Source organism: Brucella sp. H1_1004 (genome assembly GCF_047308065.1).
GTDB classification, from domain to species: domain Bacteria; phylum Pseudomonadota; class Alphaproteobacteria; order Rhizobiales; family Rhizobiaceae; genus Brucella; species Brucella pseudogrignonensis_B.
In genome coordinates, this window is sequence record NZ_JAYKZA010000001.1 from 695,001 (window position 1) to 752,671 (window position 57,671).

A 57,671-nucleotide genomic window follows, 5' to 3' on the forward strand; every position below is an offset into this window, starting at 1 on the left:
AGGGGGTAGCGACTGTTTACCAAAAACACAGGGCTCTGCGAAGTCGCAAGACGACGTATAGGGTCTGACGCCTGCCCGGTGCTGGAAGGTTAAGAGGAGATGTGCAAGCATTGAATTGAAGCCCCAGTAAACGGCGGCCGTAACTATAACGGTCCTAAGGTAGCGAAATTCCTTGTCGGGTAAGTTCCGACCTGCACGAATGGCGTAACGACTTCCCCGCTGTCTCCAACGCAGACTCAGTGAAATTGAATTCCCCGTGAAGATGCGGGGTTCCTGCGGTTAGACGGAAAGACCCCGTGCACCTTTACTATAGCTTTACACTGGCATTCGTGTCGACATGTGTAGGATAGGTGGTAGACTTTGAAGCCGTGGCGCCAGCCATGGTGGAGTCATCCTTGAAATACCACCCTTATCTATATGGATGTCTAACTGCGGCCCGTTATCCGGGTCCAGGACCGTGTATGGTGGGTAGTTTGACTGGGGCGGTCGCCTCCTAAAGAGTAACGGAGGCGCGCGATGGTAGGCTCAGAACGGTCGGAAATCGTTCGTCGAGTGCAATGGCATAAGCCTGCCTGACTGCAAGACTGACAAGTCGAGCAGAGACGAAAGTCGGTCATAGTGATCCGGTGGTCCCGCGTGGAAGGGCCATCGCTCAACGGATAAAAGGTACGCCGGGGATAACAGGCTGATGACCCCCAAGAGTCCATATCGACGGGGTTGTTTGGCACCTCGATGTCGACTCATCGCATCCTGGGGCTGGAGCAGGTCCCAAGGGTATGGCTGTTCGCCATTTAAAGCGGTACGTGAGTTGGGTTCAGAACGTCGTGAGACAGTTCGGTCCCTATCTGCCGTGGGTGTAGGAATATTGATAGGATCTGTCCCTAGTACGAGAGGACCGGGATGGACGTATCTCTGGTGGACCTGTTGTCGTGCCAACGGCATAGCAGGGTAGCTATATACGGACTAGATAACCGCTGAAGGCATCTAAGCGGGAAACTAACCTAAAAACGAGTATTCCCTATCAGAGCCGTGGAAGACTACCACGTTGATAGGCCGGGTGTGGAAGTGCGGCAACGCATGTAGCTTACCGGTACTAATAGCTCGATCGACTTGATCATTCTCATTTACAATATCCATCGAACAAAGTTCGATGAAAACTTTGCCCCTCACGCCTTATTCACTTCGTGAATGGCTCCGGGAGGGCGCCGGGCAACCGGCGGCACACAGTCGTGTGCTTATTGTTTATCAGCGCTCTATAAACGCGCTGAATTATCTGCACGAAAGACAACAGCTTCTCATATTTGTGTTCTTCGCCGACCTGGTGGTTATGGCGGAGCGGCTGCACCCGATCCCATTCCGAACTCGGCCGTGAAACGCTCCAGCGCCAATGGTACTTTGTCTTAAGACACGGGAGAGTAGGTCGCTGCCAGGTCTGCTAAGCACACAAATAATCAACATCTTCTCAAAAACATACAAAACAGACATTCAACGCAATAAGCGCAAAAAATACCGAATATATGATTATGTGAGAGTGGCTCGGAGCAGCCCGTTCGGTCTAAAATCGATAATCAATCGATTTTTAAACGACCTCACCTCATCAGGCCAATGCCATGAAAAAAGGCGCCTGACTTCGCTCCCGGGCCGCAATGGTTCGTAACTCATAACGCGGGGTGGAGCAGCCCGGTAGCTCGTCAGGCTCATAACCTGAAGGCCGCAGGTTCAAATCCTGCCCCCGCAACCAAAATCTCCAAAACTTAAAGCATATATTATCGCTGGCACGAACACGTCTTCTGCGCTGGCAATCGTTGCTCGTCATCCTGTGGACCATAACCTGAAGGGGGAGGAGCATAGTAATCGATTGAGTATCGATTACCCGACGAACGGGGCAAATCCTGCCCCCGCAACCACTGATAACGACAAACCCGTAGCATAAGCTGCGGAGTTTGTTGTTTTTGCCGCCTTTCCAATGGCTTGCCGCTCCGTCCAGTTGGACTTCCCCTTCAAAAGTGGAGGGCTTCTGTTAGATAAAACTGACAGGAGACTTAGAATTGAAGCAGCGCGAATTTACAGAAGATTTCAAACGGGAAGCCGTTCGTATTTTAACGACGAGTGGTCGAAGCATTTCATCGGTTGCGGACGACCTTGGCATTGGCAAATCAACACTTGACCGCTGGCGTCGCAATTTTGCTGAGAAGGATCTGCTTTCTGGTCCGCATGAGGACATGAGCGAGGAACTTGCCCGGCTTCGTAAGGAAAATGAACTCCTGCGACAGGAACGTGACCTACTAAAAAAAGCGACGGCCTTCTTCGCTCGGGAGACAAGTCGATGAAGTTTGCGTTCATCGACACGGAGAAGGCTCATATGTCTCTGTCACGGCTGTGCGCTTTCGCAGGCGTCAGTATCAGCGGTTATTATGCATGGAAGCATCGTTTGCCCAGTCGTCGTCAGCTCGACGATATGATCATCCTGGCGCATATTCGTAATCAGTTTGAGCTGTCACGTGAAACTTATGGCAGCCCTCGAATGCATGTCGAACTGAACGAAGAAGGTATTCGAGCAGGACGTCACCGCACGGCGCGACTGATGCGTGAAAACGGCCTTAAAGCCCGGCAGAAAACTCGCTTCAAACGCACGACCGACAGCAATCATGGTGAGCCCGTCGCTCCCAATCTTCTGGATCAGGACTTCACTTGTGATGGGCCTAATCAAAAATGGGGTGTCGATATCAGTTACATATGGACGGCAGAAGGCTGGCTATATCTGGCAATCGTTGTCGATCTTTATTCGCGTCGCATCATCGGCTGGGAAGCACGCGATAGGATGAAGAAGGATCTGGCGATCAGTGCTTTGAAGAAAGCCATTGCAATCCGTCAACCAAAGCCGGGGCTGATCCAGCACTCGGACAGAGGAAGCCAGTATGCCAGTTATGAGTATCGCAAAATCCTCACAGCTCACAAAATGCTTCCATCCATGAGCGGCAAAGGAAATTGCTATGACAATGCAATGGTGGAAACCGTCTTCAAAACGATCAAGTCGGAACTGATCTGGCGCACTGTGTTCTACACACGTAAGGATGCAATCAAAGCCATTGGCGAATACATTGACGGCTTCTATAATCCTGTGCGCAGACATTCTGCACTCGGATACAAATCACCGATGCAGTTCGAGATGATAAACCGTAAATTAGTGACAGAACCCCTCCACTAAATAAGGGCAAGTCCAGTTTGGAACCATCCAATTGCGGTCCATGGCTCAGACCAATTTTTCTCCCCAAACGGGTTTGAGGCTGTCAGAATTTGGCGATTTCGTGAGGCGCCGCTTATAAAAAATTGCAATAATAGTAAAATTGGTCTGGTGTTATCGGCTTTATTGGAGGGAAAATATCCATCCAATATTGGCTAAAGGCTTCGTCAACTCGTGGAGAAATTTCCGCGCTAAGAAGGGAGACTTGCCAATGACCAAACCAACAATCAACGATAGTGATGCGCGATTTTCTGAGGAAATTAAAATCCGTGCTATGGGACCAGCGGATAAAACACACTGGAAAAAACTCTATCGAGCCTATGCCGCTTTTTACAAGGTACCCATGAATGACGATATACTGGATCGCACATGGGCCTGGTTGCAAGATGCAACGCATCCATTGGAAGGGCTGGTGGCTCAATCCGGCGAAAGCATCATCGGTTTTGCCCACTTCTGGCCTCAACCAAGGCCTTTGCAAGGCCAATATGCTGGGTTTCTTGATGACCTTTTTGTCGATCCATCGCACCGCAGCCGCGGTGTTGGGCGTATGCTTATTGGGGCGCTTAGCGATATTGCAAGCATGCGCGGCTGGACAATGCTGAGTTGGGTGACTGCGCAGGACAATGTAACTGCGCGTCGTCTTTATGACGACGTTGCAAAAGCAGCCAACTGGGTCACGTACGAACGTTTATTTTGATGGTTTTGCAGCCTGTGGCGTTAACACGCTGCAGGCTCTTACACATAGCCAAAGCTTTTTGGGCTAAAGCTTTTTGGGTTTAACTACATTTCGCTGACGGACCGACTTTGAGTGTGTGGAATATCTTTTCAAGCTTCCTGACCGCGATCTCAATTTCTATCGGCGTATAGGCCGCGAAGCCGAGCAGAAATCCCGCTTTAGATTCACCCGTGGCGTGGAGTGCTGACAGCCCCAGCAGCTCAATTTCAGAACGGCGAGCCGCCTCCACAATCACTTGCTCGGAGATGTCGCATGTTAATAGGCATGGCATTTGCAAGCCCCCCACGGGAACGCGTGGCTCAATAAAACCTGCAAGATGTTTGCGAACCAACCTAGTCAGTAATTCAAGGCGCTGGGCATAGATACCGCGCATGGTGCGAATATAGGCTCCGAAATGTCCGCCTTCTATAAAGCGGGCAAGCGTATATTGTGGAATGGATGCGGTATGCCCATCGAGAAGCGTGCGGGCCGTGGTCATTGGTTTGACCAGCTGTTCGGGCAATACAACATAGCCTATTCGTAATCCCGGAAAGAGTGATTTGGTAAAAGTCCCGATATATATGGTTCTGTCATACTGATCGAGGCCTTGCATGCAGGCTGTGGGCCTGCCCGCATAATGAAACTCACTGTCGTAGTCATCCTCTATTATCCAGCCGCGATGACGCTTCGCCCATTCGATCAATGCAAGCCGGCGGTCCAAGGCCAAGGTAGCACCGGTCGGGAATTGATGTGAGGGTGTGAGGAAGACAGCGCGTGCTGGATTGGGATCACTGATGATGGGCTCGATATTTATGCCTTGTTGATCCAGCGCAACGGGCACGCAATTCAACCCAGCAGCATTAAATGCTTTGCGGGCTCCATAATAAGCGGGGTCTTCGATATAGATGCGCTCACCCGGATCAAACAGCACATTCGCGCACAATGTAAGGGCCTGTTGCGAGGATGTGAGGATTAGCACGCGATCCGCACTGGCGCGTGCGCCACGTTCGAGATTTATATAGTCTGCTATCGCTTGTCGCAACGGTTCGACCCCTTGCGGGTCTCCATGCAAAAGCGATTGCTGTCCGATCTCTTTGAGAACTTGTCTTTGTAAGCGCTCCCAAAGTGCAAGCGGAAAGCTTCTTGTGTCGGGGATACCGGGCGCGAATGGGCGTGGGGTCAAACTCTCACGCACGCCACCGCTTTGGAACATCGCGCTGCCACGCTTGCTGAGTTCTGGCGATTGATCTTTTGGTTTGGGAGAGCGTTTCGTTAGTCGACGACCGACAGAAAGCTCTGCAATTTGTGAGACGAAACTTCCGCTGCCGACGCGACGTTCAATGAAACCTTCTGCATGAAGCTGTGCATAGGCGGCTTCCACCGTATCCCGAGAAACGCCCAGTGATTGTGAGAGCGCGCGTGAGGCCGGAAGCGGTTTGCCACGACTGAGTGCACCATCCACGATTAATTGCCGGATCGCGCGTTGAATACGCGCGTGAAGTGGCATGGCTGAGTGCGCTGGGTGATTAAGCCATGCCTTTACGGATTCGAGTTGCGAGTGCTTGAACAATTGGATGGTATCTCATTTGATAATTGGCAGGGCATATCAGGCCATTGAGCGTCTAAAAGTCAAGGCTGTCAGTTGCATAAATATGCTTTTCCGGAGAAGCCCGAACATGCCCCGTACCTCTTCACGCACGCTTACTCGAATAAATGATATAATCCACCCTGTTGTTGCAGGTTTGATTTCAGTCATCGTCAATTATGGCGGTACGTTCATTCTCGTTTTTCAGGCGGCTCGTGTTGCCAATCTTAGCCCCGAACTAACCGCATCTTGGGTGTGGTCGATTTCGATCGGCGTCGGGTTTTCTGGTTTATTGCTGAGCTGGCGTTATCGTGAACCAATTATTACGGCATGGTCCACACCAGCTGCAGCGTTCCTTGTTACTGCCCTCGCCACAACATCCTATGCGGAAGCGATTGGGGCTTACATGATCTCAGCGATTGCCTTCGTTCTGCTTGGGCTGACTGGATGTTTTGAAAAAGTTATCCGGCTGATACCTCCGGGCATAGCTTCGGGATTGCTTGCAGGCATCTTATTGCAGTTCGGAATAGGTGCATTCAGCAGTGTGAGTGTTGATCCCGTTTTGGTGGGTACGCTGATCGCTGCCTATCTCGTTTTAAAGCGTGTTTCCGCACGATATGCAGTCATTGGCATCTTGTTGATTGGGCTTTTTCTCCTGCTGATGCAGGGTCGTGTTGAACTGTCTGATCTGGAATTGAAACTGGCTGCTCCGGTTTTTAACATGCCAGAGTTTAGCCTGAACGCCACGCTCAGTATCGCACTGCCGTTGTTCCTTATCACCTTAACAGGTCAATATATGCCCGGCATGTTGGTGCTGCGCAATGATGGGTTTCAGACAAGTGCCAACCCCATCGTAACGGTAACGGGCCTGGGTTCGCTCATCATGGCGCCGTTTGGCTCCCACGCCTTCAACATTGCAGCTATTACTGCTGCCATCGCCACCGGACGGGAAGCACACGAAGATCCGTCGAAACGCTGGATTGCCGGTATCGCTGCGGGCTGTTTTTATATTCTGGTCGGAGTGTTTGGTGTAACGCTCGCAGCTGTGTTTATGGCATTCCCCGCGACGTTTATTACAACACTTGCGGGGCTTGCTCTGCTTGGCGCCATTGGCGGAAGCCTTGCTGGTGCGATGGCAGATGCTCGTTCGCGAGAAGCATCGCTTATTACTTTTCTGGCATCCGCTGCGAATATCAGTTTGCTCGGTATTGGCGGAGCATTCTGGGGGCTGGTCATTGGCCTTGTTGCGTCAATTGTGTTGAACGGACAATTTCAGCGAAAATCCGATGAGTAGAAATTGCGTAAATAGACCAATGAAAGAAGTAAGTTATTTGGAAGCCACCAGATTTCGAGACTTCTCGACATAATGATTTGAATCAAAGAAAGTCCAAATAGGCATATCTTAAGCGGAGTTTTTTCGGATATGACCGCGGGACTCATTGTGTCAGCGCGGTCATTCCGCTCGCGGTAATCGAAACCTAAACTCAAAGATTTATGCATCAGATCGCGCGAACATGAGTGTGAAAGCCACAAAGATGTTCGCCGAGTGTTTCCCAAGTTATGCGCGTGAAGAGAGGAGATTCAATTTTCTTGTCCGGTCATGGTCGAAATCGACGGCGTTGCTATGATCTCCTGATCGTCAGGGTAAAGAAAGTAGCTTGATCAGTAGGCAAGAATAAAAGATGTCATGGTACCAACTCGCCATGCTTTCAGCTTCATGGCCCTATTACCGCTGATCGATACTCAGGGTCTTTTCGAAACGGAATTTTTTGAAAAGAGGAGCTTAAAACTAAAAAGTGATTAAGAAAAACGTTCAGGGCAGGTCTTCTTTGGGAGTCTCATTGAACACAACGCTCCGCCCGATAACTTGTTGCTTAATTCGAGTCGTCCACCATGAGCCACGACGATCGCTTGAACAACGGAGAGCCCTAGTCCGGTTCCTCCTGTAACCCGTGATCTTGATTCTTCTCCGCGCCAAAACGGCGTGATCTCAGTAAGACGCATGTCGCTAGGGAATCCGGATCCGTTATCACCTATTTGGACTGCCAATAAATCATCCGAAATATCAACTATGGAAAACCGTAACGTGGTTCCTTGCCCAGCATATCGACAGGTATTTTCGATAATTGCAAGAAAGGCTTGTCTCATTCTTTGAGCATCAACGAAGGCTTGAATGGGCTCCAGATCCAATTCGACTTTTATATCGCTGTCATTCAATATTGGCTTAGTTGAGATCAATACATCTTTAATCAGCTCCGATAGATCCGTCATTTGGCAATGCATCACAAGCTTCTGGCCAATTGCAAGCGATAGCGTACGAAGATCTTCGACGATCCGTGAAAGTCCGTCTATTTGAAGAACAAGACTGCCCAGAGCCTTCTTTTCCATTGGGAATACACCGTCTATCATTCCTTGCATTGTCCCACGTAAAATTGTGAGAGGCGTACGCAATTCATGAGCTACTGCCATATTATTAAAACTTAACCTATTTTCCATTTGTTGTAGGCTACTCACCAAATCGTTAAAACTATCAACTAGGCTCAAGACCTCTAATGGGCCATGATGAGGACCCACTTTTTGAATTGAGAAATCTCCTGACCTTAGGGCTTCTGCCGTCTTGGTGAGACGTTCTAGTGGCTGCGTAATTCTTCGTGTTAAATAAATCCCAATTGTACTGCAAAGAAGCGCTGATAATAAACCCGAAACTAAAACTGATAAATAAATGTTCGAATCAAACAGCTCTGAAAAACTACTGAATTGCTCAAGAAGAGCTTTCAATCCAGCGGTTTCAGGAAGGATACCCGCATTTATATCATTGTAAGCCTTCGCGGCATCTGCGGGTAGCGTCTTTAGCAGAGCATCTTCAAGATAAGAAGAATACCAATTCACGCCGAGGAAAGCTAATCCGACGCTTAGTAGCAACATTACAGCGATGATAATCGCAACCTGTGTGGCAAGTGAAAGAACAGGAACTCTCATTTTGGATCGCAGAAGCGATAGCCTATGCCCCTAACAGCGGTAAAAAAACCAAATTGTTCTTGCTTTTCGAATTTGCGCCTAAGATTTGATATATGAGTATCGACTGTACGGTATAGAGCGTCACTTTCGGGCAAGCAGGCATCAAGAATGTCACTGCGTTCATAAGCATGTGTTGGTCGTCTGATCATGTAAGCAAGGATCCGAAACTCGCTCAGAGTTAACGGAAGCAACACGCGTTGTTCGTCTTGATGAACAAACACAGAATATGCTTTAAAGTCGATCTCAACGTTGCCAACACGGAGGATTTCAACTGTTTGCGATCCTTTGAAACGACGAAGCACAGCTTTTACGCGGGCGACAACTTCCAGAGGATTAAATGGCTTGGAGATATAATCATCGGCTCCCAGACGTAAACCGCTTAGTCTGTCCAAGTCCTCTGTCAATGCAGTTAACATTATTACAGGCGTATTCGATATTTGTCTCAATCTGGCGAGAACGGTAAAGCCGTCCAGCTTCGGTAGTCTTGCATCAAGTAGTACAAGATCAGGTGAGAGCGAGTTATGATGTTGAAGCGCTGTTTCACCATCCCCTGCACAAATTGTACGAAAGCCCTCTCGCTCTAAATAAGCGATCAAAATCTCTGCAATCTTGGGCTCATCTTCAACGATTAGAATGAGGCTATTTTCCAATTTGGACTCCAAATGAAGGCATCGGGGTCGTAACCCCATTTTATTTCAAACGGACTTTTACAATAGAAAAAATCGAGTGCAATCTCCCGCATTGATGGAGCTAAACTTGCACCTGCAATTTGACAAACGTCACACTGTCTCTCCATCAAATCTTGACATTAAAAATTAGAACGTTGTGCCAACTGAAACAAAAGGCACTCAAATGCAAATATCGTCCTTCAGCCGTGTTCAACAGTCAAATCTGAACGACAACAACGATGCACGGCTCACCCTTCAGGCCAACCTTGCTCTTATTGCTCTTTTGGCTTCCAGCTTTCTCTTCATTATATTTCCGAATCTGGATCTAGCTATTATTCGAATTTTCGCCAATGGGCATAATTTCCCGTTGTCAGAAAACTGGATATTGTTGGCTATACGTGATGCAAATCGAAGGTTGGTGATTTATCTGATTACCATAATGATTTTATTCATTGCTTTGTATGCTGTAAAACCACAAAAATTTAATTTTGTCCGGCCTCATAAGGCATTATTCGTTATACTGACCTTCCTGTTTGGGCCTTTTTTAACTGTACAGCTACTCAAGAGTTTTATAGGTCGAGTTCGGCCTCGCGGCCTGCTTGAATTTGGCGGAACAGCAGACTTCACGCCCGTTTGGCAATATGCTGCTCAATGCGCTAGAAATTGTTCATTTCCATCGGGCGAAGCAGCGACAGCGGCTGCTACCCTATCGCTGATAATAATATTGCCAATAAAGTGGCGATGGATTGGCCTTTGCATTCTTACACCTATTTTAATTTTTGCATCCTTTAATCGCGTGATGTTCGGAGCGCATTTTCCTTCAGATGTGATTGTCGCTTGGGCTATTATGTGCTGCCTTATGACCTGGCTTTGGCGACGTATTACCAATAATTCTAAAAATATTGATTCTCTCATAGAGAGTTTGGGAGGACAACTTACTGGCTGAGTTAATGAGTAAGAACGTCAAACTATGCAACATCAATCAAACCGTGTGATTGCGACGATGGATAAGGAACAATTAACAACAATCGACCAATTCAAACATCCATGGTTATTTTTTACGCGATTGAATATTTCAGGCCTTTTATAGCGGACCAGAGCTTTCTCATCCGCTTTGATGCAGAAGTTCGCCTTCAGAGCCTGAATCATAATGAATGTAAGGATATCAGGCTCTTGCGATGCGCCGGGTGAGCAGGCGGATGTTTGCGATGTAGACCCAGGCTTCAGCAGACGCGACGGTTTTCTCGAAATCTTTAGTCAGTCTGCGGCAACGTCCGAGCCATGCAAACGTTCGCTCGACAACCCATCGGCGTGGTAAGAGTTTGAAGCCCTCAGCGTGATCGGATCGTTTGACGATTTCCAGCGTAAATTTTCCGACCTTTTCCAACCTGTCTTTGAGCTTGGGTCCCGCGTATCCACCATCAGCAAAGATATGTCGAAACCATGGCCAGCGTTTGAGGATGGTTTTCAAGACATCAGGTGCACTATCTTTGTCTTGAATACCCGCAGAATGGATCACCAGACCAACCATCAAGCCGAGGGTATCAACCACAATATGACGCTTGCGACCGTTGATCTTTTTTCCCGCGTCAAAGCCCCGTATTCCGCCACTTTCCGTGGTTTTTATTGACTGGCTATCGATCACGCCAGCGGTAGGGCTGGGCTGCTTTCCGGTCAACTCGCGTGCTGTCATCACGAGCGCGTTGTTGATCGTGCGCAGCATCCCTTCATCTCGCCATCGATAGAAATACTTTTGCACCGTGGAAAATGGTGGGAAGTCCGTGGGCAAAAGCCGCCATGCGCCACCTGATGAAGCAATATAAAGCAGCGCATTTACCACCTCTCGCAAATCCGTCTTGCGAGGGCGTCCGAGACGGCTCGGTGCAGGCATCATCGGTTCGATGACAGTCCATTCCGCATCCGTTAAATCGCTTGCATAACGTGCGTTGCGTCGTCCATATTGTTGCCGAGCGGTTGCAGTCCAGGCCATCATGATCTCCATCGAATGTAAGCTATCCGATTGAATCATAACCTACTGAAATCGCTCAATCCTTTTTGGAACAGGCTCTTAGGGGGCTGCAATTGAAATATATACTTATGGGAATAACTATCATGATGGGCAGTATTATAACTGCTCAATTGTTATCTCTCTTATTTGGTTATAACACTAAACAATTTAATCTTTCCCACTCTGCTTCATTTAATGCGGGGATTCTGATTGGTTGGGTACCGTTGGTTTTAGCACCGATTGTCGAGGAAATCAGTTGGCACGGATGCCCTCCGGTCGCGTATGAGCATGTTCTGCACTTCAATCGTATTCAGTATTTATTGGGCTATATGGCAGTTTCCGTTAGCCTGCATTAAGGGGTATTATCAAGCTAATTTGGTAGCTACCGGAAATATCCACGCACTGAATTTCACTATTAGTCTGTTTCCATTTGTTATAATAATGAACTGGTTATATTACCGCTCAGGGCGTAGCATTTGGGTTGCGGTTCTCTTTCACTTATCGGCTAATGTTTTCAATGAGATATTTCAGACGCATCCTGACACTAAAATTATTCAGACTTTGCTTTTGATAGTAATTACGCTTGCGTTGATAGCGCTCCAGTCTGATTTTTTCTTTGGCTATAAAAAATTCACAGAGGTGAAAAGAAAGATGTTTTTATCAAAGTAATAGTTATTGAGAAGCATGTTATGTAACGGTAATCCCCCCGTTTTTAACGGGGCTCTGCAGTAGAATTTATGCAGCCATTTTTAGTTTCTGTGCGGGCGTTATGCCGCCGATACCCATATTAAGTCGTTCATTATTATACGTCCAGAACCATTGAGTAGCGGATTCCTGAGCCTCTTCAATGCTTTCAATGATGTGTTGGTCTAGCCATTCGTGCCGAACAGTTCGATTATAGCGTTCGACATAAGCGTTTTGTTGCGGCTTTCCTGGTTGGATGTGACTGATGGTAACGCCTTGTTTTTCAGCCCATTCCATCAGCTTGCCACTGACATACCCAGGTCCATTATCCACACGAATTGTGTGGGGTTTGCCGCGCCATTCGATGATCTGGTTGAGGCAACGAATAACACGCTCAGCTGGTAGCGAGAAGTCGACTTCAATGCCGAGCCCCTCGCGATTAAAGTCGTCCAGGACATTCAACAGCCGGAATTGGCCGCCGTCTTCCAACCGATCCGCCATGAAATCCATGGACCAAATCAAATTTGGCGCTTCGGGCACGGCCAGCGCATCAGGTTTGTCGCGCTTCAACCGCTTGCGTGGCTTGATCCTGAGGTTCAGTTCCAGCTCACGGTAGATGCGGTATATGCGCTTGTGGTTCCAACGATGCCCCCGGACATTGCGCAGGTAAAGAAAACAAAGACCAAAGCCCCAGTTCTTCTTCGCCCTCGTTAGCCCGATCAGCAGATCGGCGATCTGCTCGTTCTCTTCGTTCAGCTTGGCGCTGTAACGATAGCAAGTCTCGCTGACACCAAAGGTACGGCAGGCCAGTGCGATGTTGACCCCGCGTAGCGCCACGGCTTTCCTGCTCATCTCGGCATACATCTTCTTCAGCCGACGATTGCTGCGCCGGGCAATTGATTCACTGGATCAATTACTTTCCCGGCTCCGATCCTCCAGAGCCTTCATCTGGCTGATCATCGACGCATCCATGCCGCCAAACTTGGCGCGCCACTTGTAGAATGAAGTGTTGCTCATTCCATGTTCGCGACATAGCTCAGGTGCTGGAACACCACCTTCTGCCTGACGCAGGATCGCAAGACTCTGCGGTTCGCTACATTTGCTTATCTTCATCAACAATCTCCTCGGTCATAATGCCGAGAAAATTCTACTTTTAAAGCCTGTTAATTACCGGGGGATTACCCAATTAAGAACATCAACAAGCGCATCCGACGGTATTTACCCAGCAACACGGATCTGACACAGGTCAGCCAGGCGCAGTTGACTGCCCTCGCCCATAATCTGAATGCAACACCGCGCAAGTGTCTTGGCTTTAAGACACCAGCCGAGGTCTTTGCTTCTCTTTTGCAGGATGCATCTTAATCAGATACCATCACTATCTGCATGATGCACTTGGAGTAGCTTTTCCAAGAAAATAACCGCCGAGAAGAGAGGAAGAGGCGGTAATAAATCGGGACAAGTCCACATCACAACAAAACCACGACACCAGAAATCAGTATCACAATTCAGCCGTTACACGTGCGGATACCGTATTTATTCAATCAGCTTTATCTTGTCTTACTTGCGTTGGTAAAGAGTGCAGGGTGTCGGGTTCTTTCGTGTCCTTTTTATCGTCTGATGGCTGCATATAAAGCGTTTCACTAGCGAATGCGAAGTCAGCACCGCGCGCATGAACGATTTCAATGATCTTCAGGTAAACTTCTTGCTGTGCCGCCAACCAGTCGGCCCAGATTGTCGTTTTGGTGAAGCAATAGACCATAATGTTGAGCGATGAATCGGCAAAAGCATCAAAATAAACAAGCAAAGACTGTGTTTGATCAATATCTTGATTGTTTTTCAACATGTTGCGGATGTCTTCGACGACAGCCGCGAGTTTATCAGCATCTTCGTAACGCAAGCCAACAGTCGTGGTGATGCGCCGGTTTGTCATGCGACCCGGATTAACGACGCTGATTGTTGAGAACGCAGCATTTGGTACATAAAGCGGGCGGTTTTCAAATGTCGTGATTTTGGTGATACGCCAGCCAATTTCAACGACTGTGCCTTCGATGTCGCGGTCAGGAGAACTGATCCAATCGCCGATGCTAAACGGGCGGTCAAAATAGAGCATAACGCCGGAAAAGAGATTGCTCAGCATGTCCTTGCCAGCGACGCCAATCGCGATACCGCCGATGCCACCAAATGCAAGCAATCCGGATAGTCCAATCCCAAAATGCTCGCCGAAAATCAGCATGATGACCACAAAGATTGCTAATTTCAGAATACGCGCAACCATCCGCGCCGATGTGACGTCATTGCCACGTGCAATCTGGCTATGCGTAAGGCGGTTGATGAGCTGGAAAAGCTGCTGCATCGTCAGCAGCGCCATCGCAAACACTGATGCTGTCTTGATCATATCGGGCGTAATATCCGTGATATGATAATCCTCAAGCAGCATGAAGGCGATTTGACGGATGGTGAGGATCGCGCCAAACATCATCCCAACAAAAACGACATGAACGGATATGCTGCGTGACCAGCCGCGCCTGTGGCGCATCAGAAACCACGCGGTAAATGCCGTAATGGCAAAAAGAACAGCGATTGCAGCGGCTATCCAGTATTTCGACATTCAATCCCCGCAGTCAGAACAGTTGAGCTGAAAGTGCTTGATGGCCTTACATTAAGACTTCTGGCAATCCATGCCGGGCTCACTAAACTTATAAATCATTCGAAACACCGGCAAGGCTTTTGCTGGATGTCAGTGCGCCGGTGAAAAACGCGAGATTAGCCGCTGCAATGCGCGACGCGGCCTGTGCGTCCGTCTGCGCAAGCTTTGCATCCAAAAGCGCATTGTTGGTTTCATTCACAATCGTGATTGTCCCTAGGCCATTTTTATAGGCCTCAAGTGCTGCATCAAAAGCAACTGCCGAGGTTTGAACAAGTACACCCGCCGCTTTATTGGCCGCAAGCGCGGTTCTCAGCGCATTGGAAGCCAAGACTATTTCTGCAACGGCATCAAGCTGCACTCTGCGGAATGTCTCAGTTGCTGCACTTTGTGTTGACTGCGCATTCTTCAACTGCGCGGCTCTAAACCCACCGTCGAAGAGCGGCACTGTGGCTCCAACAAGAATGCCAGCGCCTGACGTTTGGTTGCCGATGGATGGCAGGCTGCCGGCATTGAAACTGTTGGAACTTGACGAGAGTGCGCCTGCCACGAAGACTTTCGGCATGAACTCAGCCTGAGCCACCTTGACGCCTGACTTACTCGCCTGGAGGGCAGCATAGCTTGCTATCAGATCAGGGCGCCGTGACAAAGCGGTTTCGAGAACCGATTGGGTAACACCATCAAAACTCGCCGGCAGCTTATGGTTCGCAGAGCCGTCGACCTTGATCTTTACCATTGCATTGACGCCCATCGCGGCAAGAAGTGCCTGATAGGTGACTTGCTGTTGGCCTTCTGCACGTACAATGCGCAGTTCGGATTGCGCGACCTGTTGACGTGCAAGTGCGAGTTCAACCGTTGTTGCACGGCCTTCATTCAGCTTGGCCTGAACAGCGGCGAGAACCGCTTTGCTGTTGCGCAATGTCTGTTGAGCGATGCGATAGCCGTCAACAGCCGCGCTATATTCGTAATAGGTCCGCGTTACATCAAAGATGACCTTCTGATGCAAAGCATTGAAAGTCACATTGGCCGCAAATGAAACTTGCTTAGCAGCTTCGGCCAAAGCCGCGCGCTGTCCAAAATCGAATACGAGCCATTGCAGAGCAATATTGGGGGTTACGCCGCGTAGTGTCGTGTTAACCGTGCGCTCGCCGATTAACGGAACATCGACAGGTGTGGACGTCTTTTGAATGCCACCAATGACGTTGGCCGTTATGATCGGCAACATGGTCGCTTCGACCATGCCGACAGCAAGAGCTGCTTGTCGTGCTCGTTCCCATGAGCTTCTGGTCGCAGGATTGCTGCGCTGCGCAAGATCGATTAATTGCGCAAGATTATATTCCGACTGTGTGTTCACCGAGACTGGGCTTGAAATCAAAGCCAGTTCGGGATTGGCCGGAACGCTAAAATCTTTCACCCCGTCGGGAGTGCTGGCTGGCGCGCCACCGTTCTTATTTTCTTTCCAGGGCTTGTCGGACGCTTCGGGCGCGAGCTTAAGCGCATCCGTAGCGCAACCGCCAAGCGACAACGCAAGGAGCAAAGGAAGTATTGGTGATCGCAGCTGTGCAAGTTTTTTCATGCCTTACCATCCGCCAACGCTGTTTCCAGATGTGTAAGATGCATATCGATCTGCTTTGCCCCAATATCTTCAACGCCAGCAACGGGAGGAGTCTGATCGGCAGATAAGCCATCTCCTTGTACACCAACAGACCCGAGTTGCGCAGACAATATATTCAATCGTTCAGCAGCATCCGGGATTGCCTCAGATGAGAAGTAGACTTCCCTGTTCAACGAGGCAAGCTGCGTGACAGCAACATCAAATGTTTTTTCGAGCTCTGATGACGGTCGCAGCCCAGATGGTTCAAAGGGCAATAGATAAAAACAATAGCGCACTTCGTCTAAAAGACGCTCGGCTTCGGCTGCCGTTGCAATCATTTTCATGCGGTCATCCGGTTGCGCGGATGCAATCTGTGCAATTTTTCGAGCTGTATCGGAAAGCTTTTGGCGGATAACTGCTGCCACAGGCGCAGGCCAGATGAGCGTCGAAACAATATAGACGGCAAAATTGCCGACCAGAATGCCGATAATACGATCACGTGCCGTATCCATGTCAGTTGTCGGTCCAAAGCCTTGCAAAACCGTCAGTGTAAAAGCCAGGCCGATTTGCACGCCGCCATAAGACACTTTTTCGCTACCAGCAGTAACCCATGCCGCCAAAAGCGCGACGATGAACACCAGCACCATCAGGCCACCAACAGTTTCAAGCTGCGGCATCAAATAAATCAGCGACCCAATTCCGATGACGGCACCGATGAGACAACCGGTAATACGTAAAGTCAACTTGTGGATGGTGTCGCCCGCAGTTCCCATTGAGGCGACATAGCATGTGACCATGGCCGTATGGATGCCCTGCCAATTGATAGCGGCATAGAATATATAACACAGAATAGCAGCCAGTGTTGTTTTGAGCGCAAAGCGCTGATAAACAGGGTTGGTAAAAGCATCGGCGGCAAAAAAGCTATCGCCTGATCCTTTGCCATATGCAGTCTTCTCGCTACCCGCAATGTTGCGAAGCGCTTGCAGGAGACCTGCTTCTTGTCTGCTACTCGATGTATTTAGCTCAATCTTAGGGGCAGGCAGTGCCTCGCCCTTATCGAGAGCTGTGACCATCTGATCAATGTGCTCGATATATTCTTTCTTGCTCTCATCAGAAGTGTCAGCCGGAAGTGCGGAGACTGCAAACAACAGCTGATAAGAAGCCGGAATATCCGATTGGATTTTAGCGGCTTTATCTGTAGTTGTTTGATGGAGGATTTTAACAAGCATCGAACGCTTGTTTTCATCATCATTGGCTGCGCCCAGTTTTTCTTTTAGCGCTTCAGTGGTTGCTGACGTTTTCTGAAGCAAGGCTTCTTTTGCAACCAGCAATCGCTCGCGCATTTCTTCGCGCAGCAACGTCAAGCTCCAGCGTCCGAAAAACAGGCAGAAACCCGCGATGACAAACATCGGTAGAATGGCCATTTCCCACGCATAGCGCAGTGCGAAAGAAATGACGCCATTAATTGGAACTTCATTCACAAGGCTGAGAATGAACGCGATGATCAAGGCAACAATGCTACCGCCTTCACCAAGTTTGCTGGCCGCACCGATGAAAATAAACACAAAGGAGACGAGAATCATCACCAGTATGCGCAAAAGAGCAGACTCAATAGTCCATTGCAGAACGGGGATCATCATGGCGACGAGCAATGTAATTGCTATAACCGCCGCTGTCGCAACGATGGTGTTTTCGGCACCATCTGCCTTCATCAAAAAGATGACGAGATAACAACTAATCGCAGATTCCGGGATGTGGAACATCATTGCTATGCCAGCGACCAGCGCGCAAACAGCTGCGACGCGCCATGAAGTTGCCATGCGACCCGGAAAAGGCGCAAGGTCCGCTAAGGTTTCGCGAACCGCTCCGCGCAGTGTGTTGTCAGCACTTTTTGCCATTTAACACTGTCACAACGGCCGAGGCACCAGAACGGGTCAGCTCTGCGGGCGGATTAATCAGTTTTACACGGACCGGAAAGCGCTGCGCGATGCGAACCCAATTCAGGTTCTTTGGAACATAAGGCAGACTACGCGGAATGTTGATCAGGTCTTCTGAGGATACGCCCCAGCCAATACCCTCGACAACACCTTTAACCACAATTGAGCTGTCAGCCATAATGCGGACCTCCGCGCAATCGCCCACTTTGATGCCAGTAAGTTCGGTTTCCGGGAAAGTTGCCGAAGCATACCAGCTTGCGGTATCAATCAATGTGAAAACAGATTGGCCCGGTGCAATGATCTGCCCGGTGCCATTACGCACACCAACGACGCGTCCATCATGCGGCGCGTAAACCACGCTGTTATCAAGATTATGCTGCGCAAGAGCGAGTGCTGCCTGTCGAGCGCGTACCAGAGCTTGAGAGCTGTCAAGCGTTCCAACCAAAGTATTGGCGGCCTCGGCTTGTTTGACGGCCTGGCTGAGACTGATCTGCGCATCGTTGCGCAGGGTACGGGCATCATCAACTTGTTGTTTCGTGACGTAGCCCTTTGGGCTTAATGCTTCGAGACGCTTGAGCGTGGCTTCTGCGAGATCGAGATTGGTGCGCGCACGCGCAACCTGCTGATCAGCGATCAGTGCGTTTTGCGATTCCGCCTTTACGGCTCGCCGTTGCGTATCAAGTGTTGCCTCGGCAATTGCGAGATCTGCCGTTGTTTGATCGACAAGCAGCTGAAGCGGCACGGGATCAATAGAAAAGAGCTTATCTCCCTTTTTGACCGCCTGATTTTCCTGCACATCAATAGCGATAATTCTGCCCGGTACCGTCGCAGCAATATTGACAATATTTGCGCCGATGACGGCGTCATCCGACAATGGATTATTGTGTGCTTCTCGAAGATAAAGCCACCCCATCACGACGGCGACAATAATCAATATACCCGTCAGAACGACACCAACGATACTGAATTCTCTTTTGTTGTAAGCGTTGCTTGTCATGTTATCGCCCATACACAAAAAGCGCGAGGCTGCAGGCGATCGCGATGACGATTGCAGTATAAGCTGTCAAGCGAAATGGCAGGATGTCGTCTACGCCAAGACGAATAAACACCACGCGCAGCAATATTGTGATAACGATCGCGACGAGAAGACAAAGCATCCACGATGGGAAATATGCCCCTAACAAAGAGAATGATGGCCCAGACAACGCAATAGGTCTCCGTAAGATATGCGTGCAATATGAGACAGATTCCTACCCCACAAAAGAGTTACGGGAAGCCAGCCTCGACTGCAAGCCGTATGATCTTCTTTCGCGTGATAGCACGCGCATATTTAATGATGGTGCTGTGATATTTATTATTAAGTGGCAGTCAGAACCATATTCCTTCAATACGCGGCTCTTATCACTTGAATGCAATATACACAGCTGGTAGCTCTTAAGGGCTTGGGCTGCTGCCTCGAAAAGGTCTGATATTTCAAAGGGGATGAAAAGTGTCTTTGTTGTCAAATGTTTTGCCGTTTTTTACCGACTTGCCTACTTTTCAGACTTCACATGATTTATGGCTTGCCTGTACTGCGCTATTGTTCAAAGACGCAAAAGCAGGATCCTATGCAGGTCGTACGATGGAGCTGTCGTTAGAGCTGCCATACTTGGCCGCGTCTATTCCTCGTGGTCATCAGTTCACGTCTGCCGTTGATGGGCATGATCCGCTCAAGTATGAATCGAAATATGCAATCTTTGCAATTGTTGTCCCAAATGAAACGATTGAGGATCTGAAGATCGTCGAAGGCATCAATGAAAAGGGGCTGACGTTCAGCGTTCTGGCTTATGCTGGTGCTTCTGGACCTGCTGATAATGCTGCTAAGACCAAGGCAATGCTTGCTGCAATTGACCTCGGATCATGGGTTCTCGGACAGTTTGACAGCGCTGAAAAAGTAAAGGCCAGCTTAAGCGAAAATACGGTTATTCTGACATCGCTTGCGCCTTTGCATGGCGCTAAGACGCCATTCCACTTTGTCGTCCATGACAGTGCTGGGAAATCGATCGTGATTGAGTTCTCAAGCGAAAAGCAAAATGTCTACGACAATCCTGTTGGTGTGATGACCAATGGTCCTGAATTTACGTGGCATTTGACCAACCTGAATAACTACACGTTTTTGTCAAATCTTGATCAATCGACTGGCCAGTTTGGTGATCTCAAGGTTTCTCAGCCAGATCCTGGTATTGCTACCGCTGGATTGCCTGCGTCCAACACATCGGTAGGCCGTTTCGTGCGCGCCGCTTACTACGCCACTTATGCGGAAAAACCTGAGCCTGAAAACGCGATTAAATCGCTCGGTCATATAATGAATAATTTTGACCGTCCGCGTGGTATTACGATTGATCGTCCGCAATCGGGTGGATTGGATTTTGAATCGGTGCCGTCGAAGCCCGGGCAGGAATATGAGACAGAATATACGTCATGGACGGTTCTCGCAGACCTGAACAAGAGCGAATTTTATATCCGCACGTACGACGGGTTGAACTTTATAAAGTTCGATTTGCCACGGCTCTTTGCCGTGAATGAGCTGAAATTGGCACCGCTGGATAAATTGTCTGCACTCGACAATGTCGACGTGACTGATGCTCTACTGAAATAGCGAAGCTTCTTAATTATCCGTAAGGAGTAATAAAGCAGAGTAATTTAGCGCTCGTGGACAAAATGTACCCATAGTTTGACTGCGGCTATGACGACGAAGCCAAGACAGGATTTCATGGCTTCGTCGTGTGTGATTGGCTCGTGGCTGTTTTTTTTTGAGGGGATGACGGCCACGACGTCACTGCTGGCAATTTCGCCGCGAATGGCGTCGGCATTGTAACCCTTGTCGGCGAGGAAAGCTTCAATCCGATCGGAGATCATCCGGAACAAGGGCGCAAAGCCTTGGGTATCATGAACTTGCCTAGAGTATTTCCAGTTTTCATTGAATCATTCGAAAAGCTCTATCTCTTTGTTTAACGTGCATCTTGTTCCGAAAACCGTTTCACACTTTTCAGGATGAGTCTTAGGCGTCAGCACGAAGCTGATCGGCCGCCCTTTGCATTGCACCAAGCATGGGGCCTGGTGGTGAAGCCGTCGCGTGATCGACCAGACGACTCGATCTTCCGAGTCCCGTTTTATGCCGACCGCAAAAATGATGCGCTCGGACAATTGCGCTGTCGATCATGACGGCGGTTTGATCCTGCTCGACCAGATCAGCCAGAACTTGAAGCAGTGCTTCGAAGACGCCGGTCTCAACCCAGCGTCGAGATCGGTGCAAGACGCCGCTCCAGTTGCCATATTCATCAGCCAGGTCTCGCTATCGCGCTGGAGACAACGATGCAGCGATGAACGTGTCAGGTGCGGAATGATTGGCTGCAAAGCATAGAGAAATCATCAAGCGGCAGAAGTGTGTGTTTGCGAAAGGCAAAAACAACCGCATCGTCTTCAACCGACAGGACCGTTGAACGCCGTTCCCTTGGTCCCGCAGGAAGATCGACAACGGAATTGCGTTTACGCCACTTCGTAACTGTCTTCTGATTGATGCCGCAACGCTTCGAGAGCCCTCTTAGGCTCTGTTTACTATTTCGTATTGGCCGCGGAATTGCCTCAGTCATCGTGGCACTGCCGTGTGGAACTTACCCCTTAATTCATCACTCCAAGTCTTATAAAGTATCGTACCATCAAAAACTGTTATGAAACAGCTAAAATTGTTGTCTTTTATAAAATTGTTGTGTTTCTTATAAATAGTTATGATTAATATTAATATATTATTTGTAAGAGTATTATTTTTTCAAAAAATATATTGTATTTTAATTTTATAAGAGTGATCAACTCTATTTTATTAATTTGAATGGTATTCCAGAAATCAGTGCCTTTACATAACGGCGCTTCTGGAAGCGTCCGTTTAGTGAAACGCGCGGTAATGTTGTAAGTTGGGTCAGGCTTTCTGAGGTCAGGATGCCCGGTTGTGTTGTGACAGCTACACGAATGCCAACATCGGCAATAGCATTTGATTCACGTTCACTAACTGCGGTCTTCCAGCCATAAGGATAAGAAAATGAGCGCGGCGTCTGGCCCGTTATTTGGTTTAGGAGACTTATTGAATCCTCTACTTCTTGTTTTAAGCGGATGGAAGTGGCCCGCTTTAGATTAATATGGTTTACGGTATGCGCGCCAAAGTGAGCAAATGGATCGGACGCCAGTGACTGGATATCTGAGGTGCTCATTATAAGTTCGTCTACGATATTTATCGGGGAAATTTGATTTGCCCGTGCGGCGTTGTCGATCCTTTGGACAGCAACATCTTCGTTAATGGATTGAACGAGATTAGCTAACCGCTGAAAGGCCGTAAATTTTTCAGTATAAGTTTGGCATTGTACTGTTTCTGTTCCAGCGCCAAAGTCAAAACGAAAAGAGCTCGCTTCACGTGTCAGTGCGGCTGCTGTTTCCCACCAGATTGTCCGGCTGCGGTCGACAAAGCCTGGGCTTATAAAAATAGTGTAAGGGATATTGAACTTACGAAATATGGGTACCGCAAATTCTGCGTTGTTTTTATATCCATCGTCAAGTGTGAAGGCGACGAAATTTCTCTTGTCTGTAGTATTGTTAAGTAAGTCTGGCAGGTCGTGTAGGTGAACTGGAGTGAGGCCTTGTTCTAAGGCCGCACGAATAGAAACTTCGAGAAAATCTGGTGTGATGGAAAGTATATCGTTGGGATCAAATAGTTTGTCTTGTTGAGGTCGAACGTGATGAAGAGTAAATATCAAGCCCCGCCCACCTGCCTCAGGAAAAAGACGGTGCATAAGAGGATTAGACGTCAGTTCCAGTCCACCCTTGATTAGCCTATATTTCAGGGCGTTTTTAGCGGCGTGTAAAGGCCACATTGGACCGATCCTTCTGAAAACTCTATTTCATTAATTGAAAATACGTCGTTTTAATACCCGATAGACGGTTATAGGAAGATCAGCGAAGCCGGGCTTTAGATCGCTCCATGAAAACGCTGCCCATGCTTTAACCTTGAGCAATGACGCTAGATAGGTTCTGAGCTTTAGCTTTCTTCTGCTTATTAGTATAGTGGCAGCTATTATGTCTCGAGATAAATATATCCAAGCTGCGTTACGCTGCATCAGCACTTCAGGTTGTGGCGCGCGATTATTCACGGCGTCCCACAGCATTGTGGTAAGGTTTGAGCTAGTGACACTGCTCAAAGCGAACCATGACCAGGGACGGGGATTCACATCCAGAATATTGAGGCTACCATCGGTGAGGTCTCGTTTAAATTCCACTTCGACCAACCCGCTATAATGAACGGAACTCAGAATTTTGCGAGCTGCGTCTATGGCTTCGGGTGAATTGATGGTCTCTACGAACGTACTCGTGAATCCGAAGTCAACGGGATACTGCCTACTTCGCTGAGCGGTGAACTCCCCGATTGGCGTACCTTTATGCCAGAAAGCTGCATAGGATAGCTGTGTATCTCCATCACCAGGGATTAAGCGTTGAATAACTATATTCTCTGCTCCCAGTTCACGGCTCGCAGAAACATAAACTTTAATGAGGGAGGGTTTGTCATCAACCCTTATCACCTTAGCTTTAGCTAGGGCACTGTTGCCTCCGCCCATATTGGGTTTCAGTACAACCGGAAAACGAAAGCTCTGTTCGTGAATATTGCCTAAAGCGGTGATCTTGTAAGTTGTTGGATGGGCGATTTGTAATTCTGCTGCGCGTTTATATAGGTTAGGCTTGTCACACAGCCACCTTAATTGTTCCCATTCCGGCGTTATAAGCGCAAATGTCGATGAAAGAATTTTGGTGTTTTGAGAAACGAATTTTACATCTTGATCACCTGCGGGGATCAGTAACGCACCGGTCAGATCATATGATTTAGCGATTTGAAGGATCTCTTCCGCCGCATTAGCTGTTTGTGGTCCGGACCAAAAAATGGTCTTTTTTATGTGGCGTGACCATTGAGTTAAGGGATTGTCGTTGGTGATATAAAATACTTTTACATCTAGTTTTGCCAAGCTTCGTGCTAAAGCAAGTGAACCATGCGCACCGCCTAAGATGACGGCGCTGTTCATTAATAATTCTGGATGTGATCGAGACATGTGCCAGTTATCCACCAATGGTAACCACATCAGTATCAGCTATCAGCGAAACATTGTATAATTGAATGGCTTTTGATGATGCGCAGAAAATAATTGATTTATCGCTGTTGAGGTAAAACAGGATAATTTATCAAAACGGAACGAGCAACAATGGCAGCTAATACCGCTTTGATAATGTCTCCCGGTATAAATGCCATAGCTCCTATCAGAGCTGTATAGAATGAAAGTCCCGTTATCAACATAACCCCGATGATACCCACCGCGTATAGCACGATAACGCACCCGACTATTGACGCAATTGCAAAGCCTGCCAACTGTATAATATTAGTTTGGGACCGTTTGATAAAGGTTTGTGCTATAAAGCCCGTGGTCAACACAGCAGGAACCCAGCCGATAAAAAAGCCGACAGTTGGGCCTGTATAGACGGCTAGTCCGCCCCGTCCACCTGAAAGAACCGGCATCCCTATAGTCACAAGAGTGATTACCAACAAGACTGCAATCGCGCCGCGCTTAGCACCAAGAACCATGCCGGCGAGCATGACGCCGAATGATTGAGCGGTGATTGGCACCGGAATAAAACCGAGGGTGATCGGAGGGATAAGGCCTAAAATTACGATGATTGCGGCAAACAGCGAAACAAAAACGATATCTTTGGTGTGCATGATTTCACTTTTCGTTTCGATGACTTCTTAGCGTGACCGCAAATTTCTTGCGTCGATCGCTTGCGCAATCTGATCAGCTTGCTGCAGTGTGAGTATAATAAGTGACGGCAGTATCGTTAAGAGGCGTAGTTTCAATCCGCGCACTTTGTGTGCGTCTCGTATTGCTTCGTAGCGTGTCAAGATTTCGGGTACAAAGCGCAAAATCAATCCAATTGCAAGACCAATATCCTCAGCGTTGGCAATGCCGATCCGTTCAAGTGGTTTGGAAAAATCTGTAATTGCTTGAATGAATTCGCCTATCTTCGTGGTTGCAGTTATCGCTGCCGCAAAAAGCATTAAACTTGTCAGCCTCAGCAATTGAAAAGCTGCTTCTTCTTTGTCTCTGAGAAAAAAGCTAAATAAGGAAACTATCAAAATAGTTATAAAGATCGGAAGTAATCGCTTTAGTGCCGGTACAAGCGATTGCCGAATTGAAAAATAGATAATTCCACAAAAGATGCATATTGATATCAGTAACGGAAAATTATTTGTAACATATAAAATAATTCCTACCGAAAATAATAATAATAATTTCAGTTTGATGGGTGTTTTATAAAGTAAACCCTCACCATCTATATAAAGAGAGCGGATCAATTTGCTACTTCCAAATATCTGGCAATGGCAATTGAAGGGCAGTTGTCTTCGACGAGTCTTCCCTCATGAAAAACAAGAACGCGGTCATATTTTTCAACCAGCTGTAAATCATGGGTGATGACAATTGTTTGCTGCGGTAGTCCGTGAATGGTCCGATCAACAGTTCTACGATTTCTAAAATCAAGCTGGTTTGTTGGTTCATCAAATATAATAAGTTCTGGTTCGGTGACCAGCACTGATGCTAAGGCCGCAAGTTGTAACTCGCCACCAGAAAGTTCGTGCACACGACGAGATGCCAGATGCTCGGCGTCTAATTGCAAAAGCATATTTTTAGACACTTCTGCACGCATTTTCTTATCTGCCACAAGGTTTTTAAGACCGAATTCAATGTCTTCCTGTACGGTAGGCATTATGATCTGGTTGGCCGGATTTTGAAAAATATAGCTCACGCGCCCATTAAGGCGCACATTTTCTTTAGTAATTTTTCCCGAGGATACTGTTTCAAGGCCCGCTATAAGCCGTGCAAAGGTTGATTTTCCTGATCCGTTTAAGCCGACAATACCTATCCTCTTTTCGGAGATAGATATCGTGAGTGGATAAAGCGCTGTATGTTCAGCATATTGAACAGTTACGTCGTTAAAGTGAACAATCAACCTTTGCGCCTCATTTTGATCCCGTATACATTGGATTAAATAGTGTTCTTTCTAAGATTGCTGAGTACTGTGACGCGGCTTGAATGGCAATATGGAGTAATAAATGTTGTTGGTGCCGCTCGATGAAATGAAGAATAGTCGAACGGTATCAATCGTAGCAGGGTAAGATATCCAGCCAGTCAGTGAAATACGCTGCGGAAAATATAAAATCTTATCCAAAAACTACGCCAACTCAATTTTCCTAACGGTTCGTTTGGGCCGACAGGGTAGCTTCACGGATATTAATGGGCTCGCCGGAATTGTACATTTCCTTTGGCGTCTTAAAAATAAAGTCAATTATCGCGGTAACGTGAGGTGTCGGAGAAATTTATCACAAAGGTCCTAAAGGGGATTTGCGCTTGTTGCTGCCAAGGTCGTCTGAAATAGCGCTGTGCAGTGTATGGTAGAATAGTTACTTTGAACGCTTCACTTCTGAATTCCTGGTTGAACGGCTTTGCCCGTAAATAGCTTCATTTTTATGAGTCTCTGGCAGATAAAATTTGAAGTTATTCAGTGGGCGGCCTATGCCTGCGTAACTTGAACAAGTGGAATACGATGTTCCTTGTAAATTCCCGTTTTAGCAAGTTTACGACTATTTGCTGAAATGCGGCATCTTGTCAGCTGGCCTTGATTGGCGTACGCGAAACCCATAATAAACCGCCAGATTGAAATTCTCGTTTGGCGGCGCTGTCCTTCAAAGCCGTGCAACATAATGACGTTGGGATTACGATGACCCTGTATCTGGATTACCTCGCTGAAATTAAAAGCAGAGAAACACAAGGGCTCGCTCCGAAGCCGATTGATGATGGCGCCTTGACAGCGGAAATCACTGCCCTCATTGATGACAGCGCGAATGAACATCGTGCAGAAGCGTTGAACTTTTTCATTTATAACACGTTGCCGGGTACAACCAGTGCAGCAGGCGTCAAAGCTGCATATCTGAAGAAAATTATTCTCGGTGAAACCGTCGTTCCGGAAATAACGCCTGATTTCGCTCTCGAGTTACTTTCACATATGAAGGGCGGGCCATCGGTTGAAGTGCTTTTGGATATCGCATTGGGTGATGATGCTTCAATTGCGACCAAAGCCGGCGATGTTCTGAAAACACAGGTTTTCCTCTACGACGCGGATATGTTCCGTCTGCGTGACGCCTATACAAAAGAAAATCCGGTCGCCAAAGACATTCTTGAGAGCTATGCGAGGGCAGAGTTCTTCACCAAGCTCCCTGACATCGATGACGAAATCAAGGTTGTAACTTTCATTGCCGCTGAAGGCGATATTTCAACCGACCTTCTGTCGCCGGGAAATCAGGCGCATTCCCGCTCCGACCGTCAGTTACATGGTCAGTGCATGATTTCGCCGGAAGCGCAGCAGCAAATTGTGGCGTTGCAAAAGCAGCATCCTGACAAACGCGTTATGATGATCGCTGAAAAGGGTACAATGGGTGTTGGCTCGTCGCGTATGTCAGGCGTCAATAACGTAGCATTGTGGACAGGAAAGCAATCCAGCCCTTACGTGCCTTTTGTCAATTTCGCACCGATTGTCGCTGGCACCAACGGCATCTCGCCAATTTTTGCGACGACTGTTGACGTGACGGGCGGCATCGGCATCAACCTGAAAAATTGGGTTAAGAAGACTGGTGAAGATGGCAAGCCGATCCTCAACAATGACGGAAACCCGATACTTGAACAAAAGTTCTCCGTTGAAACAGGCACTATTTTAAATATCGACACTAAAAATAAAAAACTTCGTGATGAAAACGGCAGTGAGTTGGTTGATGTCGCATCTTCCTTCACACTGCAGAAGATGGAGTTCATGAAGGCCGGAAGCTCTTATGCTATCGTCTTTGGAAAGAAGCTCCAGACATTTGCTGCACAGACGCTGGGCATCGAACCAACACCAGTGTTTGCACCAAACAAAGAAATTACGATAGAAAATCAGGGCCTTACCGCAGTTGAGAAGATTTTCAATCGCAACGCTGTTGGTGTCACTCCGGGCAAAATTCTTCATGCCGGTTCAGACGTTCGTGTAAAAGTGAACATCGTCGGTTCGCAGGACACAACCGGCCTGATGACTGCGCAGGAACTGGAAGCGATGGCTGCAACTGTCATTTCGCCGCTGGTTGATGGCGCCTATCAGTCTGGCTGCCATACTGCATCAGTGTGGGACAAAAAGGCTCAGGTCAATATTCCGAAGCTAATGCGCTTCATGAATAATTTTGGCGTGATTACAGCACGTGATCCGAACGGCGTTTATCATTCAATGACAGACGTTATTCATAAAGTGCTGAACGATATTACTGTCGATGACTGGGATATTATCATTGGCGGAGACAGCCATACACGCATGTCCAAAGGCGTGGCTTTTGGTGCGGACTCCGGCACAGTTGCACTGGCACTTGCAACTGGTGAAGCAACCATGCCGATCCCCCAGTCAGTTAAAGTAACATTCAAAGGCACGATGCAGCCTTATATGGACTTCCGCGACGTTGTACATGCAACACAGGCGCAGATGCTCAAACAGCATGGTGACAACGTCTTCCAGGGGCGCGTCATCGAAGTTCATATCGGCACATTGCTGGCGGATCAGGCCTTCACCTTCACCGACTGGACTGCGGAAATGAAGGCCAAAGCTTCGATTTGTATTTCTGAAGATGAAACACTGATTGAATCGCTTGAAATAGCAAAATCACGTATTCAGATTATGATCGACAAGGGCATGGATAATGCCGCTGAAACATTACAAGGTCTGATCAACAAGGCAGATGCACGTATTTTCGAAATCCGTTCGGGCGAAAAGCCTGCGCTGAAACCAGACGATAATGCAAAGTATTTTGCTGAAGTTGTTGTTGATCTTGATGAAATCAACGAGCCTATGATTGCGGATCCGGACGTCAACAATGCCGACGTCTCGCGTCGTTATACCCATGACACTATCCGCCCGGTTTCCTATTACGGTGGCAACAAGAAAGTTGATTTAGGTTTTGTTGGTTCTTGTATGGTTCATAAGGGTGACATTAAAATTGTTGCTCAATTGCTCAAGAACCTTGAAAAGAAACAAGGCAAGATTGAATTTAACGCTCCACTTGTTGTCGCAGCACCAACCTACAACATCATTGATGAGCTGAAAGCCGAAGGCGACTGGGAAATTCTTCAGAAATATTCTGGCTTTGAATTCGATGATGCGAAGCCAAAGACTGCCAACCGCACCGAATATGAGAATATTCTCTATCTGGAGCGTCCGGGCTGCAATCTTTGCATGGGCAATCAGGAAAAAGCTGGAAAAGGCGATACGGTTCTTGCCACCTCCACCCGTCTTTTCCAGGGCCGCGTTGTTGAAGATACAGCAGAGAAGAAGGGGGAATCCTTGCTGGCATCTACGCCGCTGGTGGTTCTATCAGCCATCCTTGGCCGTACACCAAGCATCGAAGAATATCGCTCGGCAGTAGAAGGTATCAATCTGACAAAGTTTGCGCCGCCAAAGACAACGCCTATCGATTCTTTGTCGGTTCATTATTAAGTTTGAATTTATAGCTCCTCGCGGTGTAATTTTTGCGCGAGGAGCTGTCATTTTTTAAAATATATTTAAGTTCCTTCTTTCGAATTTTGGTAATATTGTTTTTTATTTAAGTATGTCTGATAGCCGTTTATGATCTTTTTCGGTTCTGTTAAGATTTAGACCGTCTAAAAGATCTAAAATGTGAGCTTTCATTAGAAATGATGCTTCGTTTGGCCTGCGTTTTTCTATTGAGTCAATTAGCGCATTATGAGCGTGGCTTTCGCATGTTGTTTCCCTGCGTTGCCAGTATAAGGCTATAATGAGCGATGAGCGGGGCAATAACTCTGCAACAAAAGCTGCTAAAATCGAATGTCCAGCAATTCTGGCCAGATCAAGATGAAATCGGGCAGACAGTTTGATGGCATCACTGTCCCGACCGGCATGAAGAGCTTCATGTTCATCCTGCAGGTGTTTGCGAAGCTTTGCGATATCTTCCGCCTTCGCAACCTTTGCTGCGATAGCTGCGACTTCGGGCTCAATCAGTGTCCGCGCTTCAAACACTTCCCGTGCTTCTTCACGAGAGGGTTCGGCAACAAATGCGCCGCGATTGGGTTCCAATCTGACAAGGCGATCATGGGCGAGGGCTTGCAAGGCCGACCGGACGACAGATCGGCTCACCGAATAAATTGTTGCAAGTTCATCCTCAGGTAGTTTTGTTCCAGGCAGCAGTTGGTGACTGACAACAGCATCGCGCAGTCCCTGATAAACCGGGTACCATCGTGTGGCTCCGTTATTATTTTGGGTCTCAATATTGTCCGCAGGCTGATTATTAAGAAAGTTCATTTGCTACCGGATATAAACTGTGCGGTGTCAGGAGTGACCGCGATCAGAGTAATTTCAGATCTTGCTTACTTACATATCTAATCCTGTTTATCGCGTGTCAACAAATGCCGGAACGTGGTTTGTAAAATAGAGCTTAAACTTTGGCTAAGTTCGATTGAAGACCCATAGGTTTATCTATCGGGTGAATATTTTTCAAAAATTCCTTGAAACGTTTTGCTCCTAGGCGGCAAATAACCACCGCGCTTGGATGTCTTTAGTCCCAAACTTACAAGGCCTTCGCAGAGTTTGACGGCCGCTGTTACTCCGTCAATTACAGGCAATTCGTGTTCGCTTGAAAGAGACGCTGCAAGATCTGCCATGCCGGCACAACCAAGAACAATAGCCTCCGCATGATCTTCGCGGATCGCACGCGCTATTTCTTCAGAAATACGTTTGCGCGCATCAGAGCCCGGTATTTCAAGTTCCAGCACTGCAACGTCACTTGCTCGGACGCGTGAGCAGCGCGTTGCCAGACCATATCGCACCAGATTGTGTTCTATTGCTGGCACAGAGCGGGAGAGGGTTGTTACCACACTAAATTTTCCCGAGATCAAGCTGGCCATATGAAAGGCTGCCTCGCCAATGCCAACGACTGGCATCGTACCCGCACAACGCGCCGCATCAAGACCGGTATCATCGAAGCACGCTATAATGCATGCATCAGCCTTTGAATGTTTTTGCATCTCACCGATCATACCGGGAATGGCGAAAACCTCGTCAAAATAACCTTCTATGCTGGGTGGCCCGTCTTTGGGGTTAACCGCAGTAATTGTCGTGGAGGGCAGGGCAACGCTTCGTGCAGCCTCGCCAATTTTCTTCGTCATTGACGATGTTGTATTGGGGTTGATGACAAGTATGTCCATTTCCTCAAACCATGTTTTTTATCGTTGTTGGTGACCTGAAGCGCGCTTCGTTCTGAATGTTTTTCGCGCTTCAAGTTAACAGCGTGAGTCACTGTCGCTTCTTCGGCTGTCCAATTGCCTAGTGTGGTTTACGGATTTAAAGTTCGTATCATTCGCGCTGCATTCACCTCGAGGAACTTTAAATCCGTAAACCACACTAGATTTAATAATTTGCTGGTATGGCTTTAGACCCGAAATTCGCTCAGTTGGTTGCTTTGCAGTGAAGCAAATTTCGGGTCCGCCATACTAGCTATCATTGCGCCTGAAATTAAAGTTCAGCAGCCATGTCTTGCCCCCACGACACGGCTGCTGATCTGGTTGGTTATTTAGATTTCACCGCCCAGATAGAGTTTTTTGACGCGTTCGTCGGAAATGAGCTCTTCTGAATTACCCGAGAGAACGATTTTTCCTGTCGTGAGAGCATAGGCTCGTTGTGATATTCGAAGTGCCATGCGTGAGTTTTGCTCGACAAGCAGGACACTTACTTTCTCGTCACGGTTGATCGCAACGATAGAACGGGCGATATCCTGCACAAGCTTTGGTGCTACCCCCAGCGATGGTTCATCAAGAAGCAGGAGCTTGGGCTTAGCCATGAGTGCGCGCCCGATGACGAGCATCTGTTGTTCACCACCGCTCATCGTCCCTGCCGCCTGTGAGTATCGTTCTTTCAAACGGGGAAAGCGCCCCAATACCATTTCAAGCGTATTCGAAATCTCGGCCTTACTCGAACGGGTAAACGCACCCATCAACAAGTTGTCCCTAACACTCATATAGGGGAAAACGCGGCGTCCTTCCGGAACCATAGCGATGCCCATTTCGACAATTGCATCGGAACGCGTGCCGTCAAGCCGTTGACCTTCGAAATGGATTTCGCCCTTACGAAGCTTGTTCAACCCGGTAATCGCCCTCAAAATCGAGGATTTTCCCGCGCCATTTGCTCCGATCAATGCAACGGTTTCCCCTTCATTGACCGTAAGCGATACACCTTTGAGGGCATAGACATGATCATAATAGAGTTCGGCATCAGTGATTTTCAGAAGCTCTGTCATGATCAGTATCCAATCGTTTCATCTTCTGCGCCGAGATAGGCTTCGATGACTTTCTCGTTCTCCTGAATTTCTTTAGGTGTGCCTTCAGCAATTTTCTGGCCGAAGTTTATTACGACAATTCTGTCGGAAATATTCATGACAGCCGGCATATCATGTTCGACGAGTAGCACAGTCACTCCACGATCTCTTACAGCACGTACCATTTCTACGGCCTTCACCGTTTCATCGTGGTTCATGCCCGCGAAAGGTTCATCAAGCAGTAGAATTTTAGGTTCGGTTGCAAGTCCAATCGCGATGCCGAGTGCTCGCAAATGACCGTGCGGCAGATTTTGCGCAACTTCGTTGCGTTGATGACCCAAGCCGAGGAAATCGAGTATCTCATCGGCTGAACGACCGAATTCTTCCTGATCCTGACGGGCGATGCTTGTGCCGATATAGCAACCCAGAAGGCTAGCTTTTGCGCGCAGGTGGTGGGCGACAATAACATTGTCGCGTACCGTCATTCCTTTGAAGATTGTGGTTTCCTGAAAGGTACGTACGACACCTTTTCGAGCAACAATATGTGGAGCAAGTCCCGATATCCGCTGTCCATCAAATACAACTTCACCGCTTGTTGGTGTGAGGAAGGATGCGATTAATTTAAAAAGCGTGGATTTTCCTGCTCCATTGGGTCCGATTACCGAGAGAATTGCCTTTTCTTTGACTGCGAAGGAAACATCATTCACGGCAACGAGCCCACCAAAACGTTTGGTCAGTCCCTTTACTTCGAGAATTGCGTTCATGATTTAGTTCCTTTCTTGCCTGTCAGTCGAAGGCTGAGCAGCCCGTTGGGCAGGAACAGCATTAGAATGATCAAAACGCTCGAAAAGATAAGGAGCTGGAACTTTCCGGTTTGGAACAAGAAATCCCATCCGAAATAGAGAACAAAAGTTCCAATAATTGGGCCGAATACATAACCAAGGCCACCAAGGAAACAGTTGAGCATGAAGTTTACAGAGTCTGTAACTGTAAAGCTGGATGGATAGATTGACTGCGAAATCGCCACGAACATCGCGCCCCCAAGTCCCCCTAGGAAAGAGGAAATCGCATAGGCCAGCACTCTGAGATACGTAATGTTTACTCCAATAGAAGACGCAAGTTCTTCATTTTGTTGTAGTGACTGGCACAGGCCGCCAATGCGCGAATGTATCAGTCGATAAAGCGCGGCAAAACACACGACCATCAATACAACTGAGACGAAGTAGAAAGCGGCACGCGGATTTTGCAATGTCGCAAAATCAGGCAAAATTGTCAGTCCGAAGATGGATATGCCGCCAGGCATAGGGATGCTGACAATGCCTTTTGCACCATTTGTAATGGGTAAAGCCATCGCCAGTAATCGTGCAACTTCCGTCAGAACAAGAGTAACCATGGCAAAGTAAACGCCACGAAGTCGCAGTATTGGAATGCCGATAAGGATACTGGCGAAGGCACAAAACAGGCCTGCAAGTGGTAAAGTGAGCCAGAACGATACCCCGTATTTCACCATCAAAATGGCGGATACGTAGCCACCCATCAAAGCGTAGGCACCTTGGCCGATATTAATTCGGCCAATGTAGAAGGTAAGCCAGACACCACCGCTGACAATTGAAAGCAAGGCGACTGAAGTCAGCGTGTAATAAAGATCGTTGCGGCCGGTTATTTCGATTAGCAACGGAATGGCGACCAATACGAGTGCAAGGAATGCAATCACGCCAAGTATTTTTGTTGTCTTTGTCATGTTGGTCCTCATCAGCCCCACGGTTTGCCCATCAGCCCGTTCGGGCGAAGGCTGAGGAAGATCATCAAGCCAGCGAAGATGACCAAGTACGTGATGTCACCATATGGGCGGAGCACTGTGAGGCCTACAGACTCAAGCATGCCGAGTATAAAGCCGCCCGCAATAGCTCCGCTGACGACGCCAGCCCCGCCTATCATCACCATCATGAACGCTTTGATGGAGATTGCTCCACCAATGCCTGAATTAACACCGGTAATGGCGACCAACAAACCGCCGACCAGGCCTGCCAGCATAGCCCCCATTGCGAAGCCGATCATGGAATATCGGTCGACATTCACGCCCATTAATTGTGCCGCCACACGGTCTTGGGCGAGCGCGCGCATGGCGCGACCGGGTTTCGTGAATTGCATGAAAAGAACAAAGGAAACGATGAATATTACCGCAAGCGCACCGATCAGCATGCGATCATAAGGCATGATAAGCCAATCAGAAACGTAGACACCGTTTACGATCTTTGGCACGCCGCGCTGTTTTTCTCCAAACAGCAGCAGAATGATTGCATCGAGGAAGAATGCGACTGCCGCCGCCAACAACATCGTGCTTTCATCACGTAGACTTCGCTTGATAACGGGTCTGAACAAAAATTTTTCAATTAAAGCGCCTACAATCATCAAAGTGACCGCCGAAGCCAGCAAAGCTACTACAAACGGCAAACCAAGCTGACCATAAATGGTGTACGTGACGAAACCGCCGAGCACATACATTTGGCCGTGCGCGAAGTTAAGAACGTTCATCAGTGCAAAGATAAGCGTCAAACCCAACGCGATGAGTGCGTATTGAGCACCGAGATACAGCCCATTGGCTATAATCTGTTCCATGAAGACAGACTCCCCCAGTGGAGACCAGCGATAGCGAAGCCTCCTCTTTAGTTTTTACGTTTGGGAGGCCTGACGCATATTTAGAGATGCTGCGTCAGGCTATTCAGTCACGACGATTTGTTAATCGACTTGAGCCACGAATAGGGTTTCAAACTTGCCGTCTTTGTATTCGGTGACAACCATAGGAATACCGATTTGGCGCTTCTGACCAAATGACGCTGTGCCGACATAGGTTAGCTTCGCATCGTCACCTTTAACAAAAGGGTTTGGCGCAGAAAAAGTGTCCATAGTCTTTTTAAATTCTTCGACGTTATCGACAGCCGCAGGATTGGCCTTCATCGTTTCCACGATGTAGTCGAGCGCATAGACTTTTGTATTGGATTCATCATTATACTCGCCATAAGCTTTTGTATAACGGTCAACGAATTCTTTCATCGTGTCTGAGGCGATTTCTGGGGTCGATGCACCTCCGACGGAGATGAATCCATTTGCTAACTCGCCAGCACCTTCTTCAAGAACTTTGGCATCCTGTGCAGTTTCAGTGGAAATAAAGCCCTCGTAGCCCAGTTCCCGTGCCGCACGGATCAGAAGGGGCGCGTTACCTGGAGCGACACCGGAAAGAACAAGAAGGTCAGGCTTCTGCATTACAATGGGTGTCAGTACCGGCGTGAAATCTCGCGTGTCGTTCTGATAAGCATCGCTTGTTGAAATGACTTCAAGATCGAGTGCTTTCGCTGCTTCAATGCCGCTGTCGCGTTGGCTTAATGGATCGGACTCATTGGCTGCTACGAATGCGACCCGCTTCACACCTTTGTTTTCTTTGAGATATTTATAGATTGCCGGGCCGGACTGATAATTTGCAATCATGCCAAGAACGGCATTGGAGGCTGGAGGTGTGTAAAGCTCTTTGGGAAATGAATAAGGAAAATAGATGATGCCTTTGGATTCTGCGACGGGCCGGACAGCCGCTGCACCGTCATCGACATTGGGGCCAACGACATAATGCACGCCTTCCTGTGCCATTTTTTCCATACCCGCGATTGCGCGTTTGGGATCTTTTTGATCGTCAAAGGTTACAATCTTGATCTTGTATGTATCGTCGCCGATCTTCACGCCGCCAAGTTCATTAAGCCAGTCGGCACGGACTTGCATGGATCGCACGTTGGACGTTCCCCATGCTGCAGCTGGCCCACTGGTTACGCCTACAAACCCAATTTTGAGTTCTTTGTCTGCGGCTTGAGAAGCATTGGCGGACATGAGCGCAAAAAATGAAACAGCGCCCAGCGCCGCAGTTTTGATAACTGCGCGTCTGTTAAACATTGATATTCCCCTTGTTTAAGTAACTCTTCTCTCGTTTGATGGAGAAGAGCATGCGTGATTGAACGTCACTTCCGAAAAATTGTCAACAATATTAATTCCTATTATTTACAATATGGCCATCGGATGGCTACAATTAAGGAGCAGGTGCTTAAAGACCGTGTCCGTCCGACAGAAATTACAAATGATTAGAATAGTTTATTCAAATCCAAGTATGAGGGCGCAATCGGTTTATTGAATACGCGTAAGGCCAGTATCTCAATTGAAAAAGCGCAGCTTATAAGCTGCGCTTTTGATATTTAGAGCTGTTTACCAAGGGCTTGTATCAGATCATTTTCCAGATCGGCAGGATCCTCGAGTCCCACGGAAATTCGAATGAGGTTAGGTCCAATACCGAGATCAGATTTGTGATCTTCAGGCACAACGGCATGAGTTAATGAAAACGGATGCTGAATTAGGCTTTCCACACTTCCAAGACTTACTGCAAAATGAAAATAGTTGGTGCTCTTGAGTATGCGTTCCACTCTTCTCAGATCGCCCTCAACGTCAATGGATACCACGCAACCAAAATTAATCATTTGGCTTGCGGCAAGTTCATGTTGTGGATGGCTTTTTAAGCCGGGATAGATAACTCTTTCTATTCCTAACTCTTTCGCCCGACTTTCCAAGTTTTGAGCGATCTTTAAGGCTGTTTCTGCCTGTCTGGTGCTCCTGATTTCAAGCGTCTTCAGAGACCGGTGAAGCAAATTACAATCCATGGGAGACATGACTGATCCAAGTGCATTTTGAAGGTACTTGATACGGTCAGCAAGATTGTCTGGTGCTTGCGCGGAAACAGCAATAACGCCACCCAAAAGGTCGGAGTGTCCGTTCAACATCTTCGTGGCGGAATGAACCACGACGTCAATCCCATATTCAATGGGACGCTGCCCAGCGGGCGAGGAAAATGTGCTGTCGCAAACTGTAATCGCTCCTGCCTCTTTGCCAAGCTGCGCAACCAGTGACAGATCAACAATGCGCAAAGTTGGATTGGAAGGCGTTTCAAACCATACCAATTTCGGCTTCTGTTGAGATATGGCTTTCCGAAGTGCTGTTTCATCTGAAAAGTCAACAAAATGAACTTTATGGCCTGCCGATATAGGACGTACATCGGCCAAAAGTCGGTAAACGCCACCATAAAGATCATTATGTGCGAGGATAGATGCACCTGCTGGCAGAACTTCGAGCAGTGTAGCTGCAGCAGCCAATCCCGAAGGGAAAGCGAAAGCTGCTTCCGCACCTTCAAGGTCTGCAAGGCAAACTTCAAGCGAATTACGCGTTGGATTACCGCTGCGGCTGTAATCGAAGCCCTTACTTTGGCCTATTCCATCCTGAACGAATGTTGTTGCGTGATAAATTGGGGGTATTACTGCACCGGTCAATGGATCGGGAGATTGGCCAGTATGGATTGCTCGAGTTGCAAACCCAGCTTGATTGCGGAGAAGCGCTTTTGTCACTTTTTTCATTCCCGTGGGGTCTTTGGGCGTCGTTACAGAAATAACTTCTGACTTGTGATCACGTTTACAAAATTTATTTAATACTCAATCAGTTCACTCGTGTCTTTGAGATACAAGGGGTGCCCCGGTGAGCCGTTATTGGTGATTTTAAGCGCATGCAACTCTATTCCTTGCGCACGCAAGGCATCAGTGACCGTCTGACCATGGTGTGCGAGGCGCTTGTGTAGTGAGCCATATGCCATGACGACAATCGCTGCATTGCGGGCTTGATCAACAATCGTTTTTAGATTTTCTTCGGTGCAAGGGATCACGCCTGGCTCCAACAGTGTTTTGGGATCGGTGGCGCGATAATCCATCACATTGCATTTTACGTAACGGCTATATCCCCAGCGACGCGTGAACTTCTGTTCCTTAAAAACTGTGGGATCGTCGACATCAAGGTCAGCTGTGCTGGGATTCATACCAATCCATAAAACATATCCAGGATTTTCGGCGCCATCCCATTCCCGAGTCAACAAGCGTCTGTAACGACCACAATTTGAGAAAAGGGCGTCACTGCGAATATCAGCTTTGACTTTCAGGCGAACTTTGCCACCCGGGTCATGAGGCTCTTTATTCATTGTGTTTTTCATTTTTTGTATCATAAGGTGCGATTGTAGGTTTTCTACCCTATTTTATTGGCATGTTAAGAGCCTGAATCATTATGATACAAAGATATCATGCTCTTGTGATGCGCCGGGTGAGCATGCGGATGTTTGCGATGTCGACCCACGCTTCAGCGGAGGCGACGGTTTTCTCGAAATCTTTAGCCAGTCTGCCTTTGAACCTGGGACCTGCCTATCCACTATCAGCGAAGATATGCCGTAACCACGGCCAGCGTTTGAGTATGGTCCTCAATGACTGGCTACAGGCTGCCCTTATACGGCTGAAGGATTTTACCCGGTCGCTGTCGAAGGAAACTATAAGAACGTTCATGGCCGCAAGGCCTCAAACCGGATGCACTTTCATTCAGTGAAAATTGGCCTGAACTATTACTTCTAATAATAATAATTTTTGTGCCTTTTAAACCGAAGAAGCTGCAACCCTATAATCAGCTTGCAGCTAAGATTTAGAACTGCGGTGACATGCTTATGAGTAAAAAATGGCCTAGTTGGATTTCCAGCTAGGCCATATTGTTTTATCGATCTATTTAAGCTGACTTCTCTATGAGTTGTATTCAGTTATTTTATTTTGAGCTTTTTTGTAGAGCAGCAAGGTCAGACACAATGGCCGCTGCTTCATTTTGCAACACATCTTTGGCATTCTTCCGAGCATTTTCGCGGGCAATATCTGCAGTCAGACTTCGTTCATTTGATTGGAGTCCATCATCACTACGAGAATTGACATCGTCGGTATCTTCTCCGTGAGATTTTGACCTTTTGGCCTGTTCTTCCATCTCAGTTTTGCGGACTGCTTCATTGAGGGAGACAGTTGATTTCTCGCGTTGTGCTTTCAATGTTGCCAGATCATCAACAAACTGCCGGAATCCGCTGTCATCTTTGACACGGTTATCATGCAGTGCTTGCAATTGCGGAACTATAGCTTTGGTCTTATGGAATGATTTGTATTTCGCAGGCTTTATTTCCGTCCACGGTAATGCGTTATCAAAGCTTGATTCACCAACGGTACTTAAATCAAAAAGACCCGGTAATGTTATATCAGGTGTTACGCCGCGCAACTGAGTTGTGCCGCCATTAACCCGAAAAAATTGAGCTATTGTCAACTTCAATGCGCCCAGTTTTGGTTCGGGATTGTTTGCAACTTCATCGAGGTTCACTACAGTCTGCACTGTGCCTTTGCCAAAGCTAGGTTCACCTATGACGATGCCGCGATCGTAATCTTGTATAGCCGCAGCAAAAATCTCGGATGCTGACGCTGAGCCACGATTAATCAGCACGCCTAAAGGGCCATTCCAAGCAGGAGTTGTAAGAGTATCGCTCTCTACTCTAATATCACCCTGTGCGTTACGCTGTTGAACTACAGGGCCTTTTCCTATGAAAAGACCTGTCAAATCAATGGCTTCAGTTAATGAGCCGCCGCCATTATTCCGCAAGTCAAACAAAATACCATCAACTTTCTCATCAGAAAGTTCTTTAAGAAGCTTGGCAACGTCTCGGCTGGCGCTTCGATAATTTTTATCGCCTTTTCTTCGCGCCTCGATGTCTTCGTAGAAGGCCGGAAGGGTAATGACACCGATCTTGCGGGTCACATCGCCATCTTTAACAGAAAGCGTCTTTTTCTGCGCAGCTTGTTTATCGAGGCTGATCTTGTCCCGTACCAGACTGATAATCCGGTGGGGGGCGTCTGGCCCAGCATCGGCAGGCAATATTTCCAAACGAACGACAGAGCCTTTGTCACCTCTGATGAGTTTTACAACTTCATCAAGCCGCATGCCTACGACTTCTTTGATGGGCCCTTCTTTATCTTGTCCAACACCGACAATTCGATCACCAACGGCAAGCTTTCCTGAAAGCTGCGCTGGGCCACCGGCGGTTAATTCTCTTATCGTCGTAAAATCGTCGCGCTCCTGAAGAACAGCGCCAATACCAACGAGTGAGAGCTTCATCGAGATATCAAATTCCGCTGAAGCATTTGCACCAAAGTAATCCGTGTGTGGATCTACTGAGGTCGTGTATGCGGCCATGAAGAGTTGAAAAACGTCGTCTGCCTTTGCTTTATTCGCACGCGATAACACGTTTTCATAGCGTTTCGTCAAAGTTTCACGGATTGAAGCGTCGTCTTTTCCGGCAAGTTTTAAACGCAACCAATCGTTTTTGACACGTTTGCGCCAAAGGTCATCACGCTCGTCTTCTGATTTTGGCCATGGTCCTTTGTCTCTCTTGGTAGAATAACTCTCTTGATCGTTGAAGTCGAATTTCTCTGAGAGAAGTTTTTGTGCGTATGTCATGCGATCATTAATGCGCTGTCCGTAAATATTATAGATCGCAAAAGGAATACTCAGATCTTGCCCTTGAATAGCATCATCTAGTTTTGTGTTCTGGGTTTTGAAGCTATCAATATCAGCCTGTAAGAAAATTAGCCTTTCAGGATCGAGAGCATCAATAAACCGGTCCATGATTTTGACCGATAGTTTATCGTCCAATGCAACCGGTTTGTAATGAAAGCGCTGAAGAAACTCTGCCGTGAGATTGGCAGCCTCTGCCTGTTGCGGCGATGGTTCAAGAACTGGGGGTGGGCTGGCCTCAAAAGCATTGGCTGAGGAAGCAAGTGCCATCATTAGGCAAAAGAAAACAGACTTGATACGTATCACCTTTTATCCCGCTTCTGGCTATTTGGTATTCTACTCATAAACTTATTTGCCGGAATTGGGGCGCTTTGGCAATCTATCTGCTTAATTCTTCCGTCACAGTTCCTTGAGTTGGACTTATAAATAGCGGCGGGGATTGGCTGCCAGATAGAATGTGTTGATCAGAGTGTTGATATCAAAAACCGGCAAGCCAGATTCTTCCGCAACAAAAGATGAAAATGGGCACATATTCGTGCATTCAAACATGATTGCACCGGGATTTTCACAACTCGCCATAAACGCTCGCGTCATGTCCAGCATTTCTTCTTTTAACACGTCCGTATCAAGATAATCGCGGCCTTCAATGTAGGTTTGCGGAAACTCAGCGTTTTCCTTCATACCCTGCACCTGAACTGGGATCATCTCTGATGACCAGCCAACGCCCTTAAAATGTGCGTCATTCATGTGGTGCGCGCGCTCGGTAAACACACCAATGACTTTGCCGGGAGCTAGCATGGCATGGATAATCGGTGCTTGCATCAAGGCTGATGTGAAGACAGGAATATTCACCGCAGCAGCAATATCTTTTTGGAATGGACCCAGAAAGCCGCAGCTCGTGGTAATGGCGCGCACGCCTTCTGCTTCAAGTTCCCGCGCCGCGTCGATAAAGGGTTCGATGAGTTTTGGATCCGGGTTGTTGCCCATGATACGCGTGGCATGCGCACCTTTCACCGTCTTGTAGCGAACAGGAAAATCATAGGACAGTGCGTTACCAATATCGCCTGCCGGACGCGGGAAAATCGTGTCCAGCATCAGTACGCCAATCTGCTGACCATAATTGGTAAAGCCACCTTTGAGCATCATTTTTTATTCCTTTGTAATCAGAAAATCAGTGGCCGAAACGTGCAGGCGAAAAGTCGCGGGCCCGTTCAGAAGCGACGTTATTGATTGCGTCGAGAACCATTTCCGCCGTTTTGGGGGCTGAGGCGATCCCGATATGACCATGGCCAAAGGCTGCAATAATTCCGGGGTGGCGGGTGAGTTTTCCGATTACCGGAATGCCATCAGAGGGCGATGGGCGATGTCCCATCCAGAGCTTGAGATGCTGTAAATCTTGTTTAGCCAGATTAGGATAACTCGCCAAAGCGTGCTTAAGCAGCACTTCAGAACGCCTCCAGTCCGGTGCTTTTTCGACCGTTGCCAGCTCGACCTGACCAGACAAGCGCAGTCCCATATTGGTTGGGGTATTCCCCATCCGTCCCGTGCTCGGCATGATCGGAATATCAAAAGGAAGCTCCTTCATCGGCAAAGTCACGTGATAGCCGCGCTCACTTTGCATTGGCACATGCATGCCAAGATCATTCATCATCCGGCCGGAGTGAATGCCTGCGGCAAGAACGATATGATCAGCAGCAAGGCTTTCATTGTTCTCCAACACTACGCGCGGGTACACACCTGTAAGCACACGCACGACATTCTTGCGTATAAACTCAACGCCGGATTTTTCAGCCTGTGCAGCAATCCCGGCAACATATTTGCCTGTATCGAGACAATGCGCTCCTTCTGTTACATGAATGGCAAAGCGATAGTTATTTCCAAGCGCTGGAATGCGCTCGCGCAATTCCACCTCCTGCCATTCGTCGAACAGAATCCCGTTATCGCGACGCAACTGCCAGCTCAGCGCTTCGGCTTCAAATGCTGTGCGGTCGGGATAAGCGTAAAGCAAGCCCTTCTGCACAATGAGATGGCCCTGTCCAGTTTTGCGCGCCAAATCGATATGCCGTTTCGGTCCATCATTGAGCAACCAGTTCAGTTTAGCAGCAGTCTTCGTCACGCGTGATTTTGTGGCGCCGGCGAAGAGGAAACGCGTAAGCCATGGCATCAATCTGGGGACCGATTTCCAGTCGAGCGTAAGCGGACCATTGCGATCCAGCAGAAAACCCGGCACCTGCCGCCAGAGACCCGGCATACTCATGGGAATAATAGAAGCGGGACTGATCCACCCACCATTGCCATAGCTTGCACTTTGCTCGCCGCCCGGTTCCGAGCCGTCGCACAGCGTTACCTTCAGGCCAGCTTCAGCAAGTCGCAAAGCGATTGTGGAGCCGATAATGCCAGCTCCGATGACAATAACACTGCCTGTCATGACATCCATCCATTCTGCGTGTGCGCTTAAGCGAGGCCGCCATGGAAATGGCTTAAGAACTCGCGGGTTGCAGCTTCGCGTGGCTCATTGATCATCTGACGAGCATCGCCGGTTTCGACAACGTAGCCGTCCTGCATAAAGATGACTTTGTCGGCGACGTCGCGTGCAAAGGCCATTTCATGGGTTACGAGGATCATCGTCATGCCCTGCTCGGCCAGTTGTCGGATAACGGCGAGAACTTCACCGACCAGCGCCGGATCAAGCGCCGATGTCGCCTCATCAAACAGCATCACATCAGGACGCATCGCGAGCGCTCTTGCAATCGCCACACGTTGTTTCTGACCACCTGAAAGCTGCTCCGGCCTGGCATCTGCGCGCGCTGCAAGTCCGACCTTTTCGAGCAACTCCATCGCCAACTGGCGTGCAGCTTTTTTATCCTGCTTTAGCACAGTGACTGGCCCGACCATGACGTTATCGATCACGCTCATATGTGGAAACAGATTGAAGTTCTGAAACACCATGCCCGTATTGGCGCGGAACGCAGCGAGATACTTGTCTTTCAGGGCGACGTTACCGGACGAAAAATCAATCTTCTGATCGCCGATTGCGACATAGCCTGCATCGGGTAGTGAGAGCAGATTAAGGCTGCGCAGCAGTGTCGATTTGCCAGAGCCACTCGGTCCGATCAGCGCAACAACTTGTCCGCGTTCGACGGTGAGGCAGATATTGCGCAGCACTTCGATGTCGCCAAAAGACTTCTTAAGCCCACGTACTTCGATCATCGGTTCAGTATTCATGGCTTATCTCCACAAGGCTTGCTTGCTTCATTCGGTCCATCATTTTAGCTTGCCTTCCAGCCCATGAGCGAGGCGTGTGAGAGGGAAGAGAACTGCGAGATAAAGCACTGCAATCAAGGTGTAGGTTTCAAGCGGACGGTACGTAGCCGATGTCACCAGCTGGCCTTGGTACAGAAGGTCTGGCACTGCAAGGACAGACAAAAGCGACGTGTTTTTTAGCTGCAGCACGGACTGGTTGACGAGCGGTGGCACCATGCGGCGGAGCGCTTGCGGTAGGATAATCTTGCCCATCAATTGCCCTCGGCGCATGCCGATCGCTCGTCCGGCATCCCACTGTCCTGCATCAATGGAAACGATGCCGCCTCGAATGATTTCAGCATAAAATGCAGCGCCATAGAAAGTCAGCGTAAGGAAAGCTGCCATGGCTGGCGAGATTTCAAGGCCGATTAGCATCGGGAGCGCATAATAGCACCAGACAAGCTGCACCAGCACTGGCGTACAACGAAATATTTCTACGACCGTCATGATAGGCACGGTGATAATCTTATTGCCGGAAAGCCTGCCAAGAGCGAAAACCGTACCGACCAAGATGCCGGAGATTACCGTTATAATCGTGAAGCCGACAGTGTAGGCCAGCCCTTGGACAAATAATCCTCGATACTGCCACAGGCCGGAAAAGTCCCATTGATAGTCCATTAATTCACTCTTTCTGACACCCCGGCAAAGGCACGGGAGGACGTTGAGCTGAACAGCCAGTGCCCAAGCGAAAGGATGTCGAACACTGGCACGCCGCTGGCTTTAGCAACCGCTCGTGCGAAGGGCGGCATGTTCGTACACTCGAGCACTACGGCACCAAGATCATGTTCTCGGGACTGCAATTGCTGCGCCGCATGGATGATTTCAGCTTCGAGGGCAGAGTGGTCGTAAATCCCATTGCCTTCGATTAATTCACGAAATGCGCCGCCGTCTGGCATGCCGATCCGTGGTGTGTTGATGTCGGCACCGCAAGCCAAGAAGATTGCATCATCAAGGCTGGCTTCATCATAAGTGATCACACCGACTTTGCGTGTCTGACCAATCAATGCTTTCACCATCGGCAATTGCAGCAAGCTGGACGTTGCAATCGGCACCGATAGTCTCTCACTTAAAACACTTTGATGCCGCGCCATGAAACCGCAAGACGTGACTAGCGCACTGCACCCTTCAGCGATCAAAGCATTGCCAGCCTGAACGAAGTCTTCGATCAATCCAGCGCCCCGCTGACGAATTATCTTGTCCGCTGATGCGCCAACGACCTTTCTGAACCGCACAGGCATATTCCATGACGCCGGATTTCCGACGTCTCCGGGCGGCCTTGGAAAGTCGGTATCAAGCATGATGACACCGAGTGATTTCTGCTCGAACTGCATGTTGGTTGACGCGTCAGAATTTTAGCGTTGGTGGTAGATCAGATGGCTGCACGCCGACCAGCGAAAGGCTGCTGACGATCCACTCATTGACCTTGCCCTCCTCGCGACGTTTCTTTAGCCAAACGTCAACGTAATCGCGGAATTCGCCCTTCGCGTCTTTGCGCACACCAATCGTCGTCGGCTGGCTATCCAATGGCTCTGGTACAAACACTTTAAATTTGTCGCCCAGCTTATGTGCTGTCACCACTGACATCAGTGCGACCTGTATGATTGCATCGGCCCGACCCGATTGCAGGGCGATAACGGTTTCATCTGCACCTTTGAGCGCGACGAGCGTACAATTCGGCAATGTTTTACGTGTGAAAAGATCCTGCGTGGAACCAAGATCAACCGTGACGCGGATTTCCGGCTTATTCAGTTCTTCCCAAGTTTTAACATCGCGGTCTTTGTTGGTGATGACAGTGAAGACATTGTCCATCATGGCTTCAGTGAAATCGACGGTCTTCGCGCGTTCAGGATTATTGCTCAGCGCAAACATGATGTCGATTTTGCCACTCTGAAGATCCATAACGGAATTGCCCCAGGTGGTTTCGACCATTTCCAGCGGGACTCCAATATTTTCAGCCAAATCCCTGCCCATAGAAACGCAGAAACCGTCCCATTCGCCGGTCGCGAGATTTTTCTGATAATAAGGCGGGGTGCCGTTAAAAACGCCGATGCGTAGAGCACCTCGATCCTTAATCGCTTTAAGCGTCGCGCCTTCTTCAACGGCCCATGAAAGGCCAGGTGCCAGCATCACTGCTGTGCCACCCAAAAGCGTTGTTTGGATAAACTTACGTCTGTTCATTGTTGTTTCCCTCTTTTTTGACCGAGCATTCCGTCGAACATTATTGGGCGCTTGAATGCGCCAGACTGCTTTCTCTATTAAATTTATTGGAAAGTACCACCGAGTAACTAACGTTCTCGATCTCTTCTATCTGTGCCAGCTCTTCAATCAAAGCCTCCAGGTCTTCGAGAAAGCCGACATGCACGCGGCACATAATGTTGGCCGGTCCACTGATCGCATCCGCAGTCAGAATTTCCGGATAAGCACGCAATGTCGCAAACAGACGTTGCGCGATACGCTGTGCGGCCGTGATAAACAAATAGGCAGAAATGCTGTTATCGTCCGTCGCCCGACGAACGATGGCGCGATAACCCAATATGACGCCGCGCCGTTCCAGACGACCAATGCGCTCTTGAACGCTAGATCGGGCAAGCCCGACCCGCCGCGCCAGTTCACTTGCAGGAAGCCGTGCATTCTCTTCCAGGATACTGACCAGATTTCGGTCGATGCTATCACCGTAGTCCATCGTGTTCCCTTATCTTTATTTTTAGTAAGAATGCGGCTCTTTCTCATCAAATAAAAGCATTGAAAATTGGATTAGTCATGACTTAAAATCATGATGAAATCTTGAGGAAACCCAATGCGCCGTTTTCTTCCCTCACTCTCAGCACTGCACGCTTTTGATGCCTCCGTGCGGTATCTCAGTTTTACGCGGGCCTCCGAAAACTTAGGCATGACGCAAAGCGGCGTTAGTCGCCAGATTCAAAATCTTGAATCTTTTCTTGGCCTTAAACTATTTGAGCGTGCAGGGCCGCGTTTGGTTTTAACGGAAGAAGGGCAAAGCTATTACGAAGAAGTCTCGCGCATCCTTGCCAAGCTTGAAGAAGTGTCGATGGATGCGGTGCGTGGATATAAAACGCAAAGTCTGCTCAAAGTTGGCCTGCCGCCAACACTGATGCGCAAATGGGCGCCGGGCATTATCAGCACCTTTGCGAGATCGCATCCGCAAATATGGTTTGAAGTGTTTCCTTGCTCACACGACCTAGACTGGGGCAAATCTGATCTCGATCTTGCAGTGCTGCGCGGTATCGGCAACTGGGCGAATGTGCGTAGCCACTTGCTTTTCGATGAAGAGCTGGTCGTGATTGGATCACCGGATGTCGTGCCAGAGAATGGGCTGAACGGTGACGTAGAATTGCTCGATTTTCCGCTGATCCAGAATTCAAACAGGCCAAGCCTCTGGCTGCATTGGCTGCGTGGCGCCGGTATTCATTATAATAAGCGCATCTTTGGGCCGCGCTTGCCAACGCATGATATTATCATCGAATGCGCTGTTGCGGGGATGGGGCTTGCGATAGCGCCCAAAATTTTCGTGCAGGACGAATTGCGCTCTGGAAAGCTCAAGCTGGCGCTTGATCGTGTTCAGACATCTGGAGAAAGCTACTTTCTGTGCTCTGCACAGGCGCGCCAAGGCTCGAAAAACGTCCGTCTGTTTCGTGACTGGTTCATCGCAGAAGCAAAACGCCACAGACATCAAGTGCCTGTGGCGTGAGGTGCTCAGATATAGGAGCGTTCAACGGGCTTGAAGTTGAGCGGGTCTTCTCCGCGTTTTAGAAGCCACGAATAAACGGGCGGCACCCGGTCAGCGATCGATTCAACATGAATATCGATAAAGCACGGACCATCTTTCCACGCAAAAGCCTCCGACATTACAATATCCAACTGATCTGCCGTTTTGGCGGTCCATGCTTTTAAGCCATATGCTTCGGCAATTGCCTGTCCTTTTGGTGCCAGAAAATCGACGCCGAAACATTGATTATGCCCTTTCAGGCGATGAAGGCCTTTGATCCAGCCGAATGTTCCGTTGTTAAACAAGATCAGAAGTGCGGGCACCTGCAATCGCACCAGCGTTTCAAGTTCACCCACTGTCATCCCAAAGGAACCATCGCCAAACATTCCGATTGGACGCTTATCGGGATCCGCACGCCACGCACCAACCGTTGCTGGCAAAGCCGAACCCAAACCGCCAAAGGCACGCGGAATAGCAAAGCGCGTTTCACGATCATTGATCTTCAGGAAGCGCGTCATATAGGGCGTTGGCGTACCAGCATCGGAATAGATCAATGCGGGCTGCCCGGACTGACTAAGCGCCTCATTAAAAGAGCGCACAACGCGTTCGGGTCGCAAAGGCACCCGTTCATCGCTCAGGGCTTCTTCGGCATGCTCCCAGAATGTGCGGCGATGCGCATTGAGTTCTTCAATCCAGCTATCATGTCTCTTAAGTTCAACTGGTTGTTCGATCTGCAATAACTCATCCAGAACCAGCAATGCATCGCCCTGAATCGAGAGCAGGTTCTCATAATTATTCGCCATGATTTCGGGCGAGATATCAATCTGAGCAAGGCGCCGGTTCAGTGTAACCTTCGGGAAAGTCCAGCCAATCGTCACCACAGAACCAATCCGCGATCCGACAAACAATGTGAAATCGGAATGCTCCAACGCCCAGTTTGCATGAGGATGATAGCCATTGTCACCGATCACACCGATGGCAAGACGATGGTCGTCGTCAATTGCGCCTTGTCCCGTCATCGTCGTGCACATAGGAATATCGAAACGCTCGGCGAGTTTGGTAATTAGCCCTCCGGCATGGGCACGATTGACACCACCACCCGCGACGATCAAAGGCCGCTCAGCTTTTGCGATGAGTTCTAAAAGCTCAACGAGTTTTTGCTTCGGTGGGAGTGTCGGGAAGGCAGGAAATGTTTTGCACTCTTCTTCGACATGCAGCGATATACGTGCTGGATCGACTTCGGCCAACAACATATCCTCTGGAATTTGCAGATGCACGGCACCCGGTTTTCCTGAACAGGCAACACGGAACGCACGGCGAATAATTTCCGGCAATTTATCAGCCGATTTCACCTGCACTGAGAGCTTTGTCACCGGCTCGAACAGTTTGGCGCAATCAAGCTCAGTAAGAACACCACGACCTTCACCTGGCAACGGAATATCAATCGTCAGAAGGATGACGGGAACGGATGAGCCGTTTGATTCAGCGACAGGCGGCAATGAATACATCGCTCCTGCGCCTGACGGACACTCAAAAACACCCGGCTTATTGGAAAAGCGGCCATAAGCATCGGCCATATATCCCGCAGAGCGCTCGTCCCGAGCCATAATATGGCGGATTTCGCCCTCGCGCTGCTGCAATGCTTCATAAAAAGGCACATTCGTATCGCCTGGCACTCCGAAGATTGTCTCGACACCATAACCAATCAACATTTGCACCAAAATATCCGCGCCGCGCATTCCATTACTCCTTCAGAATCTGATGAAGTAACAATAATCGCGATATTTTTCGGCAAGGACCGGCGGATAGTCGGCTAATACGCGGTTGTTCCGGCGATACGTCGTGCAATCCCGCCGCTTTGCCGAGGCATGAAAATTGTGCTGCGTTATACAGCAAGTGAAATTTTGAAAAGAAAGATCGAAAAAACGGCGATATAAATTGGTCTGGCTTTATCTGCCGTGGAACGGCTCAAATTGTCTTCCACTCTTCCATTTTATCACGAAACAGCTCTCTTATTATTGGAAACATGGGTGGTTGGGAACGCCCCGAAAGCCTGATAATGGCGAACTCAGATGCATTCGATGCAGGATGGACAGGTAGTTCGACGAGTTGGCAACTCTCAATAAGCTCGTGAGCGGGTGCGAGAACACCATAATAGACAGTTTCACTGTCCAATGCTGTTTGAAGAAGCCCATCTATTGCATCGGAGTGAAAGGTAACACTCTCATCCGGGTGAGCTGCGGGGCCATAGGTGGTGATCATATTCCTTATTTGTTCGGGTGCAAGAATTGTTGTAGCCAACGGCCAGGGGCGAAGATCTGAAAAACTGAGCTCTTGACGTTTAGACAATGGATGATTGTTCTTGACGAGAAAGCCAGTTCGCAATGGGGGAAGCATTTCAATCTGAAGATCGGCTGTGACTGGAACGCCACGTATTTCTACGACAAGCATATCAAGTGTTCTGTCTCGTAATGCTTGCACTTGCAAAGGAATTGCCCCTCGCATCAGCAATATGTGCAGCGACGGGTTCGTCGTTGAAAATCTGCTGAGTAAAGGGGCGGTGAGAAGAGCGCTTGGCGTTGAACCCAGTCCAATTCTTATTCGTCCGGCGCTGCCCTCATGTTGTTGTTTTACGACGCGATATAGCTCTTCTGTTTCAAACAGAACGCGCCTTGCATGATTCAGAACAACATTACCGAAAGCAGTTACTTCGCAACGTTTGCCAATCCTATCCACCAGCTTCATGCCTAATTCCGCTTCAAGCTGAGCAATGCTTCGTGAGAGCGCAGGCTGCGTGAGATGGGTATGTTCAGCAGCGCGTGTGAAAGAACCTTTCTCCGCAAGCGCAACAAAGTGTTTCAATTGCTGAATATTCACGTAATTTTCCTAAATCATTATGCCTATTATGCATGGTAATCAAATTTACTATGCATTGGACAAATAAAAAAGCACCTCGTAGCTAGCATGATAAATAATTGAGCATTGCGAGTGGTTTTATGAACGATATCCGGCAGCTGATCGAGCGAGACATTGAGGAATTTGTGTCGATCAGGCGCGATCTGCACCAACATCCGGAATTAGCCTTTATGGAAGTTCGAACGGGCGAGCTTGTTGCCTCATTGTTGGAAAAGTGGGGTTACGCTGTCGCAAGAAATGTTGGAACGACAGGAATTGTCGGCCAGCTTCGCCATGGTAACAGTGCAAATGCAATTGGCATTAGAGCAGATATGGATGCGCTCCCAATTTCGGAGGAAACAGGACTTTCATATGCAAGTGTCAATCCGGGTGTAATGCATGCTTGCGGGCATGATGGTCATACAACGATGCTGCTTGCTGCGGCAAAGGCGATAGCAGAACGCAAAAATTTTCATGGTACGGTGAACCTAATTTTCCAGCCGGCAGAGGAATATGGCCGACCAGACAGCGGTGCCGCGCGGATGGTTGCTGACGGATTATTCAAGAAGTTTCCGTGCGATGCAGTGTTTGCAATTCACAATATGCCGGGTGTTCCGCAGGGGCAATTGCAGTTTTACGATGGTGCGATGATGGCGTCTTCGGACACCGTTTTTATCACCATTGAAGGCCGTGGGGGACACGGCGCGCAACCACACACGACAGCTGATCCCATTACCGCAACTGCTTCCATCGTGATGGCGCTTCAAACGGTCGTGGCGCGCAATATCAACCCGCTTGATACAGCGGTGGTGACTGTGGGTGTAATGCAGGCTGGGGTTGCAAATAATGTCATTCCTGAAACTGCGAAGCTTGAATTGACTGTTCGGTGTTTTAAACCGGAAGTGCGGGATCTCCTTGAGCAAAGAATTCGTGAACTTGTACTTGCTCAGGCTCAAAGTTTCGGGGTCATAGCTCAAATCGATTATTGTCGCGGTTACCCAGCGCTACAAAACTCTCCCGCAGCGACCAAATTCGCACGTCAAGTTGGAGAGAGCTTTGCTGCCGCGAGTAACTTCGTCGCTCAAACGACTCCGATGACAGGCAGCGAAGACTTCTCTTTCATGCTCGAAGAGCGACCAGGCTCTTATATTTTCTTAGGAAATGGCGACCAGCCAGGTTCGCAAAGCTGCGCGCTGCATAATCCGGGGTTTGATTTCAATGACGCGAGTATTGTCGATGGCGCGGCCTATTGGGTTGCCCTCACAGAAGCGTTCCTAGCTGCAACAGATACCCCCCAGATTTGACGGATTACTACACTATCGGAGGACAACCATGAATACTTGTATGATGCACACGCAATCCGCTGGATCAATCGATGACCATGAACGATCAGATAAACCACCGGTTAAAGCGATAGCGGCGGCTGTTGCAGGGAATGCGCTCGAATTTTACGATTTCATCGTCTATTCGTTTTTTGCGGTTTACATTGGACAAACGTTTTTCCCGCTTGGCAGTGAAACTGCGAGTTTGCTGGCATCAGTGGCTGTATTCGGTGTTGGCTTTTTTACCCGTCCACTTGGCGGTGTTTTGATTGGAGCATTTGCAGACAAGGCAGGTCGCCGTGCAGCGATGATTCTCACTGTAACGCTGATCACAGTGGGAACGTTGGGTTTGGCCGCGACGCCGGGCTATGAAACAATTGGTATTGCGGCACCGATCATCGTTTTGATGTGTCGATTATTGCAAGGTTTGGCTCTTGGTGGTGAAGTCGGCCCCGCTTCTGCAATGCTTATTGAGGCTGCTCCACGTGATAAACGTGGTCTTTATGCAAGCTGGCAAATTGCCAGTCAGGGGATTGCAGTTGTAGCCGGTGGCCTGATGGGTGTTCTGGTGTCATGGTATCTTACTCATGAAGAACTCGTTTCATGGGGCTGGCGCATTCCGTTCTTGGTGTCGCTCGCGCTTATTCCACTAGCGGTCTATATTCGCCGTGCGTTGCCGGAGACGTTGGAAAAACCGAGCGACAAAAGCGGTGCCCAAATCGTATCTTCGGTTTTCTCAGACCATTCGCGTTATCTCATTCTGGGAATTCTCGTTATTATTTCAACAACCGTGTCCACGCAGGTGGGCAACTATATGACAACTTATGCGATTCAAACGCTGAAATTACCAGCTACTCTTGCGCAGGCAGGAACGGTTCTCGGCGGGACAATGACCTTTTTATTTGCGCTGGTCGCAGGTTATCTTGCTGACAAATATGGGCGTAAAAGCGTAATGATCTGGCCGCGGATTGTCTTGATGTTGGCCATCATCCCGTTGTTCTTCTGGCTCTCAGAATCCAAAGATGCAACAGTGCTTCTTGTTGTAACCGCAGCAGTCACTTTGCTTACCTCTATGAGTGGTGCGGCCAGTCTGGTTGCCATACCTGAGATGATGCCGATCGCTTTGCGTGCGACTGGTGTTTCTTTGATCTACGCCATTGGGGCGACGCTTTTTGGTGGTACAACACAATTCATCATAACTTGGCTTATTGGAATTTTCGGTGCAGTTGCACCTGCATATTATGTGGTTGCGACGAGCATCATCTCGCTTGTAGCGATGTTCATGATGCCTGAGACCCGCAATTTTGACGTGAAGCGATAAGATTTTCCATTTGAGAATGGACAGAATGGCTGACTTTGTTTAGCCATTCTGCTTCCGTTTGTCATAACCAGAGACCTTGAATGGCTCATTATGACGTTGGTTGGTTCTGTTAAAATGACAGCGACTTTTCAAAGGTGTGGACTTGAAGCAGCGTTTGCGTGCCGTTATTGATGCCATCGAAGCCGAACTTCAAAACACCGAAGTACGTGGTAAAGTCGCTGATTATATTCCCCCACTGGCGAAGATCGATCCCTCAAAATTTGGCATTGCCATCATGTTACATGATGGCACTTTGATTTCTGCGGGAGACTCAAAAGAAAAATTTTCTATCCAGAGCATTTCAAAGGTCTTTGCTCTGACGCTTGCTTTGGGCAAAAGAGGTGACAGCATTTGGCGACGTGTGAACCGGGAGCCATCCGGAGATCCCTTTAATTCAAGCGTATTGCTGGAGCTTGAAAAAGGTATTCCTCGGAATCCGTTCATAAATGCAGGGGCGATTGTTATCTCCGATGTGTTGTTAGGTTCGCATAAGCCACGAGAGACTATCGCCGAGATAGTGCGGTTTGTTCAGTCTGTGTCTGACGATGATGATATTTATATTGATCGCTTTGTTGCCGAGGCTGAAGATCAAACCGGCTTCAACAATGCAGCTCTCGCTAACCTGTTAAAGGCAAACCAAAATCTGGATAACATTCCCTCACACGTGCTTGGTGTGTATCATCATCAATGTGCGCTTGCGATGTCTTGTGAACAGCTTGCGAAGGCTGGGCTTTTCCTTTCCGCCTCCGGTCGAAACCCGGTGAGCGATCATCGCATTGTCAGTATTGAGCGTGCGTTACGTATTAATGCTCTTATGATGACGTGTGGGCACTATGATGGGTCAGGTGATTTTGCTTTTCGTGTTGGGATTCCGGCAAAAAGTGGTGTCGGTGGCGGCATATTAGCTATAGTGCCTGGTGTCGCATCAATCGCTGTTTGGTCTCCGGGTCTTAATCAGCATGGAAATTCTCTGTTGGGGACTTACGCGCTGGAAAAGCTTTGCAGGGAGATGAACTGGTCCGTTTTTGGCGCTTAAATACTCGACGGTCGACAGTGCGATATAATATTCAAACTGATTATTCTTCCAACTCGGCATAGACGAGATAACGAAGTGGGCCTTGTGTAACCGCTTCAAAGGGATAACAGGTCGCTAGAACCAGATATGAGCCGGAAGCGTGAATATCGATTTGGGCTTCATCCCAGCGGGTGACGGTCATCTGAGTGGCGCGATATGTGAATATCTTACCGTCATCCCGGGTGATGCGAATGAGATCGCCTTTTTCGACATTCTTTAAGAAAGCAAAATGCGTATCGCGATGTGCAGCATAGACTGCGGTTCCCGCTTCACCGGCCTTGGGTGTGTTCTGTAAATGTCCGGGACCAAACGCGAGAGCCTGTCCGCCTACGCCATTCAGAGTAATGGCTGATGCAGCCAGTCGTGGCGCTTCGATACGTGCGACCGGCCAGGTATCGGCCCAGCTCCACGGTTTGACCTTGTCACCTGAGGCGATGCTTTGCGTGAACGCCCACTCTAGAAGAATTTGCGCTGCATATGCCTTGGCGTGAATCCAAAGACCCTGGCCAAAAAGCACAAGACCACAAACCATAACGGCAACAGACAGAATGGGGAGGGGGGAGCGCGACCAAGCGCGCTCCTTTGACTTCTTATTCTGGGTAATAACAATACTCATTATGCATTCCCCCTGCGGCGTGAGAACCAGAAGATCAGGAAACCGATGAAAACGACGCCCAGCCCCTGCAGCATATTAAGTGTTGCTGGTGTTGCGGTTTGCGGCAGAGGCGTTGCAGGTGCCGGAACTCTCGGCACATTGACACGCTCTTGAGTGCGAACCTTGATCTGGTCCTGCCCGGCATCCGCATGATCAAGCACGCTGCGTTCTGCACGACTGCCAAACAAAGTCTCGAAATCCCATCCGGCAGGAAGTTCCAAAGGAATATCAGCACGGGTGAGGGGTGTGTTTGCAGGACGTGCTGGCGTCTGATCGACAGCGACAAGACTTGTGAGACGTGTCACCAGATGGTGTTCCAATGCCAGATTGAGGATACGCGTGTCGGCTGCCAAGACTGAAATCTTGCCGAGCTTCATGTCCACTTCCGCATCATCGATTTTGCGACGAGCCCAAATTTTCGAAATGCCTTCCGCGGGGCTTACTGCATCAAGTGACAGGGTGATCGTCCAGGGACGGCTTCCAACTGTACCTTGAACTGTAATGGTACCAGCTGCATTTTTTGTACGGGCAGCAATCACCAACGGTTCGCCATGATAGATATCCGGTAGAATACCGGGTGTCAGATTGGTGCCTTCCTGTGAGAAATTGACCTTTAGATCGGTGACACCTGGATTCTGCAGCTTATCAAAGAGCTCACGCATACGCTGTTCCAGCTCTTCAGAAGAACCGATATGTGTGAAGGTGCCGCGACCAAGTTCCGATGCCTTGCTCATCAGGTAAGTATTGGGTGCTGAGCCGATGCCGACCATGAAGAGGCGCGAGCGGTCACGGCGCGATGCGATGACATCGAACATCTGCTGTTCGTTGCTGATTTCGCCATCAGTCAGGAACACGATCTGGCGCAAACCATCTTTCTGGTGGCTGTCATCAAGAGCCGCGTGCAGTGCGGGCAGCATTTCTGTTCCGCCGACAGCTTCGAGGCTGGCAACATACTGGCGGGCATCATTGATATTCTGCTGTGTGGCATCGACGGAATCCTCAAAGAATTTGGTCAGCGTGTCGTCAAAGCGAATGACGTTGAAACGGTCGCCGGGATTGAGATGCGAGAGGCCATAATCGAGACTGGCTTTGGCCTGTGTCATCGATGTGCCACCCATCGAACCTGAATTATCGATGACGAAGACGATCTCACGCGATTGAGCTGCATTGGTTTTGGCAAGCGGAGGGGTCACATAGGCAAGTACATAGTCCTCATTGCCGACCCGTTCACGAAACAGCCCGACATTCGGCATATCCGTTTGGGCTGCTTGCCATTCGAGGACGAAGTCGCGATCCGCTGTGGCTTTTCCATCGAGAATGATTTTGGCTGTCTGCTCGTTCTGTCGATCAATGCGCACAGGATGATAAAGGCTCTTGATATCGGTTGCGGGGAAACCGGGTTTGAGATCGACCGTGATCGTTACCGGATTGATACGCTCCTCACTCGGCTCCTCACCGGGTATGATGAGCGGTGTTTCAATTGCGCTGTTGTCCGGGCCGGGCGCTGGTCGCGTTTTAGGCTGTCCCCAACCACCGGAAAGATCGGCGCTCTGTTCGATCGGATCGATATTTTCAGGATTATAGCGCGGCGCCACAACAAGCGGCAGGCGCAGTGAAAAGCGATTGTCGCTGAGACGCACAGCCTGCTGATATTCGATCTGGATGACGACTTTCTCGTGCGGACCCAGATTGGCGACAGCATTGGTGAAGATGTTTGGCCGCTGCTGCTCGATGAGCGCAGCCTTCTTGCCTTCGCTTTTGGCTTTCTCGTAGATTTCGCGTGCAGCCTGCTTTTCCTTGATGTCGGCAACGATAACCCGGTCACCCACGATCATTTTCAAGGAATAGACCGCGCTGTCTTCTGGCAGCGGGAAAACATAGAGCCCTTCAACCCAGCCATTGGTCGGATTTTCAAAAATCTGGCTGAGGCGGGCGCGGGCGGTTGGGCCGCTGACATCGATATTGTAGTCAGTGCTGATGCGTGGGGCTTCGACATATTGACCTTCTTTGCTGCCTTGCAGCAGAAGGCTTCCGCTTTGTACTGCATTCGGCGTCAGATAGGCCGGCGTCTCAGCACGGGCTGAAGCCACGTTGAGAAGCGAAAGAACAACGGCAAGGATTGGCAGTATCAGCATGTTCACAAACCAGATGAGTTTGCAGAACTGCGAGAGGCTGATTGCCCTTCCGCTGCGATGAGAGTGTCTGATGGCAGGCGACATGATGCGCTCCTGTAACTATCGGATAACTGGAGACAATTTTTGCCAAAGCGGTGTTTTAGTGCCAGCGTAAGCTTTCCCAAGTTTTATCCGGACTTTGCCGCAAGCCACCTTGCCGGTTCCG

Annotated in this window: 48 protein-coding genes, 1 tRNA gene, 2 rRNA genes and 4 pseudogenes (1 of these 55 only partly in view); 15 read left to right on the forward strand and 40 right to left on the reverse strand. The window is 48.8% G+C overall.

Features of this window, described 5'->3' with window-relative positions; all coding sequences use genetic code 11:
- The 5 genes from U2P60_RS03435 to U2P60_RS03455 all read left to right on the forward strand — a co-directional run.
- Nucleotides 1-1,118: ribosomal RNA gene (locus U2P60_RS03435) — 23S ribosomal RNA — on the forward strand; it begins 1,694 nt to the left of the window's first position.
- A gap of 199 nt (nucleotides 1,119-1,317) precedes the next feature.
- A 5S ribosomal RNA gene (gene rrf, locus U2P60_RS03440) occupies nucleotides 1,318-1,432 on the forward strand.
- 232 nt (nucleotides 1,433-1,664) lie between these two features.
- A tRNA-Met gene (locus tag U2P60_RS03445) sits at nucleotides 1,665-1,741 on the forward strand.
- A gap of 307 nt (nucleotides 1,742-2,048) precedes the next feature.
- A protein-coding gene (locus U2P60_RS03450) for an IS3 family transposase (protein ID WP_413570911.1) occupies nucleotides 2,049-3,208 on the forward strand; the annotation gives its coding sequence in 2 pieces (ribosomal slippage) (nucleotides 2,049-2,310 and nucleotides 2,310-3,208; 1,161 coding nt in all).
- Between the two features lie 247 nt (nucleotides 3,209-3,455).
- The gene (locus tag U2P60_RS03455; protein ID WP_413571312.1) at nucleotides 3,456-3,941 is read left to right on the forward strand and encodes an N-acetyltransferase family protein; all 486 of its coding nucleotides are present in this window, start codon (nucleotides 3,456-3,458) and stop codon (nucleotides 3,939-3,941) included.
- Nucleotides 3,942-4,020: 79 nt separating this feature from the next.
- On the opposite strand, the gene U2P60_RS03460 is transcribed toward U2P60_RS03455, so the two are convergent.
- Nucleotides 4,021-5,529, reverse strand: coding sequence for a PLP-dependent aminotransferase family protein (locus U2P60_RS03460; protein WP_413571314.1), 1,509 nt, complete (start codon nucleotides 5,527-5,529; stop codon nucleotides 4,021-4,023).
- Nucleotides 5,530-5,635: 106 nt separating this feature from the next.
- Between U2P60_RS03460 and U2P60_RS03465 the strand changes: the two genes are divergently transcribed.
- Complete coding sequence (locus tag U2P60_RS03465) at nucleotides 5,636-6,838, forward strand: benzoate/H(+) symporter BenE family transporter (protein WP_413571315.1); 1,203 nt, start codon at nucleotides 5,636-5,638, stop codon at nucleotides 6,836-6,838.
- A 506-nt stretch (nucleotides 6,839-7,344) separates the two neighbouring features.
- Here the strand turns inward: U2P60_RS03465 and U2P60_RS03470 are convergent.
- Nucleotides 7,345-8,523, reverse strand: a complete 1,179-nt coding sequence (locus U2P60_RS03470; RefSeq protein ID WP_413571316.1) for an ATP-binding protein — start codon at nucleotides 8,521-8,523, stop codon at nucleotides 7,345-7,347.
- Nucleotides 8,520-9,212 (reverse strand): response regulator, encoded by a 693-nt coding sequence (locus U2P60_RS03475; protein WP_413571317.1) that lies wholly within the window; start codon nucleotides 9,210-9,212, stop codon nucleotides 8,520-8,522. Before U2P60_RS03475 ends, U2P60_RS03470 begins: the two co-directional genes overlap by 4 nt.
- Before the next feature lie 202 nt (nucleotides 9,213-9,414).
- Here U2P60_RS03475 and U2P60_RS03480 point away from each other — a divergent pair, with 202 nt between their 5' ends.
- Nucleotides 9,415-10,176, forward strand: coding sequence for a phosphatase PAP2 family protein (locus U2P60_RS03480; protein WP_413571318.1), 762 nt, complete (start codon nucleotides 9,415-9,417; stop codon nucleotides 10,174-10,176).
- Nucleotides 10,177-10,395: 219 nt separating this feature from the next.
- Here the strand turns inward: U2P60_RS03480 and U2P60_RS03485 are convergent, their stop codons facing one another.
- On the reverse strand, nucleotides 10,396-11,220 hold the full coding sequence (locus U2P60_RS03485) for an IS5 family transposase (protein ID WP_413571985.1): 825 nt from the start codon (nucleotides 11,218-11,220) through the stop codon (nucleotides 10,396-10,398).
- A gap of 122 nt (nucleotides 11,221-11,342) precedes the next feature.
- Here U2P60_RS03485 and U2P60_RS03490 point away from each other — a divergent pair, with 122 nt between their 5' ends.
- A complete protein-coding gene (locus U2P60_RS03490) occupies nucleotides 11,343-11,594 on the forward strand; it encodes a hypothetical protein (protein WP_413572026.1) in 252 nt (83 codons plus the stop codon).
- Nucleotides 11,527-11,907: a type II CAAX prenyl endopeptidase Rce1 family protein gene (locus U2P60_RS03495; RefSeq protein WP_413571986.1), complete on the forward strand. Its 381-nt coding sequence runs from the start codon at nucleotides 11,527-11,529 to the stop codon at nucleotides 11,905-11,907. Before U2P60_RS03490 ends, U2P60_RS03495 begins: the two co-directional genes overlap by 68 nt.
- A gap of 66 nt (nucleotides 11,908-11,973) precedes the next feature.
- On the opposite strand, the pseudogene U2P60_RS03500 reads toward U2P60_RS03495, so the two are convergent.
- The 6 genes and pseudogenes from U2P60_RS03500 to U2P60_RS03525 all read right to left on the reverse strand — a co-directional run bounded on the left by U2P60_RS03500 (nucleotide 11,974) and on the right by U2P60_RS03525 (nucleotide 19,302).
- A pseudogene (locus U2P60_RS03500) lies at nucleotides 11,974-13,035 on the reverse strand (IS3 family transposase).
- 424 nt (nucleotides 13,036-13,459) lie between these two features.
- Nucleotides 13,460-14,530, reverse strand: coding sequence for a mechanosensitive ion channel family protein (locus U2P60_RS03505; protein ID WP_413571319.1), 1,071 nt, complete (start codon nucleotides 14,528-14,530; stop codon nucleotides 13,460-13,462).
- Between the two features lie 88 nt (nucleotides 14,531-14,618).
- Complete coding sequence (locus U2P60_RS03510; RefSeq protein ID WP_413571320.1) at nucleotides 14,619-16,142, reverse strand: TolC family protein; 1,524 nt, start codon at nucleotides 16,140-16,142, stop codon at nucleotides 14,619-14,621.
- A complete protein-coding gene (locus U2P60_RS03515) occupies nucleotides 16,139-18,058 on the reverse strand; it encodes an FUSC family protein (RefSeq protein ID WP_313829232.1) in 1,920 nt (639 codons plus the stop codon). The genes U2P60_RS03510 and U2P60_RS03515 overlap by 4 nt, the downstream gene beginning before the upstream one ends.
- Nucleotides 18,042-19,094, reverse strand: coding sequence for a multidrug transporter subunit MdtN (gene mdtN / locus U2P60_RS03520; protein ID WP_313829234.1), 1,053 nt, complete (start codon nucleotides 19,092-19,094; stop codon nucleotides 18,042-18,044). Before mdtN ends, U2P60_RS03515 begins: the two co-directional genes overlap by 17 nt.
- Nucleotide 19,095: 1 nt before the next feature.
- Complete coding sequence (locus U2P60_RS03525; RefSeq protein WP_413571322.1) at nucleotides 19,096-19,302, reverse strand: YtcA family lipoprotein; 207 nt, start codon at nucleotides 19,300-19,302, stop codon at nucleotides 19,096-19,098.
- 284 nt (nucleotides 19,303-19,586) lie between these two features.
- Between U2P60_RS03525 and U2P60_RS03530 the strand changes: the two genes are divergently transcribed.
- Nucleotides 19,587-20,735, forward strand: a complete 1,149-nt coding sequence (locus U2P60_RS03530; RefSeq protein WP_413571323.1) for a linear amide C-N hydrolase — start codon at nucleotides 19,587-19,589, stop codon at nucleotides 20,733-20,735.
- Nucleotides 20,736-20,779: 44 nt separating this feature from the next.
- On the opposite strand, the pseudogene U2P60_RS03535 reads toward U2P60_RS03530, so the two are convergent.
- The 8 genes and pseudogenes from U2P60_RS03535 to U2P60_RS03570 form a co-directional block, all read right to left on the reverse strand.
- Nucleotides 20,780-21,025: pseudogene (locus U2P60_RS03535) on the reverse strand (hypothetical protein); the annotation flags it as partial.
- A 112-nt stretch (nucleotides 21,026-21,137) separates the two neighbouring features.
- Nucleotides 21,138-21,392, reverse strand: coding sequence for a hypothetical protein (locus U2P60_RS03540; protein WP_413572028.1), 255 nt, complete (start codon nucleotides 21,390-21,392; stop codon nucleotides 21,138-21,140).
- Between the two features lie 44 nt (nucleotides 21,393-21,436).
- A pseudogene (locus tag U2P60_RS03545) lies at nucleotides 21,437-21,729 on the reverse strand (IS481 family transposase); the annotation flags it as partial.
- A 219-nt stretch (nucleotides 21,730-21,948) separates the two neighbouring features.
- A complete protein-coding gene (locus U2P60_RS03550) occupies nucleotides 21,949-22,998 on the reverse strand; it encodes a polysaccharide deacetylase family protein (protein ID WP_413571324.1) in 1,050 nt (349 codons plus the stop codon).
- 30 nt (nucleotides 22,999-23,028) lie between these two features.
- Nucleotides 23,029-24,222 (reverse strand): ATP-grasp domain-containing protein, encoded by a 1,194-nt coding sequence (locus U2P60_RS03555; RefSeq protein WP_413571326.1) that lies wholly within the window; start codon nucleotides 24,220-24,222, stop codon nucleotides 23,029-23,031.
- Between the two features lie 98 nt (nucleotides 24,223-24,320).
- Nucleotides 24,321-24,884 (reverse strand): biotin transporter BioY, encoded by a 564-nt coding sequence (locus U2P60_RS03560; RefSeq protein WP_413571327.1) that lies wholly within the window; start codon nucleotides 24,882-24,884, stop codon nucleotides 24,321-24,323.
- A 27-nt stretch (nucleotides 24,885-24,911) separates the two neighbouring features.
- On the reverse strand, nucleotides 24,912-25,517 hold the full coding sequence (locus tag U2P60_RS03565) for an energy-coupling factor transporter transmembrane component T family protein (protein WP_413571329.1): 606 nt from the start codon (nucleotides 25,515-25,517) through the stop codon (nucleotides 24,912-24,914).
- Nucleotides 25,514-26,170, reverse strand: a complete 657-nt coding sequence (locus tag U2P60_RS03570; protein ID WP_413571330.1) for an energy-coupling factor ABC transporter ATP-binding protein — start codon at nucleotides 26,168-26,170, stop codon at nucleotides 25,514-25,516. Before U2P60_RS03570 ends, U2P60_RS03565 begins: the two co-directional genes overlap by 4 nt.
- Before the next feature lie 768 nt (nucleotides 26,171-26,938).
- On the opposite strand from U2P60_RS03570, the gene U2P60_RS03575 reads away from it, so the two are divergent.
- Entirely contained in the window at nucleotides 26,939-29,728 is a 2,790-nt protein-coding gene (locus tag U2P60_RS03575) for a bifunctional aconitate hydratase 2/2-methylisocitrate dehydratase (protein ID WP_413571331.1), read from the forward strand.
- Nucleotides 29,729-29,830: 102 nt separating this feature from the next.
- Here the strand turns inward: U2P60_RS03575 and U2P60_RS03580 are convergent, their stop codons facing one another.
- From U2P60_RS03580 to U2P60_RS03665, 18 genes and pseudogenes are all read right to left on the reverse strand, one after another.
- Complete coding sequence (locus U2P60_RS03580; protein ID WP_413571332.1) at nucleotides 29,831-30,550, reverse strand: GntR family transcriptional regulator; 720 nt, start codon at nucleotides 30,548-30,550, stop codon at nucleotides 29,831-29,833.
- 170 nt (nucleotides 30,551-30,720) lie between these two features.
- The gene (locus U2P60_RS03585; protein ID WP_313829249.1) at nucleotides 30,721-31,452 is read right to left on the reverse strand and encodes an aspartate/glutamate racemase family protein; all 732 of its coding nucleotides are present in this window, start codon (nucleotides 31,450-31,452) and stop codon (nucleotides 30,721-30,723) included.
- A 365-nt stretch (nucleotides 31,453-31,817) separates the two neighbouring features.
- The gene (locus tag U2P60_RS03590; protein WP_313829250.1) at nucleotides 31,818-32,540 is read right to left on the reverse strand and encodes an ABC transporter ATP-binding protein; all 723 of its coding nucleotides are present in this window, start codon (nucleotides 32,538-32,540) and stop codon (nucleotides 31,818-31,820) included.
- Nucleotides 32,541-32,542: 2 nt separating this feature from the next.
- Nucleotides 32,543-33,322, reverse strand: a complete 780-nt coding sequence (locus tag U2P60_RS03595; RefSeq protein ID WP_413571333.1) for an ABC transporter ATP-binding protein — start codon at nucleotides 33,320-33,322, stop codon at nucleotides 32,543-32,545.
- On the reverse strand, nucleotides 33,319-34,299 hold the full coding sequence (locus U2P60_RS03600) for a branched-chain amino acid ABC transporter permease (protein WP_413571334.1): 981 nt from the start codon (nucleotides 34,297-34,299) through the stop codon (nucleotides 33,319-33,321). The genes U2P60_RS03595 and U2P60_RS03600 overlap by 4 nt, the downstream gene beginning before the upstream one ends.
- An 11-nt stretch (nucleotides 34,300-34,310) precedes the next feature.
- Nucleotides 34,311-35,177 carry a branched-chain amino acid ABC transporter permease gene (locus U2P60_RS03605; protein WP_313829254.1) on the reverse strand — a complete coding sequence of 289 codons (867 nt, stop codon included), beginning with the start codon at nucleotides 35,175-35,177 and terminating at the stop codon, nucleotides 34,311-34,313.
- A gap of 120 nt (nucleotides 35,178-35,297) precedes the next feature.
- Nucleotides 35,298-36,497 carry an ABC transporter substrate-binding protein gene (locus tag U2P60_RS03610; RefSeq protein ID WP_413571335.1) on the reverse strand — a complete coding sequence of 400 codons (1,200 nt, stop codon included), beginning with the start codon at nucleotides 36,495-36,497 and terminating at the stop codon, nucleotides 35,298-35,300.
- Between the two features lie 296 nt (nucleotides 36,498-36,793).
- A complete protein-coding gene (locus U2P60_RS03615) occupies nucleotides 36,794-37,999 on the reverse strand; it encodes a trans-sulfuration enzyme family protein (protein WP_413571337.1) in 1,206 nt (401 codons plus the stop codon).
- A 68-nt stretch (nucleotides 38,000-38,067) separates the two neighbouring features.
- Entirely contained in the window at nucleotides 38,068-38,622 is a 555-nt protein-coding gene (locus tag U2P60_RS03620) for a DUF1643 domain-containing protein (protein WP_313829259.1), read from the reverse strand.
- An 85-nt stretch (nucleotides 38,623-38,707) separates the two neighbouring features.
- Nucleotides 38,708-38,887, reverse strand: a pseudogene (locus tag U2P60_RS03625) (IS5/IS1182 family transposase); the annotation flags it as partial.
- 328 nt (nucleotides 38,888-39,215) lie between these two features.
- A complete protein-coding gene (locus U2P60_RS03630) occupies nucleotides 39,216-41,267 on the reverse strand; it encodes a carboxy terminal-processing peptidase (RefSeq protein WP_413571987.1) in 2,052 nt (683 codons plus the stop codon).
- 147 nt (nucleotides 41,268-41,414) lie between these two features.
- Nucleotides 41,415-42,140 carry an aspartate/glutamate racemase family protein gene (locus tag U2P60_RS03635; protein ID WP_413571338.1) on the reverse strand — a complete coding sequence of 242 codons (726 nt, stop codon included), beginning with the start codon at nucleotides 42,138-42,140 and terminating at the stop codon, nucleotides 41,415-41,417.
- 25 nt (nucleotides 42,141-42,165) lie between these two features.
- A complete protein-coding gene (locus U2P60_RS03640; protein WP_413571339.1) occupies nucleotides 42,166-43,422 on the reverse strand; it encodes an NAD(P)/FAD-dependent oxidoreductase in 1,257 nt (418 codons plus the stop codon).
- 26 nt (nucleotides 43,423-43,448) lie between these two features.
- Nucleotides 43,449-44,219, reverse strand: coding sequence for an amino acid ABC transporter ATP-binding protein (locus U2P60_RS03645; RefSeq protein ID WP_413571341.1), 771 nt, complete (start codon nucleotides 44,217-44,219; stop codon nucleotides 43,449-43,451).
- A gap of 39 nt (nucleotides 44,220-44,258) precedes the next feature.
- Nucleotides 44,259-44,915 carry an amino acid ABC transporter permease gene (locus tag U2P60_RS03650; RefSeq protein ID WP_313829263.1) on the reverse strand — a complete coding sequence of 219 codons (657 nt, stop codon included), beginning with the start codon at nucleotides 44,913-44,915 and terminating at the stop codon, nucleotides 44,259-44,261.
- Complete coding sequence (locus tag U2P60_RS03655) at nucleotides 44,915-45,628, reverse strand: aspartate/glutamate racemase family protein (protein WP_413571342.1); 714 nt, start codon at nucleotides 45,626-45,628, stop codon at nucleotides 44,915-44,917. The genes U2P60_RS03650 and U2P60_RS03655 overlap by 1 nt, the downstream gene beginning before the upstream one ends.
- Nucleotides 45,629-45,641: 13 nt before the next feature.
- Complete coding sequence (locus tag U2P60_RS03660) at nucleotides 45,642-46,475, reverse strand: transporter substrate-binding domain-containing protein (RefSeq protein WP_413571343.1); 834 nt, start codon at nucleotides 46,473-46,475, stop codon at nucleotides 45,642-45,644.
- A 40-nt stretch (nucleotides 46,476-46,515) separates the two neighbouring features.
- Nucleotides 46,516-46,980: an Lrp/AsnC family transcriptional regulator gene (locus U2P60_RS03665; RefSeq protein WP_094507580.1), complete on the reverse strand. Its 465-nt coding sequence runs from the start codon at nucleotides 46,978-46,980 to the stop codon at nucleotides 46,516-46,518.
- Nucleotides 46,981-47,094: 114 nt separating this feature from the next.
- Between U2P60_RS03665 and U2P60_RS03670 the strand changes: the two genes are divergently transcribed.
- On the forward strand, nucleotides 47,095-48,006 hold the full coding sequence (locus tag U2P60_RS03670) for a LysR substrate-binding domain-containing protein (RefSeq protein WP_413571344.1): 912 nt from the start codon (nucleotides 47,095-47,097) through the stop codon (nucleotides 48,004-48,006).
- Nucleotides 48,007-48,011: 5 nt separating this feature from the next.
- Here U2P60_RS03670 and U2P60_RS03675 read toward each other — a convergent pair whose 3' ends face one another.
- Nucleotides 48,012-49,763, reverse strand: coding sequence for a thiamine pyrophosphate-binding protein (locus U2P60_RS03675; protein WP_413571346.1), 1,752 nt, complete (start codon nucleotides 49,761-49,763; stop codon nucleotides 48,012-48,014).
- Between the two features lie 229 nt (nucleotides 49,764-49,992).
- The gene (locus U2P60_RS03680) at nucleotides 49,993-50,901 is read right to left on the reverse strand and encodes a LysR family transcriptional regulator (RefSeq protein ID WP_313829270.1); all 909 of its coding nucleotides are present in this window, start codon (nucleotides 50,899-50,901) and stop codon (nucleotides 49,993-49,995) included.
- 98 nt (nucleotides 50,902-50,999) lie between these two features.
- Between U2P60_RS03680 and U2P60_RS03685 the strand changes: the two genes are divergently transcribed.
- The 3 genes from U2P60_RS03685 (at nucleotide 51,000) to U2P60_RS03695 (ending at nucleotide 54,637) form a co-directional block, all read left to right on the forward strand.
- Nucleotides 51,000-52,223 (forward strand): M20 aminoacylase family protein, encoded by a 1,224-nt coding sequence (locus U2P60_RS03685; RefSeq protein ID WP_413571347.1) that lies wholly within the window; start codon nucleotides 51,000-51,002, stop codon nucleotides 52,221-52,223.
- A gap of 28 nt (nucleotides 52,224-52,251) precedes the next feature.
- Nucleotides 52,252-53,562, forward strand: coding sequence for an MFS transporter (locus tag U2P60_RS03690; RefSeq protein ID WP_413571348.1), 1,311 nt, complete (start codon nucleotides 52,252-52,254; stop codon nucleotides 53,560-53,562).
- Between the two features lie 142 nt (nucleotides 53,563-53,704).
- Nucleotides 53,705-54,637: a glutaminase gene (locus U2P60_RS03695; protein WP_413571349.1), complete on the forward strand. Its 933-nt coding sequence runs from the start codon at nucleotides 53,705-53,707 to the stop codon at nucleotides 54,635-54,637.
- Nucleotides 54,638-54,677: 40 nt separating this feature from the next.
- On the opposite strand, the gene U2P60_RS03700 is transcribed toward U2P60_RS03695, so the two are convergent.
- Both U2P60_RS03700 and U2P60_RS03705 read right to left on the reverse strand, forming a co-directional pair.
- A complete protein-coding gene (locus U2P60_RS03700) occupies nucleotides 54,678-55,292 on the reverse strand; it encodes a class GN sortase (RefSeq protein ID WP_413571350.1) in 615 nt (204 codons plus the stop codon).
- Nucleotides 55,292-57,550, reverse strand: a complete 2,259-nt coding sequence (locus U2P60_RS03705; protein WP_413571351.1) for a marine proteobacterial sortase target protein — start codon at nucleotides 57,548-57,550, stop codon at nucleotides 55,292-55,294. The genes U2P60_RS03700 and U2P60_RS03705 overlap by 1 nt, the downstream gene beginning before the upstream one ends.
- Nucleotides 57,551-57,671 lie beyond the last annotated feature (121 nt).

What these genes read in the sequence shown, in the direction of transcription:
- U2P60_RS03505 (WP_413571319.1), bottom strand. Translation starts at nt 14,530, where the DNA reads ATGTCGAAATACTGGATAGCCGCTGCAATCGCTGTTCTTTTTGCCATT.
- U2P60_RS03595 (WP_413571333.1), bottom strand. Translation starts at nt 33,322, where the DNA reads ATGAACGCAATTCTCGAAGTAAAGGGACTGACCAAACGTTTTGGTGGG.
- U2P60_RS03605 (WP_313829254.1), bottom strand. Translation starts at nt 35,177, where the DNA reads ATGGAACAGATTATAGCCAATGGGCTGTATCTCGGTGCTCAATACGCA.
- U2P60_RS03640 (WP_413571339.1), bottom strand. Translation starts at nt 43,422, where the DNA reads ATGACAGGCAGTGTTATTGTCATCGGAGCTGGCATTATCGGCTCCACA.
- U2P60_RS03495 (WP_413571986.1), top strand. Translation starts at nt 11,527, where the DNA reads ATGTTCTGCACTTCAATCGTATTCAGTATTTATTGGGCTATATGGCAG.
- U2P60_RS03615 (WP_413571337.1), bottom strand. Translation starts at nt 37,999, where the DNA reads ATGAAAAAAGTGACAAAAGCGCTTCTCCGCAATCAAGCTGGGTTTGCA.
- U2P60_RS03575 (WP_413571331.1), top strand. Translation starts at nt 26,939, where the DNA reads ATGACCCTGTATCTGGATTACCTCGCTGAAATTAAAAGCAGAGAAACA.
- U2P60_RS03655 (WP_413571342.1), bottom strand. Translation starts at nt 45,628, where the DNA reads ATGCAGTTCGAGCAGAAATCACTCGGTGTCATCATGCTTGATACCGAC.
- U2P60_RS03555 (WP_413571326.1), bottom strand. Translation starts at nt 24,222, where the DNA reads ATGTCTCGATCACATCCAGAATTATTAATGAACAGCGCCGTCATCTTA.
- U2P60_RS03620 (WP_313829259.1), bottom strand. Translation starts at nt 38,622, where the DNA reads ATGAAAAACACAATGAATAAAGAGCCTCATGACCCGGGTGGCAAAGTT.
- U2P60_RS03480 (WP_413571318.1), top strand. Translation starts at nt 9,415, where the DNA reads ATGCAAATATCGTCCTTCAGCCGTGTTCAACAGTCAAATCTGAACGAC.
- U2P60_RS03580 (WP_413571332.1), bottom strand. Translation starts at nt 30,550, where the DNA reads ATGAACTTTCTTAATAATCAGCCTGCGGACAATATTGAGACCCAAAAT.
- U2P60_RS03455 (WP_413571312.1), top strand. Translation starts at nt 3,456, where the DNA reads ATGACCAAACCAACAATCAACGATAGTGATGCGCGATTTTCTGAGGAA.
- U2P60_RS03645 (WP_413571341.1), bottom strand. Translation starts at nt 44,219, where the DNA reads ATGAATACTGAACCGATGATCGAAGTACGTGGGCTTAAGAAGTCTTTT.
- U2P60_RS03675 (WP_413571346.1), bottom strand. Translation starts at nt 49,763, where the DNA reads ATGCGCGGCGCGGATATTTTGGTGCAAATGTTGATTGGTTATGGTGTC.
- U2P60_RS03485 (WP_413571985.1), bottom strand. Translation starts at nt 11,220, where the DNA reads ATGGCCTGGACTGCAACCGCTCGGCAACAATATGGACGACGCAACGCA.
- U2P60_RS03600 (WP_413571334.1), bottom strand. Translation starts at nt 34,299, where the DNA reads ATGACAAAGACAACAAAAATACTTGGCGTGATTGCATTCCTTGCACTC.
- U2P60_RS03700 (WP_413571350.1), bottom strand. Translation starts at nt 55,292, where the DNA reads ATGAGTATTGTTATTACCCAGAATAAGAAGTCAAAGGAGCGCGCTTGG.
- U2P60_RS03470 (WP_413571316.1), bottom strand. Translation starts at nt 8,523, where the DNA reads ATGAGAGTTCCTGTTCTTTCACTTGCCACACAGGTTGCGATTATCATC.
- U2P60_RS03665 (WP_094507580.1), bottom strand. Translation starts at nt 46,980, where the DNA reads ATGGACTACGGTGATAGCATCGACCGAAATCTGGTCAGTATCCTGGAA.
- U2P60_RS03630 (WP_413571987.1), bottom strand. Translation starts at nt 41,267, where the DNA reads ATGATGGCACTTGCTTCCTCAGCCAATGCTTTTGAGGCCAGCCCACCC.
- U2P60_RS03610 (WP_413571335.1), bottom strand. Translation starts at nt 36,497, where the DNA reads ATGTTTAACAGACGCGCAGTTATCAAAACTGCGGCGCTGGGCGCTGTT.
- U2P60_RS03490 (WP_413572026.1), top strand. Translation starts at nt 11,343, where the DNA reads ATGATGGGCAGTATTATAACTGCTCAATTGTTATCTCTCTTATTTGGT.
- U2P60_RS03550 (WP_413571324.1), bottom strand. Translation starts at nt 22,998, where the DNA reads ATGTGGCCTTTACACGCCGCTAAAAACGCCCTGAAATATAGGCTAATC.
- U2P60_RS03510 (WP_413571320.1), bottom strand. Translation starts at nt 16,142, where the DNA reads ATGAAAAAACTTGCACAGCTGCGATCACCAATACTTCCTTTGCTCCTT.
- U2P60_RS03465 (WP_413571315.1), top strand. Translation starts at nt 5,636, where the DNA reads ATGCCCCGTACCTCTTCACGCACGCTTACTCGAATAAATGATATAATC.
- U2P60_RS03560 (WP_413571327.1), bottom strand. Translation starts at nt 24,884, where the DNA reads ATGCACACCAAAGATATCGTTTTTGTTTCGCTGTTTGCCGCAATCATC.
- U2P60_RS03670 (WP_413571344.1), top strand. Translation starts at nt 47,095, where the DNA reads ATGCGCCGTTTTCTTCCCTCACTCTCAGCACTGCACGCTTTTGATGCC.
- U2P60_RS03650 (WP_313829263.1), bottom strand. Translation starts at nt 44,915, where the DNA reads ATGGACTATCAATGGGACTTTTCCGGCCTGTGGCAGTATCGAGGATTA.
- U2P60_RS03585 (WP_313829249.1), bottom strand. Translation starts at nt 31,452, where the DNA reads ATGGACATACTTGTCATCAACCCCAATACAACATCGTCAATGACGAAG.
- U2P60_RS03705 (WP_413571351.1), bottom strand. Translation starts at nt 57,550, where the DNA reads ATGTCGCCTGCCATCAGACACTCTCATCGCAGCGGAAGGGCAATCAGC.
- U2P60_RS03515 (WP_313829232.1), bottom strand. Translation starts at nt 18,058, where the DNA reads ATGGCAAAAAGTGCTGACAACACACTGCGCGGAGCGGTTCGCGAAACC.
- U2P60_RS03660 (WP_413571343.1), bottom strand. Translation starts at nt 46,475, where the DNA reads ATGAACAGACGTAAGTTTATCCAAACAACGCTTTTGGGTGGCACAGCA.
- U2P60_RS03590 (WP_313829250.1), bottom strand. Translation starts at nt 32,540, where the DNA reads ATGACAGAGCTTCTGAAAATCACTGATGCCGAACTCTATTATGATCAT.
- U2P60_RS03690 (WP_413571348.1), top strand. Translation starts at nt 52,252, where the DNA reads ATGAATACTTGTATGATGCACACGCAATCCGCTGGATCAATCGATGAC.
- mdtN (WP_313829234.1), bottom strand. Translation starts at nt 19,094, where the DNA reads ATGACAAGCAACGCTTACAACAAAAGAGAATTCAGTATCGTTGGTGTC.
- U2P60_RS03635 (WP_413571338.1), bottom strand. Translation starts at nt 42,140, where the DNA reads ATGATGCTCAAAGGTGGCTTTACCAATTATGGTCAGCAGATTGGCGTA.